Annotated in this window: 55 protein-coding genes (1 of these 55 running past the window's edge); 22 read left to right on the top strand and 33 right to left on the bottom strand. The window is 60.7% G+C overall.

All coding sequences use genetic code 11. The annotated features are described in order from the left end of the window. Nucleotides 1–850, bottom strand: partial view of a serine hydrolase gene (locus M0D66_RS08425; RefSeq protein ID WP_093633187.1) — the 5' portion only. It extends 464 nt beyond the left edge of the window; the window shows 850 of its 1,314 coding nt (coding positions 1–850); it begins with the start codon at nt 848–850; the stop codon falls past the left edge of the window. A 50-nt stretch (nt 851–900) separates the two neighbouring features. Next, nucleotides 901–1,236 carry a DUF4148 domain-containing protein gene (locus M0D66_RS08420; RefSeq protein ID WP_093633188.1) on the bottom strand — a complete coding sequence of 112 codons (336 nt, stop codon included), beginning with the start codon at nt 1,234–1,236 and terminating at the stop codon, nt 901–903. 160 nt (nt 1,237–1,396) lie between these two features. Between M0D66_RS08420 and M0D66_RS08415 the strand changes: the two genes are divergently transcribed. Next, nucleotides 1,397–2,311, top strand: a complete 915-nt coding sequence (locus tag M0D66_RS08415) for a LysR family transcriptional regulator (RefSeq protein WP_093633189.1) — start codon at nt 1,397–1,399, stop codon at nt 2,309–2,311. A gap of 33 nt (nt 2,312–2,344) precedes the next feature. Here the strand turns inward: M0D66_RS08415 and M0D66_RS08410 are convergent, their stop codons facing one another. The 9 genes from M0D66_RS08410 to M0D66_RS08370 all read right to left on the bottom strand — a co-directional run bounded on the left by M0D66_RS08410 (nt 2,345) and on the right by M0D66_RS08370 (nt 12,107). After that, nucleotides 2,345–3,643, bottom strand: a complete 1,299-nt coding sequence (locus M0D66_RS08410; RefSeq protein ID WP_093633190.1) for an L-fuconate dehydratase — start codon at nt 3,641–3,643, stop codon at nt 2,345–2,347. A gap of 171 nt (nt 3,644–3,814) precedes the next feature. After that, a complete protein-coding gene (locus M0D66_RS08405) occupies nt 3,815–4,756 on the bottom strand; it encodes an ABC transporter substrate-binding protein (protein WP_200621635.1) in 942 nt (313 codons plus the stop codon). Between the two features lie 110 nt (nt 4,757–4,866). Beyond that, nucleotides 4,867–5,892 (bottom strand): ABC transporter permease, encoded by a 1,026-nt coding sequence (locus M0D66_RS08400; protein ID WP_093633192.1) that lies wholly within the window; start codon nt 5,890–5,892, stop codon nt 4,867–4,869. A gap of 24 nt (nt 5,893–5,916) precedes the next feature. After that, nucleotides 5,917–7,428 (bottom strand): sugar ABC transporter ATP-binding protein, encoded by a 1,512-nt coding sequence (locus M0D66_RS08395; RefSeq protein ID WP_266210552.1) that lies wholly within the window; start codon nt 7,426–7,428, stop codon nt 5,917–5,919. A 266-nt stretch (nt 7,429–7,694) separates the two neighbouring features. Beyond that, a complete protein-coding gene (locus tag M0D66_RS08390; protein WP_211702615.1) occupies nt 7,695–8,660 on the bottom strand; it encodes a LysR family transcriptional regulator in 966 nt (321 codons plus the stop codon). Between the two features lie 188 nt (nt 8,661–8,848). Beyond that, the gene (locus M0D66_RS08385) at nt 8,849–9,490 is read right to left on the bottom strand and encodes a DsbA family oxidoreductase (protein ID WP_093633195.1); all 642 of its coding nucleotides are present in this window, start codon (nt 9,488–9,490) and stop codon (nt 8,849–8,851) included. A 143-nt stretch (nt 9,491–9,633) separates the two neighbouring features. Beyond that, complete coding sequence (locus M0D66_RS08380; RefSeq protein WP_200621637.1) at nt 9,634–10,116, bottom strand: cupin domain-containing protein; 483 nt, start codon at nt 10,114–10,116, stop codon at nt 9,634–9,636. Between the two features lie 48 nt (nt 10,117–10,164). Then, nucleotides 10,165–11,334 carry a class C beta-lactamase gene (ampC, locus tag M0D66_RS08375; RefSeq protein ID WP_266210551.1) on the bottom strand — a complete coding sequence of 390 codons (1,170 nt, stop codon included), beginning with the start codon at nt 11,332–11,334 and terminating at the stop codon, nt 10,165–10,167. Nucleotides 11,335–11,597: 263 nt separating this feature from the next. After that, a complete protein-coding gene (locus M0D66_RS08370; protein WP_266210550.1) occupies nt 11,598–12,107 on the bottom strand; it encodes a DUF1993 family protein in 510 nt (169 codons plus the stop codon). Nucleotides 12,108–12,226: 119 nt separating this feature from the next. Between M0D66_RS08370 and M0D66_RS08365 the strand changes: the two genes are divergently transcribed. The 4 genes from M0D66_RS08365 (at nt 12,227) to M0D66_RS08350 (ending at nt 16,680) form a co-directional block, all read left to right on the top strand. Then, nucleotides 12,227–13,138, top strand: coding sequence for a sterol desaturase family protein (locus M0D66_RS08365; protein ID WP_266210549.1), 912 nt, complete (start codon nt 12,227–12,229; stop codon nt 13,136–13,138). A 160-nt stretch (nt 13,139–13,298) separates the two neighbouring features. Then, entirely contained in the window at nt 13,299–14,588 is a 1,290-nt protein-coding gene (locus M0D66_RS08360) for an FAD-binding oxidoreductase (protein ID WP_266210548.1), read from the top strand. 15 nt (nt 14,589–14,603) lie between these two features. Beyond that, nucleotides 14,604–15,161 (top strand): helix-turn-helix domain-containing protein, encoded by a 558-nt coding sequence (locus M0D66_RS08355; protein WP_200654128.1) that lies wholly within the window; start codon nt 14,604–14,606, stop codon nt 15,159–15,161. 172 nt (nt 15,162–15,333) lie between these two features. Next, nucleotides 15,334–16,680, top strand: coding sequence for a glutamine synthetase family protein (locus tag M0D66_RS08350; RefSeq protein ID WP_266210547.1), 1,347 nt, complete (start codon nt 15,334–15,336; stop codon nt 16,678–16,680). Between the two features lie 8 nt (nt 16,681–16,688). Here the strand turns inward: M0D66_RS08350 and M0D66_RS08345 are convergent, their stop codons facing one another. From M0D66_RS08345 to M0D66_RS08335, 3 genes are read right to left on the bottom strand one after another with little or no spacing between them, the layout of a single operon-like run. Then, on the bottom strand, nt 16,689–17,549 hold the full coding sequence (locus M0D66_RS08345; protein ID WP_266210546.1) for a class I SAM-dependent methyltransferase: 861 nt from the start codon (nt 17,547–17,549) through the stop codon (nt 16,689–16,691). 52 nt (nt 17,550–17,601) lie between these two features. Further along, on the bottom strand, nt 17,602–18,042 hold the full coding sequence (locus M0D66_RS08340; protein WP_266210545.1) for a GNAT family N-acetyltransferase: 441 nt from the start codon (nt 18,040–18,042) through the stop codon (nt 17,602–17,604). A gap of 44 nt (nt 18,043–18,086) precedes the next feature. Further along, nucleotides 18,087–18,866 (bottom strand): SDR family NAD(P)-dependent oxidoreductase, encoded by a 780-nt coding sequence (locus M0D66_RS08335; protein WP_266210544.1) that lies wholly within the window; start codon nt 18,864–18,866, stop codon nt 18,087–18,089. Between the two features lie 158 nt (nt 18,867–19,024). Here M0D66_RS08335 and M0D66_RS08330 point away from each other — a divergent pair, with 158 nt between their 5' ends. Then, nucleotides 19,025–19,918, top strand: a complete 894-nt coding sequence (locus tag M0D66_RS08330) for an AraC family transcriptional regulator (RefSeq protein ID WP_200621644.1) — start codon at nt 19,025–19,027, stop codon at nt 19,916–19,918. Between the two features lie 17 nt (nt 19,919–19,935). Here M0D66_RS08330 and M0D66_RS08325 read toward each other — a convergent pair whose 3' ends face one another. The 7 genes from M0D66_RS08325 to M0D66_RS08295 form a co-directional block, all read right to left on the bottom strand. After that, nucleotides 19,936–20,838 carry a metal-dependent hydrolase gene (locus tag M0D66_RS08325; RefSeq protein ID WP_093633206.1) on the bottom strand — a complete coding sequence of 301 codons (903 nt, stop codon included), beginning with the start codon at nt 20,836–20,838 and terminating at the stop codon, nt 19,936–19,938. A gap of 28 nt (nt 20,839–20,866) precedes the next feature. Continuing rightward, complete coding sequence (locus tag M0D66_RS08320; RefSeq protein ID WP_266210543.1) at nt 20,867–22,666, bottom strand: SDR family oxidoreductase; 1,800 nt, start codon at nt 22,664–22,666, stop codon at nt 20,867–20,869. Nucleotides 22,667–22,677: 11 nt separating this feature from the next. Then, nucleotides 22,678–23,550: a M24 family metallopeptidase gene (locus tag M0D66_RS08315; RefSeq protein ID WP_256457656.1), complete on the bottom strand. Its 873-nt coding sequence runs from the start codon at nt 23,548–23,550 to the stop codon at nt 22,678–22,680. Nucleotides 23,551–23,894: 344 nt separating this feature from the next. Beyond that, nucleotides 23,895–25,685, bottom strand: a complete 1,791-nt coding sequence (locus tag M0D66_RS08310) for a chloride channel protein (protein ID WP_256457655.1) — start codon at nt 25,683–25,685, stop codon at nt 23,895–23,897. Between the two features lie 6 nt (nt 25,686–25,691). Further along, entirely contained in the window at nt 25,692–26,105 is a 414-nt protein-coding gene (locus tag M0D66_RS08305) for a MarR family winged helix-turn-helix transcriptional regulator (RefSeq protein ID WP_054043339.1), read from the bottom strand. A gap of 100 nt (nt 26,106–26,205) precedes the next feature. Next, a complete protein-coding gene (locus tag M0D66_RS08300) occupies nt 26,206–27,369 on the bottom strand; it encodes an HPP family protein (RefSeq protein WP_208620606.1) in 1,164 nt (387 codons plus the stop codon). A gap of 198 nt (nt 27,370–27,567) precedes the next feature. Beyond that, on the bottom strand, nt 27,568–28,323 hold the full coding sequence (locus tag M0D66_RS08295) for an SDR family NAD(P)-dependent oxidoreductase (RefSeq protein WP_266210542.1): 756 nt from the start codon (nt 28,321–28,323) through the stop codon (nt 27,568–27,570). Nucleotides 28,324–28,538: 215 nt separating this feature from the next. On the opposite strand from M0D66_RS08295, the gene M0D66_RS08290 reads away from it, so the two are divergent. From M0D66_RS08290 to M0D66_RS08275, 4 genes are all read left to right on the top strand, one after another. Beyond that, nucleotides 28,539–29,393 (top strand): helix-turn-helix transcriptional regulator, encoded by an 855-nt coding sequence (locus M0D66_RS08290; protein WP_200619187.1) that lies wholly within the window; start codon nt 28,539–28,541, stop codon nt 29,391–29,393. Nucleotides 29,394–29,940: 547 nt separating this feature from the next. Continuing rightward, nucleotides 29,941–31,344: a hypothetical protein gene (locus tag M0D66_RS08285; RefSeq protein WP_266210541.1), complete on the top strand. Its 1,404-nt coding sequence runs from the start codon at nt 29,941–29,943 to the stop codon at nt 31,342–31,344. A gap of 316 nt (nt 31,345–31,660) precedes the next feature. Further along, on the top strand, nt 31,661–32,365 hold the full coding sequence (locus M0D66_RS08280) for a hypothetical protein (protein ID WP_211702601.1): 705 nt from the start codon (nt 31,661–31,663) through the stop codon (nt 32,363–32,365). Nucleotides 32,366–32,556: 191 nt separating this feature from the next. Further along, nucleotides 32,557–32,877 (top strand): pyrimidine/purine nucleoside phosphorylase, encoded by a 321-nt coding sequence (locus M0D66_RS08275; RefSeq protein ID WP_200619184.1) that lies wholly within the window; start codon nt 32,557–32,559, stop codon nt 32,875–32,877. 125 nt (nt 32,878–33,002) lie between these two features. Here M0D66_RS08275 and M0D66_RS08270 read toward each other — a convergent pair whose 3' ends face one another. Together M0D66_RS08270 and M0D66_RS08265 are read right to left on the bottom strand one after the other, a co-directional pair. Beyond that, entirely contained in the window at nt 33,003–35,006 is a 2,004-nt protein-coding gene (locus M0D66_RS08270; RefSeq protein WP_266210632.1) for an arabinofuranosidase catalytic domain-containing protein, read from the bottom strand. An 821-nt stretch (nt 35,007–35,827) separates the two neighbouring features. Beyond that, on the bottom strand, nt 35,828–36,985 hold the full coding sequence (locus M0D66_RS08265; protein ID WP_266210540.1) for a pyridoxal phosphate-dependent aminotransferase: 1,158 nt from the start codon (nt 36,983–36,985) through the stop codon (nt 35,828–35,830). A 32-nt stretch (nt 36,986–37,017) separates the two neighbouring features. On the opposite strand from M0D66_RS08265, the gene M0D66_RS08260 reads away from it, so the two are divergent. Next, entirely contained in the window at nt 37,018–37,671 is a 654-nt protein-coding gene (locus M0D66_RS08260) for a GntR family transcriptional regulator (protein WP_266210539.1), read from the top strand. A gap of 12 nt (nt 37,672–37,683) precedes the next feature. Here M0D66_RS08260 and M0D66_RS08255 read toward each other — a convergent pair whose 3' ends face one another. Genes M0D66_RS08255 through M0D66_RS08245 form a run of 3 tightly spaced genes read right to left on the bottom strand, consistent with a single transcriptional unit; the run spans nt 37,684 to nt 40,392 of the window. Next, nucleotides 37,684–38,502 (bottom strand): alpha/beta fold hydrolase, encoded by an 819-nt coding sequence (locus tag M0D66_RS08255; protein WP_266210631.1) that lies wholly within the window; start codon nt 38,500–38,502, stop codon nt 37,684–37,686. Further along, a complete protein-coding gene (locus M0D66_RS08250; RefSeq protein ID WP_266210538.1) occupies nt 38,486–39,727 on the bottom strand; it encodes a pyridoxal phosphate-dependent aminotransferase in 1,242 nt (413 codons plus the stop codon). The genes M0D66_RS08255 and M0D66_RS08250 overlap by 17 nt, the downstream gene beginning before the upstream one ends. Further along, nucleotides 39,727–40,392: an RraA family protein gene (locus M0D66_RS08245; protein ID WP_266210537.1), complete on the bottom strand. Its 666-nt coding sequence runs from the start codon at nt 40,390–40,392 to the stop codon at nt 39,727–39,729. The genes M0D66_RS08250 and M0D66_RS08245 overlap by 1 nt, the downstream gene beginning before the upstream one ends. Before the next feature lie 105 nt (nt 40,393–40,497). Between M0D66_RS08245 and M0D66_RS08240 the strand changes: the two genes are divergently transcribed. After that, a complete protein-coding gene (locus tag M0D66_RS08240) occupies nt 40,498–41,421 on the top strand; it encodes a LysR family transcriptional regulator (protein ID WP_266210536.1) in 924 nt (307 codons plus the stop codon). 173 nt (nt 41,422–41,594) lie between these two features. After that, nucleotides 41,595–41,855, top strand: a complete 261-nt coding sequence (locus M0D66_RS08235; RefSeq protein WP_266210535.1) for a hypothetical protein — start codon at nt 41,595–41,597, stop codon at nt 41,853–41,855. A gap of 52 nt (nt 41,856–41,907) precedes the next feature. Here M0D66_RS08235 and M0D66_RS08230 read toward each other — a convergent pair whose 3' ends face one another. Further along, on the bottom strand, nt 41,908–42,720 hold the full coding sequence (locus M0D66_RS08230) for a class I SAM-dependent methyltransferase (protein ID WP_266210534.1): 813 nt from the start codon (nt 42,718–42,720) through the stop codon (nt 41,908–41,910). A 359-nt stretch (nt 42,721–43,079) separates the two neighbouring features. Between M0D66_RS08230 and M0D66_RS08225 the strand changes: the two genes are divergently transcribed. The 3 genes from M0D66_RS08225 (at nt 43,080) to M0D66_RS08215 (ending at nt 45,379) form a co-directional block, all read left to right on the top strand. Next, the gene (locus M0D66_RS08225; RefSeq protein WP_200619176.1) at nt 43,080–43,604 is read left to right on the top strand and encodes a GNAT family N-acetyltransferase; all 525 of its coding nucleotides are present in this window, start codon (nt 43,080–43,082) and stop codon (nt 43,602–43,604) included. A gap of 625 nt (nt 43,605–44,229) precedes the next feature. After that, a complete protein-coding gene (locus M0D66_RS08220) occupies nt 44,230–44,532 on the top strand; it encodes a VF_A0006 family four-cysteine protein (protein ID WP_266210533.1) in 303 nt (100 codons plus the stop codon). A gap of 346 nt (nt 44,533–44,878) precedes the next feature. Then, a complete protein-coding gene (locus M0D66_RS08215; protein WP_266210532.1) occupies nt 44,879–45,379 on the top strand; it encodes a DoxX family protein in 501 nt (166 codons plus the stop codon). Nucleotides 45,380–45,445: 66 nt separating this feature from the next. Here M0D66_RS08215 and M0D66_RS08210 read toward each other — a convergent pair whose 3' ends face one another. After that, nucleotides 45,446–46,417, bottom strand: a complete 972-nt coding sequence (locus M0D66_RS08210) for an AraC family transcriptional regulator (RefSeq protein ID WP_266210531.1) — start codon at nt 46,415–46,417, stop codon at nt 45,446–45,448. A 94-nt stretch (nt 46,418–46,511) separates the two neighbouring features. On the opposite strand from M0D66_RS08210, the gene M0D66_RS08205 reads away from it, so the two are divergent. Then, complete coding sequence (locus tag M0D66_RS08205) at nt 46,512–47,345, top strand: oxidoreductase (RefSeq protein WP_266210530.1); 834 nt, start codon at nt 46,512–46,514, stop codon at nt 47,343–47,345. Nucleotides 47,346–47,402: 57 nt separating this feature from the next. Here M0D66_RS08205 and M0D66_RS08200 read toward each other — a convergent pair whose 3' ends face one another. Then, nucleotides 47,403–47,861, bottom strand: a complete 459-nt coding sequence (locus tag M0D66_RS08200) for a cupin domain-containing protein (RefSeq protein ID WP_200619167.1) — start codon at nt 47,859–47,861, stop codon at nt 47,403–47,405. Between the two features lie 221 nt (nt 47,862–48,082). On the opposite strand from M0D66_RS08200, the gene M0D66_RS08195 reads away from it, so the two are divergent. The 3 genes from M0D66_RS08195 to M0D66_RS08185 all read left to right on the top strand — a co-directional run bounded on the left by M0D66_RS08195 (nt 48,083) and on the right by M0D66_RS08185 (nt 50,222). Next, nucleotides 48,083–48,955, top strand: coding sequence for a GyrI-like domain-containing protein (locus M0D66_RS08195; protein WP_266210529.1), 873 nt, complete (start codon nt 48,083–48,085; stop codon nt 48,953–48,955). 110 nt (nt 48,956–49,065) lie between these two features. Beyond that, nucleotides 49,066–49,524 carry an NUDIX domain-containing protein gene (locus M0D66_RS08190; protein ID WP_266210528.1) on the top strand — a complete coding sequence of 153 codons (459 nt, stop codon included), beginning with the start codon at nt 49,066–49,068 and terminating at the stop codon, nt 49,522–49,524. Between the two features lie 77 nt (nt 49,525–49,601). Continuing rightward, entirely contained in the window at nt 49,602–50,222 is a 621-nt protein-coding gene (locus tag M0D66_RS08185; RefSeq protein WP_266210527.1) for a GNAT family N-acetyltransferase, read from the top strand. Between the two features lie 324 nt (nt 50,223–50,546). Here M0D66_RS08185 and M0D66_RS08180 read toward each other — a convergent pair whose 3' ends face one another. Together M0D66_RS08180 and M0D66_RS08175 are read right to left on the bottom strand one after the other, a co-directional pair. Beyond that, on the bottom strand, nt 50,547–51,212 hold the full coding sequence (locus M0D66_RS08180) for a c-type cytochrome (protein WP_266210526.1): 666 nt from the start codon (nt 51,210–51,212) through the stop codon (nt 50,547–50,549). 145 nt (nt 51,213–51,357) lie between these two features. Beyond that, the gene (locus tag M0D66_RS08175; RefSeq protein ID WP_266210525.1) at nt 51,358–52,140 is read right to left on the bottom strand and encodes an alpha/beta hydrolase; all 783 of its coding nucleotides are present in this window, start codon (nt 52,138–52,140) and stop codon (nt 51,358–51,360) included. A gap of 439 nt (nt 52,141–52,579) precedes the next feature. Here M0D66_RS08175 and M0D66_RS08170 point away from each other — a divergent pair, with 439 nt between their 5' ends. Further along, nucleotides 52,580–53,746: a porin gene (locus tag M0D66_RS08170; RefSeq protein WP_093646106.1), complete on the top strand. Its 1,167-nt coding sequence runs from the start codon at nt 52,580–52,582 to the stop codon at nt 53,744–53,746. A gap of 88 nt (nt 53,747–53,834) precedes the next feature. Here the strand turns inward: M0D66_RS08170 and M0D66_RS08165 are convergent, their stop codons facing one another. After that, nucleotides 53,835–54,386, bottom strand: a complete 552-nt coding sequence (locus M0D66_RS08165; protein ID WP_266210524.1) for a DinB family protein — start codon at nt 54,384–54,386, stop codon at nt 53,835–53,837. Nucleotides 54,387–54,401: 15 nt separating this feature from the next. Next, nucleotides 54,402–55,184 (bottom strand): GntR family transcriptional regulator, encoded by a 783-nt coding sequence (locus M0D66_RS08160; protein ID WP_200653325.1) that lies wholly within the window; start codon nt 55,182–55,184, stop codon nt 54,402–54,404. Between the two features lie 112 nt (nt 55,185–55,296). On the opposite strand from M0D66_RS08160, the gene M0D66_RS08155 reads away from it, so the two are divergent. Then, nucleotides 55,297–56,028: an enoyl-CoA hydratase/isomerase family protein gene (locus M0D66_RS08155; RefSeq protein WP_266210523.1), complete on the top strand. Its 732-nt coding sequence runs from the start codon at nt 55,297–55,299 to the stop codon at nt 56,026–56,028. The last annotated feature ends 42 nt before the right edge of the window (nt 56,029–56,070 follow it).

The raw sequence follows: 56,070 nt of genomic DNA, 5'->3' as shown, positions 1-56,070 counted from the left end.
TCTCGAACGGAGCGGGCTTGAGCGATCCATCGGGTTGCCGGTTGTGCATGGTCGCCACGCGTTGCTTCTGCGCGCCACTGATCAGAAATCCCGAATTGCTCATGCCGAGCGGTGCGAAGATGTGCTCGCGAAAATAAACCTCCAGCGATTGATCGGTCACCGCCTCAACCAGCTTGCCCACCCAGTCCATTCCGATGCCGTACTGCCAGCGCTCGCCAGGCTCGAACTCCAGCGGCGCCTTGAACGCGCCGTTCATCGAGTAGCCAATATCCGGCATGCCGGTCACCTTTTCGTACCGGCTCATGTTTTCGCTCCAGATGCTGTACGTGAAGCCGGACGTGTGAGTCAGCAGATGACGCACGGTAATCGTGTTACGCGCAGGGCGCAGTTTCGGCTGTCCGGATGCATCGAAGCCGTCCAGCACTTGCGGCGACTTCAGTTCCGGGAGAATGTCGCCCGCGGGTTGATCGAGTGAGAGCCTGCCCTGCTCGATGAGTTGCATACAGGCGGTCGCAGTGATCGCCTTGGTCATCGATAGCAACCAGAACACCGTGTCGGGCGTCATCGCCGTACCCGTCTGGGGATTGGCATGGCCCGATGCGCCCTCGTAGACAAGCCCGCGCTGCGTGGCACCCATCGCCACCACACCGGCTACGGCGCCGTTGTCGACGGCCTGCCGCAGGGAGAGATCAATCGCGGCAAAGGCAGGGTTGCGGACCAGAACACGATGACGCTCCTGATGACCCTCCGCGGCCTCTGTTCCGATGCTGGTCAATCCGCCCACGGCGGCGACCGCCAGGAGGCCGGACGCCCGCTTTAACAGGTCGCGGCGGGTGAGTTGAACGGTCATCTCCTACTCCTTGGAAATTGGAATGAACAATGATTGGTGTGACGCGCCGATCAACGATGTGCGTAAAGCGAGTTGAACGGTGCATTCGCGAGGGCCGCCCCGGCAACGCGATTGCCCGAATCGGACGAACCGCTGCGCACACCGCCCACGCCGCTGGCGACGTTCGACTCGGCGCCCTTCCGCGCGGCCACTGCTGCTTCGGCTGCCTGAATGTCGGTGGGGTAATGCGGATCATTGGCGCGGCCGGGCTGGTAGCCCACGCTTTCCAGCTGGACGAGTTCCGCGCGCACCTGGGCACGCGTGACGGTCGAGGATTCCTGGGCGTAGCCAGCGACAGGGAAGGCGATGGCCGCGGCAATAGCAACTGCGAAATAACGGGTATTCATGGCAATGCTCCTTTGGATCGTTGCGGTCGAAACGGACCGTTGGGATGCATTGTGGGTAAACTCGATGAGAAACTAAATGATACGAATGACACTTGTGAAGTGACAGGTAGTCACTAATGAGCCATAGTGCGGTTTTTGAAGCACTGTGCGGGGAGCGTCAATGAGATCGTCCAGCGAGAATCTCTCTAGCGGTATCAGCGTATTTGCGGCCGTCGTCGATGCGGGGACGTTCGCAGCCGCGTCCGAAGTGATGGGTATGTCGCCCCCCGGAGTTAGCCGGGCAATCGCCCGGCTCGAAAAGCGGCTGAAAATACGGCTCTTCAATCGCACGACCCGCGCCGTTTCCCTCACGGAAGAGGGCAAACGGTTCTACGAGCAGGTCATGCCGCACTTAAGGGGAATGGAGGAAGCGGCGGCCGCCGCTTCAGGCGGCACCGCGACAGTGCGCGGGAAACTGCGAATCAATCTTGATCCCGCTTTTTTTCGAATCGTTCTGGGCCCGAAGCTCGACGAATTCATGGATGCGCATCCTGAACTTGAACTCGAGTTCATTGCGAGAGATCAGCTCGGCGACCTCATCGTGGACGGCTTCGATCTGGCCTTGCGATTTGGCGAACCTCGCTCGTCCAGTCTGATTGCGCGAAAGCTTCTGGACACGGCAGTTGTCACCGTCGCAGCACCCTCGTACCTCGCGCGCCGGGGGCGGCCAGCGGAGCCTCAAGATCTGGGCGGCGGGGCGCACCGGTGCCTCGAATTCCGGAACCCGGAAACCGGCAAGCCGTATCCGTGGGAGTTTCACCGCAAGCGCAAAAAGCTGGTTGTCGAAACGAATGGGCGGCTTACGGTGAACGATCCGAGCGCACTCTTCAACGCGTGCCTGGCCGGCTCCGGCATCGCGCAGATGCTTCTGCTCGGAGCGGAACCCCTGATTCGGGAGGGACGGCTCGTCAACCTGTTCCCAGACTGGCCGGATGAACGCTTCCCGCTCTATGCGTACCATCCATCACGACACCACACGCCGGCCAAGACAAGGGTGTTTCTTGACTTTATCGTCGCCTTGGCGAGTACAAGTTAGCCAATAGCCGCAGAGGGGCCCGCGCGTGCCGCTTCAAACCCGCCAGGCCGGCCCCTCGGGAAAGTCATACTCATCGAGCGACGCCGCATGCATTTCGATGCTGTAGCCGGCTCGTTGCGGCGGCATATAACGGCCGTTTCGAATCACGACAGGGTCAACAAAATGCTCATGCAAATGATCCACGTATTCGAGCACCCGGTTGTCCAGCGACGCCGACACGCAGATATAGTCGAACAGCGAAATATGCTGGACGTACTCGCACAAACCGACCCCGCCCGCATGCGGACACACGGGCACACCGAATTTCGCCGCCATCAGCAGGACGATGATCACCTCGTTCAGACCGCCCAGGCGGCAGCTATCGACCTGACAGAAGTCGATGGCCTGCGCCTGCAGCAACTGCTTGAACATCACCCGGTTATGGCAGTGCTCGCCCGTCGCGACACCGATAGGCCGAATCCGCTCGCGGATAGCGGCGTGGCCGAGAATGTCATCGGGACTCGTGGGTTCCTCAATCCACCAGGGATCGAATTCCGCCAGGCGCCGCATGTTCGCGACCGCTTCGTCGACATCCCACACCTGGTTCGCGTCCATCATCAGCTTCAGGTTTTCGCCGATTTCTTCGCGCAGGATGCGGGCACGGCGCATATCTTCTTCAAGATTGCCGCCCACCTTCTGCTTGAAGTGCGTCCAGCCCTGCGCGACGCCTTCACGTGCGAGCCGGCGAATCTTGTCGTCGTCGTAACCGAGCCAGCCGGCCGATGTCGTGTAGGCCGGATAGCCGTGCGCCAGCATTTCCGTTTCGCGCTCGCCTCTTGTCTTTGCATGACGGTGCAGCATGGCGATGGCTTCCTGCGGCGTGATCGCATCGGTCACATAGCGGAAGTCGAGGCATCGCACGAGTTCTTCGGGACTCATGTCGACGAGCAGTTTCCACACCGGCTTGCCTTCCGCTTTGGCCCACAGGTCCCAGGCCGCATTCACCACAGCCGCGGTCGCCAGATGAATCGCGCCCTTGTCCGGACCGATCCAGCGCAACTGGCTGTCCGACGTCAGCGTGCGCCAGAAGGCGCCCATGTTCGCAGCGATATCCTCGAGCTTTGTGCCGATGACCAGCGGGGCAAGCGCCTTTACCGCACTCACGCAGATCTCGTTGCCGCGGCCGATGGTGAAGGTAAGGCCATGGCCTGTGAGACCCGTCGGCGAATCGGTTTCGAGCGTCACATAGGTGGCGGAGTAATCCGGTGCGGCGTTCATCGCATCGGAGCCGTCGAGTGAACGGGAGGTCGGGAACCGAATGTCCCGGACGGACAGCTTGGTGATCGTGGGCATCTGAACCCCTCCTCTGCGACAGCTATCGTCTTCTGCTTATAAGCAAAGAGGCCGTACGTGCACGCCCCACCTCTTTGCAGCCACCTTCGTTCCAAGCGGACACTTGGCAGCACGAGAAAAGAAAAGGGAGCGCCATGCCCCCTCCTCTCTCTTCGCGTCAGGTAGTGCCGGTCAATCGTAGAGCACAGCCGCGATCTTCGGATCGCTCATATTGCTCTTGTCGTACCAGTAGAAGCCCGTGTCGACTTTCTTGGGCAGCTTCTCGCCCTTCAACGCCTTCACCGCTGAGTCGACAACGCATTTGCCGATGCCGACCGGGTTCTGCGTAATGGCGCCGGCCATCAAGCCCGAATTGATGTCGTCCTTCTGCTCCTTACCGGAGTCATAGCCGATCAGCACGAGCTTCTTGCCTGATTCCTTGATCCCGATCGCAGCACCTTCCGCCGACCCTTCATTCGCCCCGAAAATGCCCTTGAGATTGGGGTTGGCCTGGATCATCGTCTTGGCGATTTCCGCCGACTTCAGGTGGTCGCCGCCGCCATACTGGACTGAGACGATCTTGATGTTCGGGTGCTTCGTTTTCATCTCATTCAGGAAGCCGTCGCGGCGATCGATGCCGGTGCGGCTGGTCTGGTCATGCACCACCAGACCCACCTCCCCGGCATTGCCGATCGCCTCGGCCATCTTGTCAGCGGCGAGTGCCGCCGCGGCAAGATTGTCGGTCGCGCACGTGGTCAACGGAATGTCGCTGTCGACGCCCGAGTCGAAGGCGATCACAGGTATTTTGGCGGCCTGCGCCCGCTTCAACAGGGGAATGGCTGCCTTGCTATCGAGCGCGGCGATGCCGAGCGCCTGGGGCTTCTTGGCGAGCGCGGCAGACAGCATGTCGATCTGCTTATCGACCATGGCCTCGGTTTCCGGACCCTCGAAGGTGATCCTGACGTTGTGCTCCTTGGCCGACTGTTCCGCGCCGGCTTTGACCGCCTGCCAGAACTGGTGCTGGAAGCCCTTCGAGATCAGCGGGATGTAGGTGTCTTGCGCGAACGTCACACTCGTTCCGCCAATGAGCGCGCCAACGCCGACCACGACACCGACTAGTTTTCTTTTCAACATGGGGTTCTCCTCCTAAGTTGGCCATCAACCTTCAGCCGTGCGGGGAGCCTTGGGCGCTCCCTTTTCTTGATCCTGATTCTTGATCCTGTTTCGCGTAGCGTCCACCTTCGTCAGCTTTTCTTGCGCCGCAAAATGTCGGCGTAAACGGCGAGAATGATGATGAGGCCGGTCACCACGATCTGCCATTCCTGTGCGACGGACATGATGCGCAGGCCGTTGGTCAGCACGCTCATGATGAACGCGCCGATGATCGTGCCCAGAATCGTGCCCGAACCACCGCTGAGCGACGTCCCGCCGATGACCACGGCGGCGATCGCTTCGAGTTCGTAACCTTGGCCTAGCGCCGGCTGCGCCGAATTCAGCCGCGAGGCGATCAGCAGCCCAGCGATGCCGCAAATGGCCCCAGCGAGGCCGTAAATGGCGATCTTCCACCGGTCGACATTCACGCCCGAAAGACGCACCGCTTCTTCATTGCTGCCGAGCGCAAACGTGTAGCGGCCAAGCGCCGTGCGATTGAGCGTGATCGAACTCACCACCGCAAGGAAAAACAGGATCAGGACCGCATTCGGAACCGGCAGGCTCGGCAGGAACGAGCCGATCAGCGAATCCTGGGAAATCATGTAGAAGTTTTCGGTGTCGGTGAAATAGATCGGCTTGTCGGCCGAGACGACGAGCGAAAGGCCTTTCAGCAGCAGCATCATGCCCAAGGTGGCTATGAACGGCGGTATTTTCATCTTCGCCGTGAGGGTGCCCGAAATGGTCCCGCAGATTGCGCCCGTCCCGATCGCAGCCAGGACGCCGGTCCACATCGGCAAATGCCAATAGGTCAGAAACACGCCGCAAATCACCGCCGTGAAGGTCATCAAGGTGCCCACGGACAAATCGATGCCGCCGGTGATGATGACGAACGTACAGGCAATCGCCAGCACGCCGTTGACGGCCGTTGCCTGCAGAATGCCGAGCATGTTGTCCATCTGCATGAACGCAGGGGACGCGAAGCTGAAAAAGACCAGCAACAGGATCAGGCTCCCGAAGGCGAGCAGCTTTTGCAGAGCAGTCGGCGTGAAGACGCGGGCTCTGAGGCCGGACAACCGTCCCTCGTTAGCGAGCGTCGAAGTATCCGATGGCTGTGTCATAAACTGGATCTCTCCTCTTCGGGCTCACGCCGCTTTTAAGGTTTCGCGCTGCGTCGCCAGTTGCATGATGCGCTCCTGCGTCGCCTCCGTGGCTGAAAGTTCGCCGGTAATGCGGCCCTCGCACATCACGACGATGCGGTCGCTCATGCGCAAAATCTCCGGCAGTTCCGACGAGATCATTACGATCGCCTTGCCTTCTCCGGCGAGCGAGCGCAGGAGTTTGTAAATTTCGCTCTTGGCGCCGACGTCGATGCCGCGCGTCGGCTCGTCGAAGAACAGCACGTCGCAGTCGCGTTCCAGCCATTTCGCAACGACGATTTTCTGCTGATTGCCGCCTGAGAGAAGCCGCACCTCCTGCGTCGCGGAGGGCGTACGAATAGCGAGCAGATTGATGAAATGGGTGGCTGTCCGGCGGATTTCAGTGCGGCGCAAGAAAAAGTTGAACGACAGGAATTTGCGCAGGTTGGACATGACGATGTTCGATTCGACGTTCATGCCGGTCGCGAGACCGAAGCGCTTGCGGTCTTCCGAGAGATAACCGATGCCACGCGCCACCGCATCGCTCGGATTCCTGATCGTCGCCTTCACACCTTTCACGATGATTTCACCTGATTCGATCGGGTCGGCGCCGAACACCGCTCGGGCGACCTCGGTGCGGCCGGCGCCCATCAAGCCGGCAAAACCCAATATCTCGCCTTTGCGCAGTGTGAAGCTGACGTCTCTGACAAGCGGGCCGGCGTTCAGATTGTGGACTTCGAGCGCGACCTCGCCTGTGCCTGTCACGTTCACAGAAGGCGCGACGTCGGTCAAGGTGCGCCCGACCATCATGCCGATGATCGCGTCGACGCTGGTGTCTTTCGCGGTGACGGTGGCCACATATTCCCCGTCACGCAACACGGTGACGCGGTCGGCGATCTGCTTCAGCTCGTCCATCTTGTGGGAGATATAGACGATGCCCACGCCCCGGCTCTTCAACTCGCGAATGATGCGAAATAGCTCGGCGATCTCGGCGTCGTTGAGCGCCGAGGTCGGCTCGTCCATGATCAGGACACGTGAGTCGAAGGACAAGGCCTTGGCGATCTCGACCATCTGCTGCTTCGCGACGGTAAGCGTGCTGACCACCGCGCGCGGGTCGATATTCACATGCATGCGGGCAAGAATGTCGCGCGCCTGCGCATTGAGCTTGTCTTCGTCGAGGAACAGACCGAGGCGCCCACGCGGCTCGCGGCCGATGAACATATTCTGGGCGACGGTCAGGTGATTCATCAGCTGGAGTTCCTGATGAATGATGCCGATGCCGAGAGCCTGCGCCTCGCGCGGACTCGAGAACTCGACCGGCTGACCGTCATAGAGAATGTCGCCCGTATCCCGGGTGTAGACGCCGGCGAGGATTTTCATCAGCGTCGACTTGCCGGCGCCGTTCTCGCCCATCAGCGCGTGGACTTCGCCCGCCATGAGTTCGAACTGGACTTCGTGAAGCGCCCGCACGCCGGGAAAGCGCTTGTTGAGCCTTGTAACGGAAATGAGCGGGATCATGGCGCGGATTGGACGGCAATTCCGCGACCGCCGCTGGCCTCAATGCGGGGAGCGGGTCGAGAAAGCGCGGGAAGCCGCTGCGCCGGGCATTGCCGGGTATCGCGGCTGAAATCGTAACGAGAAGCCAGACACATTGCTGGGCCACCCAAACTGATGTGCCACGATTTTACGACGCTGAATGGCAACGGCTCAAGCGTAGGCATTCCCTAGTGTCGTGCGCACTGGTATCTCACGCCCGGTTCCCACTATGTGGTTTGCCGCTCGTTTCAGGCCGGTTCAGCGGTCTCCACGCCACGCAGACTCTGCTGCACGGGCGGCTGCTCATGGCTTACATGCCGCGCTGTTTCGAACAGTTCCGCGAGCCAGTTGACGAAGGTAAGTACGCGAGGCGGAGCGCGGCGATGACGCAGATACGCGACCGATACCGGCAGCGCCGCGGGCCTGTGATGCGGCAGCACTTCACGCAGCCGCCCGGAGTCAAGATAGGGCTGGGCCAACGCCCGTGGCGGCTGGATCAGTCCAAGTCCGCGCAGGCCGCATTCGAGGAACGCGTGCTCGTCGCTCACCTGCACAAAGCCCCCAAGCGACACGTTGACCGTGTCGCCTTCGACCTGAAAATCGAAATCCGCCGCACGCCCTGTTTGCGCGCACGTGTGGTTCACCGCGGCGTGACCGCTTAGCTCCTCGAACCGTTGCGGCGTGCCGTACCGTGCGAGATAAAGCGGGCTCGCGCAGGTCACACGCTCGAGCGCGCCCAGTCGGCGAGCGGCGAAGCCCGCATCCGGTGGCTTGCCAGTCAGAATGCAGCAATCGATCGCTTCGCCGGCCAGTTCGACCTGGCGGTTGCTGACGCCGAAGGTGAGCAGGATGTGCTCGAAGCGCGCGTGAAAATCGTCGAGGGCCGGAAACACGATCGCGTTCGCAACGACCGCCGGCATCTCAACGCGCAGCCGCCCGCGTGGCCGGTCGTCGGGATGCCGCAGGCTCGCCTCGATGTCGTCGATGTCGGCGAGAATCTGCACGCAACGCTCGTAATAGGCGGCCCCCTCGGCAGTCAGACTGAGCCGGCGCGTGGTGCGCACGAGCAACTGGATGCCGAGCATGGCCTCGAGGTTCTGCACGAGGGTTGTCGCGCTGGCGCGCGGAATCCCGAGCGACTGCGCGGCGCGGGTAAAACTGTTGGCGTCGACGATGCGTACGAAGGTCTGCATCGCCATGATGCGATCCATCACGAGCGTCTCTCCTATGGATGTCGAGGCGCTATGGAACACGTCACCAGCCTCGTCCTTGTAGAGCACACTAATGCCGTGCATCGAACGGTGTGAGTGACAAGTGTGGCGGGATTCGGTGTGCAGGCAATGAACCCGGTTACGACCCGTTGCGCGCAACGGGTCGCCGGCGCGATTGCCGATTTGCAGCCCTACGCTTCGGCGAGAATCTGCTGGATGACTTGCTCGAAGGTTTCCACGGGTTGTCCGCCGCTGACCAGATAGCGACCGTTGAAGATGATCGCCGGCACGGACTGGATGCCCTTCGCCTGGTATTCCCGTTCTTCCGCGCGGACGTCGTCGGCATAGATTCCGCTGCGCAGCACCTCAGCTGCTTGCGCGGCGTCGAGCCCCACGGACTGGGCTGCTTCAACCAGGACTTCGTGATTGCTCGGGTCTTTACCCTCGGCGTGATAGGCCCGCAGCAGCGCCAGTTTGAGCGGCAACTGCTTGCCTTCGATACCGGCCCAATGCAGCAGGCGGTGCGCATCGAAGGTGTTATAGACGTGCTCACGCGGGCCGAAAGTAAAACCAACGCTCGCCCCGCGCTCGCGGATCATGGCCTGGGTTTCCGCGATCTGCTCCGGGGTGCGTCCGTATTTCTTGCCGAGATAGTCGACAATGGCCTCGCCGTCCGGCCCCATGTCCGGATTCAGCTCGAAGGGATGCACGGTGACTTGAGCGTCGACCGTATCGCTCAAGCGCGATAGTGCAAGCTCGAGTGACGACAGGCCGATGGCACACCACGGGCATGCGATATCGGAGACAAAATCGATTGTTAGCTGTTGTTTCATTGCTTTCCTGACTGAAATAACCTGAGGCGCGGCCGCTTCGGTGCGACGCAAAAACGGCCCACAGGGTAGCCTAGCGTGAATCGCTGATTTCTGCAGGACCGCACTCCGGATGTACGCCGTAGCGTTCATCCACGGCGTGAACCTCAGTCCGGCATTCCGTTGTGGTCCCCGAGCGGCCTCGTGGGCCAGTCCACCCAGCGGTCCGCGCGGGTCTGTTCGTACGCTTCGTTGACCGGATAACGAATGCGGTTGTCGTCGCGCGGACGCTCACCGATCACCATCAGCCTGACTTCGTCCTTCGTATTGTTGATGAAGGTGTGGCAGATGCCCGTGCCTGACGGAAACGCGACGGAATCGCCTTCAGCAATCGAATGAAGCACGCCGTCGATCCAGACATCGGGCTTGCCTTCGAGCACGTATACAAACTCCTGCTCGGTACTTTCGGCGTGCGGGTATGACGTGCGCCGGCCGGGTAAAAGCCTCACGTGATGGATGCCAATGCGCGTGATGCCGAGTGCGGCGGAAAGCGGCGCATCAAGCGCCATTTTTTCGGTATCGCCGCGATAGGAATGCGCATCCGGTTCTTCCAGCTCAGTCCAATGCTTGATGAAATCGGGTCGGCTCATCGGGTGTTCTCCTTTGGGGACTACGGTCGATGATAACGGCTTACACACTCATTGTTCGTCGTTGGCCAGCGACGTGAGAATCCGGTATGCGGCGCTCACCCGTTCATCAATGGGGAAGTTCTTGTTCGCGAGAATGACGATCCCCAGCCGCTTTTGCGGAATGAATGCGACGTACGCGCCGAAGCCGTTGGTCGAGCCGGTTTTGTTGATCCAGACATCTTCACGAGGGGGCTGCGGTGGAACGATTTCAGTGACCGGCGTTGCGTTGAAAATCATCGCCGACGAGTTTCCGTCCAGAAGCGTCTGCAATGTGACGGGATACGGATACTGCTCCCATATCAGGTCCTGGGTCATTCCCCCTGCCTTGAAGTATCCGGAATGCGTGTCCGTGATCGCGCGCTGGAGCTTCGGGTCCAACTGGATCAGATTCATGTTGGCTTCCACGAAGCGAACCATGTCGGCAGCCGTGGTCTTCACACCGTAGGCTTCGGCGGACAGCACCCCGGGCGCCATTCTGATCGGCGCACCTGCTTTCGTGTAGCCCTGAGCATAGTCGCTCAATTTCCCGGCGGGAACGTTGATGTAGCTGCGCTTCATATCAAGCGCGGGAAACAGACGATTTTCCATCAGCGCGCTGAAATCCTGCCCCATGCTCTTCGCCGTTATCAGGCCGAGCGCGCCGATGCCGGGATTGGCATACGTCCGATGGGTTCCCGGCGCATAGGTGGGCTGCCACTGCTTGAAATACTGCATCAACTGATCGTCGTTGCGGATGCTGTCCGGCACCTGCAGCGGGAGCCCGCCGGGCGTGTGCGTGCCCAAGTTGAGAAGACTGACCTTGCCGAACTCACTATTGCGCAGAGACGGGAGGTATTTGCTCGTCTCATCCGACAGGGATAGATAACCGCTCACCTGCGCATAGGAGGCAAGCGTCGCCGTCAAGGTCTTGCTGACAGAACCCAGTTCGAACAAGGTGTCGGGGGTAACCGGCGTTCTGGTCTTCGTCGACGCCAGGCCATAGTTGAATACGTAATGCCTGTCACCGTCGATGATGCCAACAGCCATGCCGGGAATACCATCGTTCGCCATGACTGGTTGTATGGCGTGGTCGACCGTACGTTTGATTCTGTTTTGCTGATCGTCGGCCGCATGGCCTACGGTTGTGACAGCACACGCGAAGAAGGTTGCTGCGATGAGGCTTATGGTTCTCAGATTCATGTCCCTGATCGATCGGTTTTGCGTAGGTGGGTGACGGGCGTTGAAAAGGGTCTGCCGGGGAAGAAGTATGCGTGCTCACAGACTCATCGACTATCGACGATATCTTGTCCGTAGCGAAAGAAAATCTTTCGCGTGGCACGCGATATCCCTCCACGGCTTACCCGTCATTCACCGCCTACGCATAAAACCAAACGATCGAGCAAGGGCATGCGGGCCGGACAGCAAGTGCACATGAAATGACCGCCCTGCCCCTGCTCCAAAGATCAGTACGATCCCATGTAGTCGCGCTTGCCGATTTCAACACCGTTGTGGCGCAGAATCGCGTAGGCCGTCGTGACGTGGAAGAAAAACTGGGGCAGACCGTAGTTCTGCAAATAGGCGCTGCCGACCAGCTTCTTCTCTTTCGGCGTCCCCGGGCGCAGAACGATTTCCTTGTTCTCGCTACCCTCGAACTGGGCGGCGTCGAGCGTACCGAGGTGGGCCAACGCTTTGGCGATCAGCGCTTGCAGGTCGACAAACGTCACTTCAGTGTCGGGCCACGACGGCACTTCTACGCCGGCCAGGCGCGAACTGACGCCCTTGCTGAAATCCGCGGCGATCTGCACCTGGCGCACCAGGGGAAACATGTCCGGGAACAGGCGCGCCTGCAGCAGCGCGTTCGGCTCGATGTTCTTTTCGGTGACATGCGCTTCGGCTTTCTTCAGCACCTCGGACAATGCAGTCAGCATTTGCTTGAAGACGGGGACGGATGCGCTGTAGATGGAACTGGTCATGATCACTCTTTCGGTCGATGTTGGATGCCGGCGCGGAAGATGCCGCGCCGGCCGGTTGAATAGGCGGGGGGAAGGTTACCACCAAGCCGCGTAGAATCACGCACAGGGATGGTCCGGTCATGGCTGCGTTGCTCACGATACTCAAATTCGCTATCGTCCTCGTCCTCGCCTCTTCACTGGTCGAGGCGCTAGTGCTTTCAGTCCGCCACGGCTGGCGCGGCTACGACTGGCGGGCGGCCAGTGTCTCGGTGGTCGACTATCTCGTTCGTGAGTATCCGTTGCGCTGGTTGCTGCCGCTCGTATTCTGGAGCGACGCCATGAACTGGTTCTGGCGGCACAGGCTCTGGACGCTGCCGATGAACCATTGGAGCGCCTGGCTGGCGTGCTTCGTCGGTCAGGAGTTTTGCTACTACTGGTACCACCGGGCCGCCCACCGCACACGCTGGTTCTGGTGCACCCACGCTATTCACCATTCACCCAATCAACTCAACCTGTCCGCCGCATACCGTTTCGGCTGGACTGGCCGTCTTACGGGTTCCTTGCTGTTCTTCATGCTTGCGCCGCTTGTCGGCATGCCGCCGCAGATTGTGATGGTGCTGCTTTCGCTCAACTTGCTTTACCAGTTCTGGCTGCACGCAACATGGATTCCCCGCCTCGGACCGCTGGAATGGATTCTGAACACGCCTTCAGCACACCGCGTGCATCACGCGTCCAACATCGAATACCTCGATGGAAACTATGGCGGCGTGCTGATCGTGTTCGATCGGCTGTTTGGGACCTACATCGCGGAACGGCGCGACGTACCGTGTCGCTACGGTCTGGTCCGGCCGATGACGACCTACAACCTGCTGACCATCGAGTTCGATCATTGGCGCGCGCTGTGGCGCGACCTGCTGGCCGCGCGCTCCATCGGCGAGGCGTGGGGCTATGTCGCCAAGCCACCGGGCTGGCGGCCCGATAACACCGGGGAAACGACCGAAGATCTAAGACGCCGTGCGGATCCGCACGCCTTCGGGGCGGAACAACAATAGCAGTCTCGCATTGCCGGAACTCGGCCTGATGCCCGGTGTACGTTTCCCCTCAGGTTGATCGATGAAAAGAACATCGGCATTTTGACGCGCGCTTGCGTTCGTGAAAAATGAATGGTATTTTTTCATGAAATTTACCGATTAATTTTTCACGAGAGCCAACATGTTCGACCAGTCAGCCGAGCACGTCGCGAGCTACTACGCACGCACCTATCCTGCCCCGATCCCTCTGCGGCCGGCGCTGGAAGAGCGTCTCGACACGGAAGTGCTGATCATCGGCGCGGGTTTCAGTGGCTTGCACACAGCGCTGCGTCTGGCCCTCGCGGGCAAGCGTGTCACGGTGCTCGAAGCCAGCCGGGTGGCCTGGGCAGCGTCAGGGCGCAACGGCGGCCAGGCCCTGCTCGGTTGGTCTTGCGACATGCCTCCGCTGGAAGCAGCGCTAGGTCTGGAACGTGCCCGCCAACTGTGGGACAGCATGCGTTGGGCCGCCGCGGAGATACGGGAGCTGCCGGCGCGGCATGGCTTCGATGCCGACTACCATGCGGGAAGTCTGTGGGCGGCGGTGCTGCCGCGCCGCACCGCGCTCCTCGAGCAGGCTCAACGGGAAGCCGAGGAAAAGTGGGGCTACGACAAGATGCGCTTCATCCCTCGCAAGGAAATGCCTCAATGGATTGCAAGCGAACGCTACCAGGCGGCACTCTACGATCCCGAGGCGGCCCATCTGAATCCGCTGAAACTGGCCCAGGGCCTGGCCGCGGCGATCGAACAGGCCGGTGGACGCATCTTCGAGCAGAGCCAGGTCCTGGACTACCGCGAGACGCAGGGCGGCTATGTCGCGCGCACCGATAAAGGCGAGGTGCGGGCGGACGTGCTGGTACTCGCCTGCAACGCCTATATCGACCGCCTCGACCGCAAACTTTCCAGGCGCATGCTGCCTGTTGGCACCTATCAGGTGGCCACGTCGCCGCTGCAGCCGGAGGCGGCCCGCTCGCTACTGCCACGCAATAGCTGCGTGATCGACAACCAGTTCGTCCCCGACTACTTCCGCTTAAGTCCTGACAACCGCCTGCTATTCGGCGGCGGCTGCACGTACGCGGGCGGTATTCCAAAGGATATTGCGGCGGCTACCCGGCCTTATCTGGAGCGCGCATTCCCGCAACTGCGCGGAGTGGAATTCGAGTTTGCGTGGGGCGGGCATATCGACATCAGCATGAAACGCACACCGGATATCGGCCGACAAGGTGAGCGCTACTGGTTGCAAGGTTTTTCGGGGCACGGCGTGCTGCCCACGCTCGCCGCCGGCCGGGCGGTCGCCGACGCTATCCTCGGTGACGACGACCTGCTCGACCTGTACCGGGCCATCGACAATCCGCCTTTTCCCGGCGGTACGCTACTGGCTGCGCCGCTGGAGGTCATTGGCAAGACCTGGTATCGTCTGCGCGACAGAGTCTGAGAGAAGAGGCAGAAGATGAACAAGCAGGAAGAAATTGAAGGTCTCGCGATACTGATTCGGGACCTGCGCAAGCATAAGAAGGTGACGTTGGGCGCGCTGGCGGAAAAGATCGGCCGCTCAGTGGGTTTCCTTTCCCAGATCGAGCGCGGCCTCTCGCGTCCGACCGTGGGCGATCTGACCGCCATCGGCGAGGCGCTCGGCGTACCCACCACCTATTTTTATAGCCTGAGCAAGCCGCGTGCGCTGCCTTGGGTGACCCGGCCGGATGAACGCCGCACGCTGTATTACGCCGAAGGCGTGACCGACGTGCTCGTGTCGCCGAACATGTCAGCGGGTTTTTCGATGCTGGAAAGCCACCTGGCGCCGGGCGCCAGCAGCGGCGACAAACCGTTGAATGACAGCGACGAGCAAGGTGGCTTCGTCCTCGAAGGCGAGTTAACCATCTGGCTGGACGACGAAGCGCAACCCGCGACACTCCGCCCTAACGATGGCTTCCAGGTGCCCGCGCACGCGCGGTTTCGCTACGCCAATCTTTCCGACGAACCTACGCGAGTACTTTGGGTGTTCACCTAGGGTTCAGGCAGTACGTGACGCAGCAGCGAACGCTGCGCTAAATGTCAATTCGGATGACTAATGGATGGCTTTTTGATTGTCGCGTTCTGTTCTGTTATGTCGTCGACTTGCCTACGTTTTCCACGACAGCTTTTAACTGAAGCGCGTCTTTTTGCGTGAGAAGGACAACAACATGACTTCCCCCAGCGTCGACCTGCTCAGCGAAGTACGCGCCTTTCGCGCGGCGTATCCCGAGGTGCGTTACGTCGACCTCATTTGCCTGGATATCCCCGGGCACTTCTACGGCAAGCGATATCCCGTGGACATGCTGGAGAAAGTCGCTGCCGGCAGTCTCCTGAAACTGCCGCAGAACTGCATTTTGCTCGGTGCGCAGGGTGGCGTGTTCCCGATCGGCGACTATTGCTTCAACGACGGCGATCCGGATGCGCAGCGCCGCCTGATCGCCGGCACCCTCAAGCCCGTGCGATGGGAAAGCCAGCCATTGGGACAGATGCTGATCAGCTCGGACGGCACCGAGGCGCCCATCGAGTTCGAGCCACGCGAGGTATTGGCACGCGTGCTGAAACGCTTCGAGCGGCGCGGCATCCGCCCGGTTGTCGCCTTTGAACTGGAGTTTTATTTGTTCGACGCCAGACTGGCGGACGGTCTTCCGCAATTCCCGCGCGACCCGTTCTGCGACGATCCGGACGATCAGTCCAACATGCACATCGAGCGCTTGTCGCGCTTCTCCAGCGTGCTCAATGAGATGGTCGACGCTACGCGCGAGCAAGGCGTGGACGCTACGGTGATTACTGCCGAGCTCGGGCCCGGACAGTTCGAGATCAACTTTGGCCACAACGACGACAGTCTGCGCGCCGCCGACTGGGCTGCCCTGTTCTGTCGCAGCACGCGCGGCGTGGCGCTGAAACACGGCTACCGCGCGAGCTTCATGAGCAAGCCATACCTGCACGCGCCAGGCAGCGGCATGCACGTGCATGTGAGTCTCTACGACGAAGCGGGCAACAATCTGCTCGCCGTTGACGGCCAGCGCCCGCTGCGCCATGCGGTGGCCGGATGCCTCGCCTTGCTGCCGCATTGCATGCCTGTCTTCGCCGCCAACCACAACGCGTTTCGCCGCTATGGCTGGAAGACGAATGCGGCCAGTCGTGCCAGCTGGGGTTTCGAAGACCGCGACGCCTGCATTCGCATTCCAGAATCGGACGACCGCAACCTGCGCATCGAACACCGCTTGGCGGGCGCCGATGCGAACCCTTACCTTGTACTCGCCGCTATTCTCACCGGCATGGAACACGGGCTGGATGCAGGCCGCGAACCCATCGCGCCGCTCAACGAAGACCGCCAAAGCGGTGTCGACTTTCCGCAAGACATGCTCTCAGCCGTCGTCGCGATGCAGGACCATTCGGTCGTCGGCAAAGGCTTGGGCGAAGAGTTCGTGATGGTCTACTGCGAGAACAAACGGCAGGACCATCTGGATTTCATGAACGAAGTGAACGCCCGGGAATACCGCTGGTTTCTTTGAGCGAGCAGCTAGGTATTGGCTACCAGCAGTTCCTCAGCATTCTTTGGCGGCCGCAGGCCATCGGTCCTGCCCATGAAGTAGCGCTCGGTAAGATCGGCCGCTGAGACGTGCCGTGCCTCTCCGAAGCCCGCTTCGTGGGCCAGCGCCAGAATCTCCGGTGGCGTGAAGAAACTGATGAACGGTGTCCCGCTTGCTCGTGCACCCTTCTCCGCCATCTCAAGCCCGGGCCGCACCTCGGGGTCCGCCATCTCAAGTGGAAGCAGGAACGTCATGGCGAGCGTCGATCCTGGAGCAAGGGACGCGACTTCACGTAGCGTGGCCGCGTTCGCATCCTTAGTGAGATACATGCTGACGCCGGTGGAGACCACAATTGCCGGCTTGCTCTCATCGAAGCCCGCAGTCACGAGCCCGTCTCGCCAGCTTCCCCCCGCCTCGAAATCGACTGGCACGAAACGCAGCCAGTCCGGAACGCCGAAGCCCAGCTCGATCAGACGCTGACGCTTCCATGCCTGAGGACCCGGCTGGTCGATCTCGAACACCTTGAGATGGGATGCGATCTCCGGTCGCCGCTGCGCGAAGCTATCGAGGCCGGCGCCGAGGATGACGTATTGATCAAGCCCTCGGCCAGCCTGTTCCACAACCAGGTCTTCAATGAAGCGGGCACGCGCCACGATCGAAGCGCGAAAGGGTCGCGTGAATTGAGGATCCATGTCCCCGCGGCTGCGCCAGCCCTCGTCCGGAGCCAGCAGCTTTAGGCCGATTACGTCTTCCAGCACATGCGGCGGCGGGTCGGACCAAACATGGAGCGCGCGCCACAAGGCGACTCGCGCTGCTGTGCTGTCTGGCGCTGCATCTTGCTTGTCGGTCATGACTTTCGATCCTCCTGTGGGCGAATATTGTTGACGTTAACCCATTTCACGCTTACGAGGGCAAGAGGACTTTTTTCATCGACGGTGCGGGATGCAGCACGTAATTCTGTCGCTCATAGAAGGGAACGGCATCCGGCCGCGCGTCGAGAAACATCGCAGTCATATCGCGAGCACATGCGTCGGCTTCCGCATATTCCATCAAGGCGCGACCCGCACCGCTGCCGCGCGTCGCCTCATCGACGACGAGATCATCGATGTGCAAGTGCGCCCCGCGCGCCAATGTGTGCACCGGCCTCATCCCCATCACGCCAACAAGTTTGCCGCCTTGAAAAGCGCCGACAAGCTCGTAGCCAGAATGCGATTGCAGCCTGGCTCTTCTGAGAAATTCGTCTTGATCAAGTGCCCGCAATTGCGCGATCACCGGAAAGGCTTGTGCCCATTCTGTTGGGGAAAGCCTTCGGATATCCAGGCTGTTGTTGTGATTGTCGGCCATATCGGCATTCTGTCCTCGTTGGGAGAATGCCGATTCTGGCACAGCTACAGAGACATGCCGCCCGAGACTTCGATGCGCTGGCCATTGACCCAGCGATTGTCCTCGGACAGCAGCGACGCGATCATCGGGCCGATGTCGTCGGGCAAGCCCGCACGGCCGAGTGCCGTGCCGTCCGCAACCAGCTTGTTGATCTCGGGATTGTCGCGCACCATGCCGCCGCTGAAATCGGTGGCGACTGCGCCTGGCGCGACGGTATTGACGGCGATTCGACGCGGACCGAGTTCCTTCGCGAGATAGCGAGTCAGAACCTCGACCGCGCCTTTCATGGATGCATAGGACCCACTGCCTGGGAAGGTGAAACGGGTCAGTCCCGAGGAGATATTCACGATGCGGCCACCGTCCTTGATCAACGGCAGAAGTTTTTGCGTCAAGAAAAACACGCCCTTGAAATGGACATGGTAAAGACTGTCCAACTCTTCCTCGGTTGTCTTTTCAAACGGCGTGTGATTCGACGTGCCGGCGTTGTTGACAAGGTAGTCGAAACGCTCGGCGCCCAACTGCGCAAGCGACGCCCGAACCTGCTCCACGAACGCGTCGAATGTGCTCACCTTTCCGGTGTCGAGTGGCAGCGCAATGGCTCTTTGCCCCTCCTCTGCCACGAGGCGGACAACCTTGTCGGCCTCCGCCTGATTGGCGCGATAGGTGAATACGGAACTGACGCCGCGCTTCGCGAGGCTCACGACCGTATTGCGCCCCAAGCCGCGACTCCCGCCTGTCACGATGGCGATCTTCGAAATGGCGTCAGCCGATTGTCCTGCTGTCATTTTTGCGCTCCACGTTAGAGGTGAAGACGCAGCTTATCCCGGCCGATAGCAAGGCTGAATGCCCTAACTGTCCTTCTTCTTGCCTAATCCTGCTCAGGCTCTGCAGCTCGACACGGGAGGCAGTAACATGCGGAAATGCAGGCGCGGAGGAAGTTCATATGTCAAATGCCTTGGTCGAAGGTGTCAAACGCTACACCGACAATCAAGCCGGGAGCGAAGGCCCGTTCATGACCGCCATCGAGGGCTTGATCATCATCCGGTCGGATCATGAAAAACACCCTTCTCATCTGATCATGAAGCCGGCTCTCTGTGTCGTCGTTCAAGGCGCCAAGTGGACGACGTTCGGTGACAGGCGGTACGACTACAGGGCAGGACAAGCCCTGATCGTCAACGTTGAGATGCCGGCGTTCAGCAGGATTGTGAAGGCCAGTCCAACAGAGCCTTACCTCGCTATTGCCATGGAGTTCGACCTTGCCATCATGCGCGATGTCATGGCATGTCTCGATACGCCGCCTGCGCCGGAAGACGAGCTCGGCCACGGCGTGTTTGTCACCGAGATTGACGGGCCGCTCGCCGACTGCATGCTGCGAATGGTGCGTCTCCTCGATACGCCTCACGCTATTCCCATTCTCGCGCCGATGATCAAGCGAGAAATTTGCTACTGGTTGCTAACGGGGCGTCACGGCAACGAGGTCGCACGGGTCGTGCTGGCAACCAGCCATGTGCATAAAGTCGTGACTGCCATCCACGCGTTAAGAGGCCAATTCACCGAGACCATACGCATCGAAGACCTGGCCGCCGTTGCACAAATGAGTCCGTCGGCATTCCACCGGCAGTTCAAGGCGCTGACATCGATGACGCCACTGCAATACCAGAAGCAGCTTCGCCTGCTTGAAGCACGCAACCTGATGGTGGCAGGTATTGCCAATGCCGAAGCTGCGGCCTATCAGGTGGGCTACGAAAGCGCGTCGCAATTCAGCCGCGAATACTCGCGCATGTTTGGAGCGCCACCCCGCCGTGACATAGAGGCGTTGAAAACGGCAACGACCTAGCGGTTCATGCCGCCGTATCAATTCGCATCGCGCACCCAGTTGCCTCCATGCGCCGCGGCCTGCGCAGCGGGCGAGGTGGCAAGATAGGCGAGCGCCTGCTCGGTCGAGCCTTCGTGATGCGGCGTATAGCGCGGATTGAAATAGCGTAGCGCTGCCGCGATCATTTTCCAGAACGACGGCAGGCAACCGCGCCGCGCTCCGGCGCGCCAGGCGAGGATAAAACCCCGGTACGTACCGGCGTCGGGATCGCGCTGGTGCATGAAGCGCGCGCCGTGCGTGAGAAAGTACAGTAGGAGCAACACCGTCGACAGCATGTGGAAGCAGCGTTCGAAGTAGGTCCCACCCATATGCCGGAAGATGTCGAAGGCTACCGTGCGATGCTCCACTTCCTCGGCGCCGTGCCAGCGCAGCAGATCGAGCATGGTTGGATCCGCATGAGCGGCATCGAGGCCGTCGGCATTGAGCACCCAATTGCCGAGATAACCAAAAAAATGTTCCAGCGCGGCGATGACACCCAACTGTTGACGCAGCCAGAAGCGCGTTTTGCCGATCTTCAGTCCAAGCGGCTGCTCGCCGAGCAGCTTGCCAAACAGCCAGTCGAGTTTCTTTGTGAAAGGCTGCGTGTCGATGCCGTGCGCCTTGTAGTAGTGCGTGAGCACACCGCCGTGCGAGCGCGAATGCACCGCTTCCTGCCTGAGAAACCCCTCTGCGTCGTCGCGCAGCGCCGGGTCGGTGATCAGCGGCAACGCCTTGTTGTAGACGCGGCAAAACCATAGTTCGCCGGCGGGGAACAGCAGGTTCAGCACATTGATGATGTGCGTACTCGACGGGTCGCCAGGAATCCACTGGATCGGCGTTTGACTCCAGTCGAACTTCACATGGCGCGCCCTGATCTTGTATTGAGTGTGCTCTTGGGTCATGACGGTCTCCGGCATCCGGTGAGTGAGATCAACGCGGCACCATGCCGATGCGGGCGATCACGCGGCTTAGTCCAGGCATGTAGCGCGAGATGAAACGCATTGAATGCGCCTCGAAGCCGATGGCGACCACAGGCTTGTTGCGCAATACCGCACGGAGCGCGGCTTTCGCGACCGTTTCGGGTTGCAGGCCGCGCAACTGGTAAAGCTTGGTGGCTTTCTGGCGCATGCGGTCCTGTTCCTGAGCACTGGCGCCGACATACTGGGTTGAGGCCATGATTCCGGTTTCGGCGAACCCCGGGCAGATTGCGCTGACGCCGATCCCGTGTGCAGCGAGTTCTCCACGCATGCACTCGCTGAGCATCAACACGGCAGCCTTGGTGGTCGCATAGGCCGGCAGATCGCGCGAAGGAGCGAAGGCCGCGGCTGATGCGGTGTTGATGATGTGGCCACCGTTGCCGCGCTTCACCATCTGCCGGGCGAACAGGCGCGAGCCGTGAATCACGCCCCACAGGTTGACGTGAAGAATGCGCTCCCAGTCTTGTGCCGAGGTGTCGAGCGCGCCGCCCGCCATGCCAATGCCGGCGTTGTTGACCACGATGTCGGCGCCGCCAAGGTCCGTTCCTACCCAATTCGCCAGCGCTTCCATCTGTTCGGCGCTGCCAACATCGGCCTTGCGTGCATACGCCTGGCAGCCTGACAACCTGGCCAGGGTAGCCGTGCGTTCCGCGCTTGCAGTGTCGATATCGACCGCGACCACTGCGGCGCCCTGCTTCGCGAATTCCAGTGCAATGCATCGCCCGATGCCGCTGCCCGCACCGGTCACGACCGCGAGCTTGCCGCTGAGCGGTTTGCGTGCGGCGTCCATGCGGGCGCGTTGCAGCGTGTCCAGTTCGACGCCGCCTTCAGTGTGATCGACGAGTTCACGCACCATCCGGGCCATCTGTTCAGGGTGCGTGACCGGCAACCAGTGCCGCGCGGTCAGCTCACGGCACCAGTACTTAGGCACCCACCGCGAAAGATCTTCGGACAAGGCCGGGCTAACGTATTTGTCCAGCGTCGGCACGATCACCTGGACCGGCGCGTGTGCGTAACGCTTGCGCGGCGTGAACAGGCAGCGGATGAAGTTGGCGCGGTACAGCGAGACGCCACGCACGCCGTCCTGCGTTTGCGTCGGGCGCGGTGCGATCTGTGTCTTTTCCACGCGACGCAATACACGCGGCCACGCGCGGCCGAGCCACACTCGCCAGGTCAAACCTGGCAGCACCGGCAAATGGAACAGCAGCACATACCAGGAGCGCACCAGTTGGCCCAATAGCTTGCCGATCGAACGCGGCGTGGGATGCAACAAGCGTGCTCGGATCCAGTAAGCGACGTGGTCGAGGCAAGGGCCCGAGCACGACGTGTACGACGCAATGCGTCCGCGCAAGCGCTCTTCGGTGACGAACTCCCAGCCCTGGATCGAGCCCCAGTCGTGCGCGACCAGATGGACGGCGCGATTCGGGCTCACGGCGTCGATGACGGCGATGAAGTCGTCGGTGAGTTTTCCCAGACGGTAAGCAGCCGTCCCTTTGGGCGCGGTGGATTGCCCCGCACCGCGGACATCGTAGGCAATCACATGGAAATCGTGTGCCAGCAACGCGGCCACTGCGTCCCAGACTTCGCTGTTGTCGGGGTAGCCATGCACTAACACCACAGTAGGCCGGGCGGGGTCGCCCCATGCCCTCGCGGCAAGCGTCACATCGTCCGAGTTCACCGTGAATTCGGTGCGGCGCGTGACGGGCGGCGCCTCGTACAGCGTGGGCGATATCGGTTCCGTTAGAAGTTGCATGCGCGCCTCCGTCATGCCGCAGCCAACGCCCGCCCGCGCTGCGCCCAGCGGCGTACATGCGGCAGGTCGTCGTCGAGCCAGTAGGCGTCGTCATCGGTGATGACCAGCAACTCTTCGAATTTGGCGCCCACACCCTGAAAGCCGAGATGCGGCTCGACGGCCCAGAGGCCAGGCGTCGGCGCATGATCGGAGCGGCGATCGATCGACCATAACGGCGACCAGCCCTCCTTCCTGCCCGCGCTAACCTGATCGAGGACGAGGTTGCGCGTGGCGTTCAGGCCGAAACGCGCCACGAAACGCGGCTTGGCCGGCTGGTTCAGCTTCGCGACACGATGTGCGAGCACCTTGAACGGATAGGCCTTGTGGCGTGGCTCGACGCCCTGTTTTCTGCACAACAGATCGACCGCGCGCGCGACGTCGGCAAGCGTGTGCCGTTGCTTCACCATGGTGACGATCAACTCGCGGTGCTCGGCCAGGTCGTCTTTCAGTTGTTCGAGAGTGGGATTCGTACCGACGCAGGTGGCGTAGCCGACGTCGGCGATCACGCCGTTCAGCACGGGCGCCACATCGAGAATGACCGGCATGTTTTCTTCCAGCCGGCGCGAACTCGGAAAGAACGCCAGGTTAAAACCGGCCATGTGCGACAGCCCGGAAAAACCTTCAAAGGCGGTGCGGTCGCCAAACCAGGCGAAGGGTTTGTGCAGCCAGTCGCGCACGCCGTGGTCCTGCAGCCATTCGGTCAGCAGCCGGGCGGCGTCTTTTTCCGTCATGCCCGGTTGGACCATTTCGCCGACGCTCTCGACGCAGCGATAGGCCAGTTGCTGGACTTCGCGGAACTGCGCCAGTTCTTCCACGTCGACGTGTGGAATGGACTTGTCACCCATACATGCCTCCCGAATATGCTGTCGACGGGGGTCTGGTTGCCCGTCACGATGACATTTATTATTGTTACATTGTTTAATGTAACGATTGAATCGTACACCACCCTGGGTGCTCGTCCACTCGTTGTTTTCCCTGGGGGCTTATTGGGGATGCTGGATGCAGCGCGGAGGCCGTCCGGTTGGCCGAAGGTACGGATGCCTGGACGCAGTCAGGCACCGACTTCGGCATCAGCCGTGTGACGTGGGGATGTGGTGGATTACGTGCCGGAGCGTTGCCTGCACCGGCAAACCGCGTATCCGCTCCGGCTGTTGAGCGGCTACTGAGCGGCCTATGACTGGCCGATGGCTTAAGGAACCGGCGGGAAGTGCCGCTTGCCGGAGCGGATTGGCAAGCGCCGGAAGCGTTCTTTCTTGTGCTCTTCGTCGAAGTGCGCAAGTGACGGCTTGACCAGATCGCTGCGCGACACGATGCCGATCAGTTGCAACGTTTCGGAGTCCGTGACTACAGGCAAGCGTTCGAGACCGTGCACCGCAAGCCGAGTTGCGACGAGCCTGCAAGTTTCGCTCGGCAATGCAAATGCGGGGGAACGGTGGCGCAACACGTCAGCGAGGCGCGAATCGAGCGCATCCGCTGCCTCGTCATCGCGCATTTTTTCCAGTAGCGCGCGATCGACCACACCCGCTAGCACGCCTTGACGCACGACCGGATAAGCACGATGTGTCTGCGTCGCGCCGAAGAACGTTGCTAGCGCTTCGCCCACGGATATATCGCCATCGATTGTCTCGACCGTACGCGACATCACCTCATCGACGTGGTGGCGCTCAAGCGGATCGACGCCGTATTCCCGGTAGATGTGATAACCACGCCGGGCGATTTTCTCGGTCATGATGGAGCGCTTCATGACGACCGTCGCAAACCCGTGTGCGATCAGCGTCGCGGCGAGCAGCGGCAGCAATGCGTTGCTGTCGTGCGTAAGGCCGAAAGCGAACACGATTGCGGTCAACGGCGCGCCCAAGGTAGCGCCAAGCGTGGCCGCCATGCAGACGAGCGGCCACAGGGCTGGTTCGCCGCCCGGCAACACGTGGCCGAGCACGACGCCGAGCCCTGCGCCCAACATGAGTAACGGCGCGAGCACGCCACCTGAAGTGCCCGAGCCCAATGCCACGACCCAGATGATCGCCTTCACGATCAGGATCGCCAGCGCGATCTGGATTGCAATGTGCTGATGCAACAGGTCACCGATCACGTCGTAGCCAACGCCCAGCGCGCGAGGTTCGAGAAAGCCGCCGATACCGACAACGAGGCCGCCGAGCGCGGGCCACCACATCCAATGGATGGGCAGCTTGCCGAACAGGTCTTCGGTCTTGTACAACGCGGCTGACAGGCCCGACGCGAGCGCGCCGGACAGCAGGCCTGCAATGACGCAGGACACCAGCGACAGCGCACCGGGAGGCGCAGTCTCAAGCGGGAACAGAGGCCCCGTGCCGAAGAATGCCGCACGCGCAAAGCCCGCGACTGCACACGCAAGGGCGACCGGCAGAAAACTGCGCGGACGCCATTCGAACAGCAGCAGTTCGACCGCGAGCAACACGGCCGCCACCGGTGTGCCGAAGACCGCTGTCATGCCCGCCGCTGCGCCGGCAACCAGCAACGTCTTGCGTTCCGCGGACGTGACCTTCACGCACTGCGCGATCAGCGACCCCAGCGCGCCGCCTGTCATGATGATCGGGCCTTCCGCGCCGAACGGCCCGCCACTGCCGATCACAATGCCGGACGACAGTGGTTTGAGAATCGCCACTTTCGGCGACATGCGGCTCTTGCCGAACAGGATGGCTTCGATCGCTTCGGGAATGCCATGTCCACGGATCTTTTCCGAACCGTAACGGGCCATGAATCCGACGATGAGCCCGCCGATCACGGGGATGATCACCACCCAGACACCCAACGTGTTGAGGGCCGGGGAGCGCTCCGCAAACGAAAATTGCCGGAAGAAAAACAGATTGGTGAACAGATGAATCAGGCTCAGGAGCACGAACGCTGCAAGCGTGCTGAGCGCACCAATTGCCGCGGCGAGTGCGGAAATACCGGGAAGCCGCGCGTTGGTGGAAAAGTCGCGCTTATGGGTATCGAGACTCATGGTGACTCAAACATCGATCTGGGGAACACTGAACGTGCCTTTGAGCGACTTCAGTTCGGCACGGTGCATCTCGGCGAGGCGGGCCAGCAGTTGCTCGCCAGCTTTCAACAAATGAACCTCGACCTGGCGACGGTCCGTCTCACTGACCTTTCTGCGGACCAGTTCGAGCGCCTCGCACCGGGACACGAGCGCGACCACGCCGTGATGCTGCGCCTGAAGCCGTTCCGCAAGCTCGCCGACGGTCGCCCAGTCACGCTCCGGATAACCCTTGATATGCAGGAGCAACAGATACTGCAACGGTGTGATGCCTTCACCCTGCGCGGCCTGCTCAGAAAAACGCTCGAAGCGACGCATCTGGTAGCGAAACTCGGACAGTTGCTCGAAGTTCGCCTTGGTCAAGCCGCGCGTGAGTGTTTTCATCAGAGTGCCGTGGAGAAATAGGTGATGCGAAATTCTATCACGTCGTGATATTTATGCATGTACTCACGCGCAAGTACCTACGATAGTGCGATTGCTTTTGCTATGCCGCGTGTCGCTGCCTGGCGTAAGCCTGGCGATAGAGTCCCGCGATGAGGTCGGCCTGCGTGATCATTCCTGCAAGCCTCTGATTCGAGTCCAGAACCGGGATGTGATGATGCCCGTAGTTCGCGAACACCGGCACCAGCTCGACGATCGGTGTCGCCGCGTCGACCGTGTGAACGTCGACGTTCATCAACGCACCGACGAGCGGTGCCGGCGTGATGCTGCGCCGGAACCAGCGTTGCACGGGGGACGACAAACCGGCCCCTTTGCTATACGCCCGTTTGTCGACAAGGTCGGCGCGAGTCACGATGCCGATTACGTGCTGTCTCTCGTCAGTGACCGGGAGCGCCTTGATATGGCGCTGTTTCAGCAGACTCCATGCTGCCGACGCTCTCGTGTTCGCCGATACGGCGACCAGCGAGCGCGACATGATGTCCGCGCACGTCAGTTCATTGAACGTGCGGGCGTAGGCCTGCAACTGAACGTCGCGCAGCAGGGACTCCAGATCGTCCGTGTCGATATCGAGCAATTCCCCGCGCCGGTTCAGCACCGCCTCGAGGTCCGCGCGCGTGAAACCTTCGTTCGAGGCCGCAGACGATGCGGCCGCGCCTTTGCCCGAACTCTGCGCGACGTGCGGATATCGATGCCCGGTCGCAGCGTGGTAGACGATAGCCGCGCACAGCAGCATCACGGACTGGATCGCAATAGGTTCGGCAACAAAGCGGTAGCCCAGTGCATGCACGGCCGGACCGCCCAAGACCGCGGTCAGGGCGACCGCGCCCGATGGGGGGTGAACGCACCGCAGCGCGAACATCGCACAGATCGCCAGCGAGACGGCCAAAGCAGCGGCGCCTAACGGATCGGCGATCCAGCTTGCACAGGCAACGCCAACCGTCGCGGAGACGATATTGCCGCCGATGATGGACCACGGTTGCGCAAGTGGACTGGCGGGCACCGCGAACAGCAGCACAGCCGACGCGCCCATTGGCGCGACGAGGAGCGGAATGTTTGCCGCTGGTCCGAGAAGAACGTGCATTGTCCCGCCGGTGAACGCAATCCCTAGCAATGCACCGAGACACGATCTCAGGCGTTCCGGCCACCGCACAGCGATGGGATGAGGAGCGAAGCTGGAAAGCCAACGGATGAGGGCGTAGCGGGACAAGGTTTAGATGGGAAAGTTGGCGGGTATCACGTGGGATTGGACTGCACCTTAAGGTGCAAATCCTCACGAAATGAAAGTGCGTCTCGCTAGCATTATATCTCGTTGTGATATAAAAGTCCGTTCCGCGCCGCCACGCCCTGATAGCACTGGCCTTGCCACGCGGATGCCGCGCCCCGCTCCGACGCGCTCGATCCGGATTTACCGCGCGGTCCATCCCCCGTCGATGACCAGATTTGCGCCAGACATGTAGGCCGAGTCGTCGCTCGCCAGAAAGACTGCGGCGCCGGCTACTTCGTCAGGAGAACCAATTCGGCCCAGCACCGTCGCAGCTTCGAAAGAGCGCCGCAGGCCGGCCGGATCGGCGCTGCTGGAAAACACGTCCTCCAGCAATTGCGTCGTAACGGGTCCGGGACAAAGGCAGTTCACGCGAATACCTTGACGACCGTGGTCGATCGCCATCGCCTTTGTCAACATCACCACCCCGCCTTTCGAGGCACAGTAGGCCGCCACATTGGCCTCGCCTACGAGTCCCAGTTCGGATGCAATGTTAATGATGACGCCCCGACCGCGCCGTTGCATCGCCGGGATGATGGCTTTCGAACATAGGAAAACGCCTTTCAGGTTAACGGCCATCAGCTGGTCCCATTCCGCAACGCTCGTATCGAGAACAGTTTTCGCGAATTCGATGCCGGCGTTGTTAACCAGTATGTCCACGTTTCCGAATCGTTCTTCAGCGAGGCGGACCATTTCGCTCACATCGGGTTCCAGCGACACATCCGCACGAACGTAGCAGGCTTCGCCGCCCGAGGCGCACAGCGCGTCTGCCTCGGCGGTCGCGTCTGTTACGTCGGCAAGCACCACCTTTGCTCCTTCGGCCACGAACCTTTCCGCAATTGCATATCCAATGCCTCGTTGAGCACCCGTAATCAGGGCAACGCGGTCTTTCAGTCTCATGTCGTTCTCTCGCATAAACGGGGTGAGCGTCATGGTATCAGCCGAGATCGCCTTGATTCTCTGAGGCCGTCACCCTCGTACGCCGACACACCCTTCTCGCGCGCGATGTCGATGTGAAACCCCTCCGAATTCGATTGATTGCGAGCAACGTACGAGGCAGAATCATCCTGTTAAATTGGCAAATTTATCCGGGTATACGTCTTAACAGGTTAAGCATGGCCCAAGTGAACGACGACGAAAGCAGCAACCGGCTCGGCAACTATCTGAAGAACCGGCGGACCAAGCTCGATCCCGCGTCCTTCGGCATTTCCGGTGGCCGGCGGCGCACGGCCGGACTACGCCGCGAAGAGGTGGCGCAGCGCGCCAATATCAGCGCGGCCTGGTACACATGGCTGGAGCAGGGGCGCGGCGGCAATCCATCAGCGGACGTGCTGGACCGCATTGCCAAAGCACTCATGCTGACCGAAGTCGAGCGCGAACACGTGTTCCTGCTCGGCCTCGGTCATCCGCCCGAAGTCCGTTATCGCGGCGGTGACGCAATCACGCCTCGACTGCAGCGCCTGCTAGATGCACTGCCCTACAGTCCCGCGATCGTCAGGACTGCGACGTGGGATGTGGTTGCCTGGAATCGCGCCGCCGCAACCGTGCTTACCGACTACGGCTCCCTGCCACCCGAACAACGCAACGTCCTGCGCATGATCTTCTGCGACCCCCGCGTCCGTGCCGCGCAGTTCGATTGGACAAGCGTGGCCCGCTTCGTGGTGGGCGCCTTCCGGATCGATGCCGCGCGCGCAGGCGCCGACGCCGAGGTGGCGCCGCTCGTCGACGAACTGTGCCGCTCGAGTCCCGAGTTCGCCGCCATGTGGCGGGACAATGAAGTGCAGACCTACGGCGAGGGGGTCAAGCGGCTGCGCCACCCCGTGCTCGGGCCGATCTCGCTGGAATACTCATCCTTCGCAGTCGACGGGCGGCCGGATCTTCAGATGATCGTCTACAACCCCGCGACTCCGATCGATCAGGAGAGGATCAGATCCCTGATTGAAGACAAGCAGGCACTTGCAACAAAGTGAGCCGGTGCACCCTCGAATCGCGAGCGTTAGAAGTCATTGAGCCAGCACAGATCTAAACGTGCGTTTCTAACACGCGCCTCAATAGATCGGATTCCGAATGATGGCAACGCCGCCTTTTGTCTGAACTAATTGCGCAGCACGACGTGTAACGGCGAGGTTACGTTCGACGTGACGGGAACACGTAACACCCTGGACGTAACACGCCCCACGCAATGTCGCCACCGCGTTCTCCATCTCGCCCGATCTACCCCGTCCAGCAAGACGCTCATCGCCGCACACCATTCAATTTCTGCACTGCGCGTGCGCGGAACATGCCGCGCTCTGTAACCGGCGCATTGGCTCGGAACTTGCAGCGACCAATTGCCCGAGCAAGCCACATCCGAGCATGGCGCTACCGCGCCAGCTCCAAAATTAATCGAAGGCGACGCGCACAAACGCGGTCTCGGGCTAGAAAAGCAAACGTTTCTGCAAGACCGATCAGCGGTTTTCCGGGGGCACTGATTACACCTTCCAATCAGGACGCGATTTCATCGCGAAAGGACTAATCATGGCTCCCTTCAAACACACTCTTGTTGCATCGGCGAGCGCACTCCTATGGTGGTCGCTAGCCACTTCTTGTCAGGCCGGAGACGTCACGACCACACCGCCGCCCTCGTTTACGCAAGGCGGCGGATGGACGACAACCGGACAACCAGGATCGGGATACGCGTGGGCAGGAGGCGGTACCACATCCGGCGCATGGGCCGGCAGCGGTGCGGGTAACGGCTCGGTTTGGGCCGGCGGCTCGGCATGGGGCGGCGGTTTTGGAGACGGCGGTTATGGCGGCGGCTCGGGTGGCTCCACGGGCTCGGGTGGTTCGGGTGGTGGATACGGAGGTGGATCCGGTGGATCCGGCGGCTCGGGAGGCTCGGGAGGCTCGGGAGGCTCGGGAGGCTCGGGAGGGTCCGGAGGTTCAGGCGGTGGGAACGGTGGCGGCTCGGGAGACGGCGGCCACGGCGGCTCAGGTGGCGGGTACGGCGGCGGCTCTGGAGGTTCAGGCGGCTCTGGAGGTTCTGGGGGCTCTGGAGGTTCTGGAGGTTCTGGAGGTTCAGGCGGTGGGAACGGCGGCGGCTCGGGAGACGGTGGCCACGGCGGCTCAGGTGGCGGGTACGGCGGCGGCTCTGGAGGTTCGGGTGGCTCCGGTGGCTCGGGCGGGTCCGGAGACGGCGGCCACGGCGGCTCGGGTGGCGGTTACGGCGGCGGCTCTGGAGGCTCTGGAGGCTCGGGCGGCTCGGGCGGCTCAGGCGGTGGTAACGGTGGTCACGGCGGCACCAGCGGCTCCGGCGGCTCCAACACTGGCGTTGGCTCCAGCAGCGGCAGCCAGACCACCGGCGGCCTGCTGGATCCGATCGTGAACCTGGTCGTCAGCGTCGGCGCGATCAGCGTGCCTATCGTGCCGATCACCGTGGGCAACAACAGTGGTAGCGGCAATGGCAACGGTGTGGCCAACGGCACAACCGGTGGTTCACACGGCGTCACAGGCGGATCGAGCGGACATAGCACCGGTGGCCTGCTGGCACCTGTGACCGCGTTGCTCGGCGGGCTGTCGGTGGCCTCGGTGAACGGCGGCTCGCAAGGCAGCAGCAGCCCTCTCGCACCAGTTACCACCCTGCTCGGTGGACTGACCGGCGCGTTGGGAGGCGGCACAGCGCAAGGCAGCGGCCCTCTCGCACCGGTTACCACCTTGCTCGGCGGACTAACCGGAGGCCTGGGCGGCGGCACCTCTCATGGATCGTCGACGAACACCGCGTCCAATCCGGTTGCACCACTGACCAACCTTGTCGGCACACTGACCGGTGCACTCGGCGGTGCAAGCGGCGGCTCGTCTCCGCTCGCCCCGTTGACGAACCTACTCGGCGGACTTACAGGCGGACTCGGCGGCGGCAGCACGCCGTCCACACCCAAGCATTAGCCGCAATGCGAGGTGCCCCGGGGGGGCACCTCCAGCGCGACCTCGTGGGTGCAACAGAAAGACGGCCGGACCTGACTGGCATCACAGCCTCACAACGTCAGGCCCGGCGCATTCATACGAGTCAACCCGCACGATACGTCACACGCCGCACCTGCTGGCCGCTGACTACGCGAGACAATCTCCACGAAGTCGGGCGCGGTCAACCCCGCACACCTTCGCGAACGCCACGGCATGTAACCGGAACGCGCCGAAGCGGGCCCGCGGGATCGTTACAATGCCCGGATGACTCCCCCCTCAACTGAATCGAATGCGCCACATGCTGACCTCCTATTACTGGAGTGACGACGCTATTCGCAGCCGAAGCGTGAGCGACATCGTGCTATCAGGCACCGTCGACGTCCCTATGCCCTCTGTTCGTCTGCTTGCGGATTGGGAGCGAGAGATCTCGTCGCATCTGGTCCTGGAACCCGGTGACGTCGAACCCATGCCGTTGCCGCGAGCGCGGGCGCGCTGGCCGGACTACACGCGCTGCGTGCAGGCCGTGTCCGATTGGACGCACGCGCTTGGACTGCCTGAGGTGCTTGCCGCCAGTGACGTCGCCCTCATGGCCTGCCGCGGCGCGCGGTATCACCATGACGGTGCGCAATATGGCGACGCGGCCTTCTGCAATCTCTTCATGAGCGAGGACCGAGGTCTGGACTTGCACTTTCCCGCTCTGGGCCGGCGGATTCCTCTGACCCGGGGAACGGTTGTGATATTCGATACTGGCCAGCCTCATGGCGTCATCCAGCGCGGCAGCAGTGGTTTTAACGCGGCCGACTTCCCGCCGGACCAGGATTGGATCCAGATATTCCTGACCTGGGAGCTTCCCATCGAAAATGCTCATGTGGGGCACGCACTGAAGGTGGCCTTCGACGTTGCCCCTTCGACCTCGCCGCAACCGGATACCGAGCAGGTCCAGTTGAACGGCGAACAGGTGATTGTGTGTCCGGACTCGGGTCGTTGGTCCCGGGCTGGCTAGTCGTCAGAATCACGTCGCAGCGTTGCCCTGACACGCACGTGGGTTAGCGGCTGACGCCGCCGGCCGCCTGTATGATGGCGGGCTTGCGTCCAACGAAAGCCCGCGCCGGCGGTCCGCGCAGATCGCGCACCGCCCGCCGCCGCAACGCGGCGCGAATGCATCCATTCACGATGACCCAAAGGAAGACCGCCATGACGGCCACAACGCAATTCGATCAGGTTTCCGTTATCAAACGCGCCAACGTCTACTTCGACGGCAAGTGTGTCTCGCACACTGTTCTCTTCACCGACGGCACGCGCAAGACGCTCGGCGTGATCCTGCCCGGCACGCTCAACTTCGGCACCGACGCGCCGGAACTCATGGAGGTGCAGGCCGGCCAATGCCGCATCCGCCTCGAAGGCAGCGACGAGTGGAAGACGTATGGCGCGGGCGAGTCGTTCTCGGTGCCCGGCAAGAGCCGCTTCGATATCGATGTGGTCGAAACGCTCGACTACGTCTGCAGCTATCTGTAAAGACGGACGGGTGCCGGGTCATTCACCCGGCACCGTCACCCACTTTGCTGACCTTTCCTTTATGTTTTCCGTGACGCCCTTCCCTTAAGAGCGACTGTCTGCGGAAACCACCACACGGTTCACGTCTACGCTCCAGCGCTAGTCACGATTGCAAGGCTTGGGCAATAGTGTGTTGCGCTCAAGTACGGCGCTTGCTGTGAACGAACTCCAGCAGCATTAGACGTGGGCGGATCAATAAAAACTGATGCATTGTTCGATCCCGCGGGAGCGGTGACGGTCATCGTTACTTTCCACCAGTTACCCGATTTCACTGCGCTCAGTGAGGTTGCCTGTCCGGCGCCCCATGTTCCGCGCACTACAGCGCCCGTATTCGTATTGAGCACCCAGCCAAATTCGGTGCCGCTCGAGTCATCGGTCTGGATTGATCCGCCAGGAAAGACCGTCGCGTTGGTGGTGGCGAGAACATAGTCAGTAAAACTATACGATTGGCCGCCCTGAACCCTGATGATTTCGCGGACATTCGAGACTGACGAGCCGTTCGTGCTAGTCACCATCGCTGCCCCCTTGTTCACTCCGGAGACATCGGTTGCAGGCACAGCGGTACCTCCATTTTGTTGCGACCATGCATCCGGTGTGGCGAGATTCAGCGGCGAGTTGATCAGATTGTTTGCATAGCAGGCAGCCACGGCCTTGTCAGCAGGCGGTCCGTAAAACTTTGCAATGCTCGCCTGGATCGCGTTATCGGTCGTGTCGGATGTCGCCTTGGTGATGATCGCTCCTTCGAAGAACTGGATGGGAGCACCGCTACCGTCGCCGCCTTCGCCAAGCGAAAGACCGCCCTGCCATTGCCCATTAAATGCATGACCCGCGTCGTTGCCAAAGTTCAAGGCTTCTGGGGGCGCCTGGTCATAGAGTGCCGTGAGTACGCTCTGCGAGGCAGAGCCGCCTTTGACCACAAAGATATTTGACGCGGTTAGCGGCGAGTACTTAGAGAGCACCGTGACGAACTTTTCTTTTGGAGGTTGCTGCGGACCATAGAGATAAACGCCTGCCTCCGCGTCGACGCCCGGCCAGTTAATATCAAGTGCGTTGCACACGGGGTCTTTTACATTCGGTGCCTGGTTCGAGTCGCCGTCACAATAGCCGAACACAGCTGCGTTGCCGTTCGAGAACGCCAGCGCGAACATTTCCCCTTCTACTTCTCCATGCGCATAGGTGCCCGGGTTAGCACTGCTTTCCATATTTCCATAGGTCCCGCAGCACGTGGAGGACTGGCTATAGTGCGCTCCTGCCACCATGTATTCAGCGATATCGCTATCACCAATCGACTGGTTCACCGTGCCGAACCTGTTGCGATAGGCTTGTCCCGCCAAAGTACCGAGAGCTGGAATCTGAACGCCTTGCAACGGCACGAAGCCTAACTTGGCTGGCGTACCGGGGAGCGCCGGCAAATCGTTTCCGATCGATAATTGAAGGGTCGGTGACTGGGTGGTCAGCGCGGTGGGGGGCTGGAGCAGTTGAACGGTCAGTGCTCCACTGGTTCCTGGAAGCGTGATTGTCGCAAAGCCGTTGAGGACCGGAACAGTCGTCGCTTTTTGCTTCCCTGAGCCGCTATTCGGCAGGGTCAGTGACTCTGTTCCGTCCGCGTTGAGTGTGAGGGTGGCCGGCACATTGCCGAATGCTCCTCCCTTGAGCGGCGCAACCAGGTCGATCTGATCGTAAATGTAGGTGACGGAGCAGCTTGTATTGTTGCAGAACGCGTTTGCGCTCTTAACGTTGGCCGAGCCGATCAGCGTGCGGTCGGCGCCGTTCGGCAAGCTACCCGACGTATAGGGGTAGATGTCCTGCGTTGCACTATCGGACGCACGTCGAACCTGGAATAACGGGCCTCTGTAATTCTTCGTCAGCAGGCGTGTCACGCTATGAGCCGCGGAACACGGCGTGTTGGCAGTTGCTGCAGCGTCGCAAGGTAGCGGGCTCGCGGTCGCTTGTTCCGCTTGTGTACTGTCATTTGACTGGGCTGCGTCATTCGTCGGCGACGGCGACGTACTTGAGTTCGACACCCCTGTCGCTTGAGATGCGGACGTGCCACTACTATCTCCGTTACATGCGGCAAGCCCGACGGTCATCGCTAACAAAACAGCAATTAATCCGGTTCCTCTGGACATCATGACCTCCTCCTATGAAACCATAGCTTCTGATTGGATTCACTCAACTTAGTTATGCAAAGTGATTTATCAAAAATCATCACGGTTCAGCCGGGTTCAGAACTGCCACTCATTGCTGCCAGTTAGAAAATGTGCTGCCGAGCGATGCAACGCGCCGTCCCAGCCATACGGTGCACGGAAATGAGGTTGATTGTCTGGTAGACCGCGAAGATGCCGGTATGCGCAGCGGCCTGGCAGTCGAAATGCGTTGGCTGGCCGTCACGCAGGATCTCGCCGGCCACGGACCGCGGCATTGTATTCATCGCGTTCGTGAGCGCGGGCGACTAGTACGCGAGGTCAGCGGCCAACATAGCCACCATCCATTGCGGTACACAGCGGCTCGCCATGCTCGTCTCCACTATCGTTGTATCGATCGGCTGCCCTGCGGGACAGCATCTGACGACGCGAGACGGTAGGGTCGCCGCGTTAGGTAATAATATTAGTCAATAATATCGACTTATCGCCTCAGTACAATCCCGTATATTCAGACTAAGGAATCGGACGTGACACCCATATAGTGGGGAAAGTGGAGCTTGCCTACCCGAATTTTGCCAATATTATCGCTAATACAATTTGTAATAAATCAGCGCGCCGCTAGTCGGGCGTTTGTTCCTCAAGACGATTGAGTACGCGTGGCAACTGAGGCATGCCTAGCGAACATGTGGAGGCCGACCTGGTCGTACGACACACTGAAAGCGCTCGTTTTTGCGGTCAGCGCCGTTTATGTAGCCACTTCTCGGGAGTCATACCTGCCACGACCGGCGTATGCGTTCACGAATGTCATGCAAGCGCGAAACGGATTCGTTGGAGAAAACGAAACGCAGATAGCGGTCTGCGCCGGGTCCCCAATTCGTCATCGGCGTGGCTGCGATCTTGCCGTGTTCGAGCAGCAGCTTCGACGCCTCCGGTGGCTCCAGACCCAGCGCACGGGTATCGATGAGCATCGACCAGCCGCCATGCGGACGGATCACCGGCAGGTCAGCAAGCGCGCTCATCAGAAAGTCGCGACGGTGCTCCCATTCCGCGACCGCAGCTGCCACGCCGTCGTCGGTCGCAGTGAGCGCGGCAGTGGCGCCGGGCATCGCGATTCCAACCTGACACACCACGTTCGACAAACTCACGAGACGTACGTCGTTCATGATCGATGCGGGCCCGACGATCCAGCCGACGCGCCATCCGATCATCCGATACTCCTTCGACACCGCGCCGATGGTGATGGTGCGCTCGCGCATGCCCGGCAAACCGGCGGGATGAATGACCTCGCGCCCGTCGAACAGGATGCGCTCCATCGCCGCGTCATAGACCAGCCAGATGCCATTGCGCTTGCAATGTTCCGCAATCGCAAGCCATTCGTCCCGCGACGCGACGTAGCCGCTCGGCATCGAAGGCGACATGATCAGCAGCGCTTTCGTTCGCGGCCCGATCGCCGCGGCAAGACTGTCGAGATCGAGCCGCCAGCCGTCGGCACCCGGCTGCAGCCGCGCGAACTTCGGCACGCCTGCGGCCAGATGCACCCGGTTGATCAGGCCGGCGTAGGTTGGGTCCGTCAGCACGACCTCGTCGCCCGGCTCAAGAATCGAGAGCAGTACGTTAAAAATCCCCGCCAGGCCGCCGGCCGAGACGATGCATTCACTCGCTGCGTCGTATGCGACGCTCGCGGCGCGGCCGACCCGCTCGGCGGCCGCCTCGCGCAATGCACGTTGGCCGGTAAAGGGCAGATAGCTGTTTGCCGCGTCGTCGTCGATGGCCTCGTGCGTGTGAGCCAGCGCCTGCGCCGGCGGCCGCAGGTCGGTATCGAGATTTTCAAGCCTTAGAATGTCCGCGTCGCGCAGAGAATCCGCGGCGTCGCCGATTCGGTCGACTCCAATGCCAGGAATATTTCTTAAGCGAGATACTGTCACACGGGCCTCCGTTATCGTTTTAATATATTAAAGTGAAAAAATCCCGAGATAGCAAGCCCTCTTCGACTTCGCTTGCCGAACTCCTGCGCGAGCGCATCGCGAACGGCACCTTGGTGCCCGGGACGCAGCTGCGGCAGGATCTGATTGCGAAGGAATTCGGCACCAGTCACATTCCGGTGCGTGAGGCGTTCGTGCAGTTGCAGGCGAGCGGGTTCGTTACGATCGTGCCGAACCGGGGCGCATTCGTCTCCGCGATGACGCGGCTCGAAGCGTCAGAATTAACGGAGATGCGGATCGCGCTCGAACTGCTGGCGCTCGACTCCGCTATCGATGCGTTCGGCGCAGACGACGAGACCGCGGTCCGCGCAATTCTTAAGCATGACGAGAACGCGCACGAGGTCGAGAACTGGTCGATCGACAACTGGGCATTTCATCGAGCGATCTATCGGCCGAGCGACAAGCGGCATCTGCTGGAGACGCTGGAAGCAATCTGGCGCAAGACTGACCGCTATCTGCGGCTCGTCTGGCAGCTAGAGCGCTACCAGGGCATCTCGCTGGCAGAGCATCATGCGATCCTCGATGCAGTCCTCGCACGAGATCGGCGCGCCGCCAAGCGCTTGACGAAAGCACATATCGAGGCGGCTGGCGTTGTGATGCAGGACGCGCTGCGCGAAGCACGGCAATGACGAAGCCGGTAGTCAACCGGCCGAAGCTGTCGCCAGGAACTGCGCCAGGCGCGCCCACATTTCGACGGGATTCGAATACATCGGAAAGTGCCCGCTATGGGATATTTCCGCCAGCTCTATTCCCTGCGCCCGCAGAGAGGGCAGATAAGACAGAGAACCGTTCTGCTCGCCATACATGAACATCCGCGGAAACGGCAGTGAAAGGAGCTTCGTCATCAGGTCACCATGGTCGGACAGTTCGACCATGGATCTGAAGATGCGCGGCACCGCGTCAGCGCGTACCTTGTGACGCAAGCTCGCGGCATAGAGCGGACACGAATAAAACGGTGAGTGCCAGGTCCGTTCGATGAGGTCGTCGAAGAATGCTTGTGCGCTCTCCGCCGGATAATCGATCACCTGTCGGCTCAGGAAACAGTCCTCGGGCGCCACGTTACCCTCGATATCGGTGAAGCTCAGCACGCGCTGAGGTTCTTCATGCGCCAGCATGAGCGCGGTGAGGCCGCCCATTGAGTGGCCGACGAGATGGAACCTGTGAATGCCGAAGTGCTCAAGCACGGCCTTCGCAGTCGCGACCAGAAACGGAATCGAAATCTTCGACAGATCGCTGCAGTGTGTTGCGCCGCAGCCGGGTGCGTCGTATGCCACAACCGCACGTCCCGCGAACGCCGGATAGCGAACGATGTCGGCGAAATCCTCTTTGGTCGAACCGAAGCCGTGCAGGTACAAGATCGGCGCCCGTTCACCTGCCCTGCGCATTGCGGCGATCTGGAGGTCAACACCTTGTACGCTCAGCGTCAGCGTTTCTCTTGCAAGCTCACCCGGCGACGGCATGATTTTCCTGACTAAGTAATTGGCAAAAACTCGTGATCGCACGGCACGCTTCAATTAGTGCGTTGTCATCGAGCGCGTAGGCGATCCGGATGTAGGGGCCGAGCCCAAAAGCGCTGCCTTGAACCACGGCGACGCCGGCTTCGTCCAGTATGGCTGCTGCTACGTCCTCGTCGGTGTTGAGTTTTGCGCCGGCCGGCGTCGTGCGTCCGATCAGCCCCTCGCACGAGGCAAACGCGTAAAAGGCGCCGCTGGGTAAGGCACATGTCAGACCGGGGGCCTGATTGAGCAGCTTCACCATCAGGTCGCGTCGCTGCTCGAAGACGGATCGCGATTCGGCGATGAAGTTCTGAGGGCCGGTGAGCGCTGCCAATGCTGCATGCTGCGAGATAGCACTGGCGCCCGAGGTCTGTTGCCCCTGAAGCTTTTCCATTGCATCCAGCAACCAGCGCGGACCGGTGCCGAAACCGATGCGCCAGCCCGTCATCGCATAAGCTTTGGACACGCCGTTCATCGTCAGCGTGCGTGAGATCAGCCGCGGCTCGACCTCAGCAATCGTATGGAAGCTCGCACCATCGAAGATCAGATGTTCGTAGATATCGTCCGACAGGATCAGCACATGCGGATTGGCCAATAGCACAGCGGCAAGCGCAGCCAGCTCTTCACACGTGTAGACCGCGCCGGTCGGATTGGAAGGCGAGTTCAGGATCAGCCAGCGCGTGCGTGGTCCGATTGCGTCGGCCAGCGCCTGGGGCGTCAGCTTGAAACCGTCTTCGCTGCCGCAGGTGACGATGACCGGAGTCGCGCCGCACAACTGAACCATCTCCGGATAACTCACCCAGTAGGGTGCGGGCACGATGACCTCATCGCCTTCGTTGAGAGTTGCGGCCAACGCGTTGTAGATAACCTGTTTGCCACCGCTGCAGACGATCGTGTCCTGCCAACTGACATCAAGGCCGTTCTCGCGCCGGAATTTGGCGGCCACTGCCTCGCGCAGCGAGCGCATGCCGGCGACCTGCGTATAGCGCGTGTGTCCGGCACGAATCGCGTCGACTGCCGCTTCGCAGATGTGCACGGGCGTGTCGAAGTCCGGCTCGCCCGCGCTGAGCGAGAGGACCCTGGCACCCGAAGCACGGCGCGCAGCAACGCGGTCCATCATGCGGTAGGTCGCCGAGGCTTGGGCCATAGCGAGGTGAACGTTCAGGCGTTCCTGATCTTCGTGATTCATCACCTGCACCCTTCCTTGATGGCGTCGAATTCCTTGTCGTGCATGACATCAGCGACCGATCGTCCGGAACGCACCGCCTGCACCATCCCGTCCTGGCGCCGCGCGATGCGTTCACCCAGTTCAATGACTTCTTCGATGCGCGCAGCCGACACGAACACCGTGCCGCAACGGTCCGCGATGACGTAGTCGCCTTCATGGACGAGCACCCCGGCGACGCGGACGGGCTCGCCTGAGGAAACCTGAACGACCCGATTGCGTGCGCTGATCATCGTGACGCCACGCCCAAAGACCGGGTATCCGATCGATTCGCTGCCGTCGATATCACGGCTCATGCCATCGATTACTGAACCGCGAATGCGCTTGAATTGGGCAGCATTGGCAAGGATGTCGCCCCAGCACGAAATCCCATCGATGCCGCCGGCAATAACCAGAATCCGGTCGCCTGACTGGATCTGGGCGATGACCGGCGAAATCAGGTGGACGGTTGGTCCCGCGTCCGCCTTCGGTCCCAGTTGAATGGTGCTGGCGCGCCCGACGATCTTCGGACAATCCCACAAGGGGCGCAGGCCGAACGTAGCGCCGGGAATGCCAAGGAAGTCCAGCGCGTCCGATACCGTGTTGGTGTCGAGCGCGGCAAAGCGATCAAGCAGTGAGGTCGAGGTCATGGCAGCGCCGCAAGATGGTTGCGATGCCCTACTTTCACGCCTACAGTTAGATATGTAAATTCCGAATTTTAGAAGCTTTCGATACGTCAAACCTATCAGTCAATCATGATCAACTTCCGGCTTATCCGTCATTTATGGCTCTTCCTGGCCGTTGCAGAGGAACAGCACTTCGGGCGTGCGGCACGGCGCCTGGATATGTCCCAGCCGCCGCTGACTGAGCAGATCCAGGCGCTCGAACAGGCGTTGAAGGTGAAGCTGTTCGAGCGCTCCCGGCGTGGAACGCAACTTACGCCGATTGGCGCTGCGATCCTGCCTGCAGTGCGTAAGTTCGCGGAACAGCTTGAGCGACTTGAGCTCTCGGTGCGCGAGGCGGTCGCTGGACGGAGTGGCGTCCTGACAATTGGGGCGATTTCGTCTGCGATGCTGGATGTTCTGCCGCCGCTGGTCGAGCGGCTAAAGTCCGAGTACCCGCAACTCACGATATCGGTCAAAGAGATCGACAGTGTGGAGGCCGTTCCAGCGCTCGAGGCCGGTGACATTGACCTGGCTTTCGCCAGACTGGAGGGCGAGCTTGGCGGGACGATTCAGTCATTGCCGCTGGCCCAGGATCGGCTGGCGGTGGCCATGCATCGTGACCATGCGATGGCTGGAGCTTCACGCATCAGGCTGGCGTCGCTCACGGATCAGGATTTCGTCATGTTTTCGCGGCAGGTAAGCCCGGTGTACTTCGATAGCCTGGTGGCGTCTTGCCGGTCCAATGGGTTCTCTCCGCGAATACTGCACGAGGTCCGTTCGGTGGCTTCCCAGGTTGCTTTCGTGGGCTGCGGGCAAGGCATCGCTCTGGTGCCGGCTTCGCTGAAGAAGCTGGCTCCTGAGAATGTTGTGTTTCGCCCGCTCAAGGAAAATGTAAGTGTGGTGACTACGGCTGTGGCCTGGAGTACTGGTCGGGATAATCCGCTTATTGACGCCGTGGTTGCCGTATTAGGTAGTACTGGAGGTGGTCCGAAGATGCGTAAGGTGTTGCGCTAGGCCGGCTACTTGGGTTCGCCCGGGTTCGATGACCAGCATTGACTGAAGCCTGACTTGCCGGCTTCGTCATCACCGCGCAGAAAACGCGTTACGTTTGAAGATCCGTCCACGTACCGTGCCGAAGTCGTCATCAGCCATATTGTCAAAGCCACGTTGCTGGAGTTCACGCCATCATGAGACGTTTTTGCTTCGCAGCGGCCCTCGCCCTGCTCACCGCCGGCTGCACCTCGACATGGTCGCCCACGAATAATCAGACCGCCGGGCCAGGTCCGGCCGACACGGATACCTACATTCTGCACTCTACCAACGGTGCGACGCCTGGTGGCTCCACCCCAAAGCGACCTAGACTCAGCGTCGGTGTCAGCGATCCCGATACGCAGTTGATCCTGCCGTGGTTCCTCAATGACATCATCAACTTTGTTAACTATCACTAGCTTGCCGTACACATGCCGATCGGGCTTGCAACAGCCTTGCTCCGAGACTCCACTATCCCGCCGCCACGATCACATGCGCCTGAATTTTGCCGACCACCGGGCCTTCGCCATGACGGTTGGCAATCGCCTCCGTCGCTCGGTCCGTCGTCAGTTGAAGCAAGCCGGCGTCGCGCGCCTCGATTTCGTTGCGCAGCGGCGTTCCCAGGCAATAAGCGGCGGCGGCGGCGCGTGCCGAGGTCGCGCAACTCACCTTCTCGCGCGTCGCGATCTCGATGTCGGCGAAACCTGCGCGGCTCAACTCCTCTCGGATCAGCGCGATATCGTGATAGCCGTGCGGCGTGCGGGTGAGAAATCTCGGAGGGTCGTGCGGAAACACAGTGGCGACGGCGTTGGTGACTTCGTCGGCAAAGGCGTTCTCTTCGATACGGTCCCAGACATTGAAGACAAAGCGCCCGCCGGGTCTCAGCACGCGACGCGCCTCGGCATAGCCAACGATCCGATTGGGGAAAAACATCGCGCCGAACTGGCAGCAAACGACGTCGAACGATGCATCTTCGAACGGCAGGTCGAGCGCGTCCGCCTGCCTCCATTCGATACGGCTATCGGCCCCCTGCCTGGTAGCGGCATAGTCGAGCATGGGCTGGTTAAGGTCGGTCGCCACGTACCGCGCGCCAGCGCAAAGTTTTGGTTCAAGCACCCGCGTGACCACGCCGCTGCCGGCCGCCGTTTCAAGCACCGAGCCGGGCGCGAAGACTGCAACAACCTCCGCCAGGTCGGCAGCGTAGGCCTCGAAGATTAGGGGGACCATCAGCGTGTCGTAGAACTTCGGGATCGAACCCGCAAACACCTTATCGCGCTCAGTCATGATATCCCCTTGAAAGCTCTTAATGGCGCCCGCGACCATCCATTCGAGAGCAGGCCAAGCCACTCCAAGGCGTACTCTGTCTGGTCGGGCGTTGCGCTATGGTGGCCGCGCATACCAGCCTCGTCAACGTCATCCAGTGACCTTTCCAACACGCTTGCCTTCGTAGCAGCGCTGCCGCGGTAATGCTGCGAAGGCGACTAGCGGGCGAGCAATCTCAGCCACCGTATGGCCGATATGGGTCGAACCGAATCTGTCAGCGTCCGACCAAGAACGATCAACCATAAAAGCAAAGTGAATTGGCGAGAATTTTGATTCGAAGTACTCTTGAGAATTGTCTTCATATAGCCCAGATCCCTGCTATGTTGCCGTCTATCGACGAACTCCTCGCGCTTGACGCGCTGACCTTACGCGAACACACCGAGCAGGCTGGTGATACCTTCGATGTTGATGAGCACCGAGTCCAGTTGCGAAAGTCCCTGGAGGTCAGCGAGGTGTGCTCAGTGCGGCGGGAAGGCAAACTCGTTGCCTATGCAATGCTTCGACCGCATTCAGGTGCTTGCTGGTTCGTTGGCGCGTTTGGTACGCATCCGTTGTATCGAACGTATGCCGTTATGACTGAGCTGCTCGCAAAGATGGCGAAGCTGGCGAGTGAACAAGGGATCGGCGAGCTAAAAAGTCATGTCTACAAAACCAACCGGTTGTCTATCGCTTTCCATCGCAAGCTTGGATTTCAGGTGACGCGTGAGAACGACAAAGGCTTTGAGTTCTTCATTGCAATACGTGAACTGACCACCAAGCCAGCGGTTCAACGCGCCACTGCCAGAGCGGCATGCAGCCCCGAGTCCGGCGCGCCGGAAGCACCGGCAATCCTGCGAAAAGTGTGACGCCGGCACGTTGAATATTCGTCGAGTCACAGCTGGAACATTAGGAGTTAGAGGCCACTCACGTAACACCCGGTCGCCCCGCTCGGGTTGGCGAAACCGGGAGCGAGGAATTTCAGCGATCGCCGCGATCTCGATCATCAGTTCGGGTGGGTAAGGGCTAATGCCCCACACTGCGCGAGATGTTTCTTGCTGATGCCGCAGCATAACGCCCTGAGCTTGATGGCCGAATCCGAGAGAAAACGATGCGCGAAAGATCCATCACGCATCGAGTATGGTGTTGGAGAATCTCTGGCGATTTTTCATCCTAAGTTTCGACTAAAATCGGCGCTTTACGCTGTGCGGGGTCAGCCCTATGCCAGTTACGTGCACACTTGTGCTTAATAAGCAGAAAACGTCTGTTCTCTCCTGCCCTGGGACCGCACCCGTCGCCGCGTTTTCTGGAACTGCAGAGGGCCGCGATAATCCTGACGACGTGGCTATGGAGAATATCGGCCCGCTACGGAGGCACGCTTCGGCGCAATCGAAGGCCCTAAGGCGCTGTTCGGCCAGGAAGAGGCATTCGACATCGACGCGGAGATCGCCGACAATTGGTACCTGCCCTTATCCTTGCGTCTCGTCCAGAACCATGCGCAACGTCGCCTATCTGCTTCTCTCGATCACGCTTGCCTCGCCGCTTTCAGCGCTGGCGCTCGGTAACGACAATCCAGATTACGATCAATGCATTCTGCTCTCGCTGAGAAACAGCCAGAGTCGCATGGCGGCGGGCGCGATCAGAGACTCGTGCGATGCGCTTTACAGAAACGGCGCGCTGCTTTTACCTCGCGAAAGGTCGTATCACGTGTGTGTCTTGCAGAATGTGCAGAGCGTGAGAGACGCATTTGCGGTTAACGAAATTCTGCACGCGTGTCGACGTCAGAATCAGATGTGAATGTCCGCTAACGGGGCCTCCACATGTCCCATGTGGGGCGAACTGAGCCGCTCATCGTCCGGCTGAGTTCGGTCCTGAGCGGCTCCTCGTCGCCGGTTCGCAAACGTCCACTCGCCGCGCAAAGCTGACCCTCAGTTCAACAAAGAGGATCGGCATGCCCTCTCTGAGCCGGCTGTTACCAGCAGGCGGCCGGCAACAGCGAACGCAGGCGCGTGCCAAGAAAAAAATATTCAGCCTCACTGTAACCGCGCATCCATCCCTGACGAACTACAAAGAGAGCGGGCGATGCATACCCCACCTGCATCGCCCGTTGTTCTTTGCTAACGTTTATCAGGAGGCCTTGCGCATGAACACTGTCCGCTACCTGCTTCGTTTCACCGATCCCACCTGGCTGACGGACCACTGGAGCCTCGCGCGATGGGCACCGTTGCCATTGCGGCTGATCGTCGGTTACGGGTTCATGGCGCACGGCTACTCAAAAATCGTCAAGCATCCGGATGCATTTGCTGGAATTTTGCGCGCGCTCGGTGTGCCGGCACCACACTTCATGGCGTGGGCGACCATCGCAATCGAACTGGTCGGGGGTCTCGCGGTCATCGCCGGCGCATTCGTGCCGCTCGTCAGTCTGCCAATGATCGCGGTGCTGATGGTTGCGACGCTGACTGTGCATCTTCCATACGGGTTCTTGTCGATCAAGCTGATGGCCGTCACGTCAGCCGGCCCGCAGTTCGGTCCGCCGGGCTACGAGACCGATCTGCTTTATCTTGCGTGCCTTGCCGCGCTAATGATGGGGGGATCGGGACCGTTCTCCGTCGATGGCTGGCTTAGTCGCGGCAGGCGGCAATAGGAAGGGCGATGGAATTTGAGGGCGGCATTGCGGACCAGGTACCTGATCTTCGTCGTTATGCGCGCGCTAGTGCGACGAAACGTACATCGCATCATCGAACGCAGCCGGAACAGCAAAGCTCTCACGCATACGCTTCGCCTCCGCCGCTGGCGTCAAGCCAAAAAGCCGCTTGAACTCTCTGCTGAACTGGGACGCGCTCGTGTAACCCACTGCGTGGCTCGCGCCCTCCGCAGTCAAATCCTCACGGACCATCAACAGGCGGGCCTGATGCAAACGTGTTGACTTCACGTACTGCATCGGCGAAACGTGCATGATTGTCTTGAAGTGGCTGTGGAAACTCGGAAGGCTCATTCCCGCTTCCTCTGCCAACTGCATCACGTCCAGCGGCTGCGCGTAGCCGGCATGGATGAGGCGCAGTGATCTGCCTATCCGGCCGAACTGCCCTTTCATCGCCAAAGCCTCGCGCATCGAGCTTCCCTGCTTTCCGGTGAGCACACGGAAATAGATTTCGCGCAGCAGGCCAGGTCCCAACACAGCAGCTTCGAGCGGGCGATGCATCGCCTCAAGAAAGCGCAACACGGACGCCTGCATCGCGTCATCCATCGGCGTCGACATCATGCTCTGAGGCGCCTGCACGTGTTCAGTTGCGCCTTCACGATCGATCTGTACGGCGAGTTCAGCGGCTAATGTGAAATCGAGGTGCAGGTACAGCGCGAGCAGCGGGCGCTCAGGGCTTGCCTCCGTTTCCATGCTGAACGGAACAGGCACGGACACGGCCAGGTAGTGACGCTCGTCGTACAGATAGAGCTGGTCGCCAAAATAACCTCGCTTGCGGCCCTGACAAACGATCACGATGCCGGGGTCGTAGAGAACCGGCGTGCGTGACAGAGGCCGGTTTGAACGCAAGATCCGCACGCTCGGCAGCGCTGTGAGGTTGTAGCCCTCCTGCGGTGCCAACGCGCGAAGCAACGCAATCATGCGTTTCTGGGTTCCCGAGGAAAGATCCGGATTGTGCGTGGAGGTCCGCTTCATACTCATAGTTTTAGGCAAGAAAAATAGCGGAATATGGCTTAGCCAGCCTCGTCCCTCAGACTAGTATGCATTCTCCAGACACCATTTGGGAGAAGCTTCAATGGCATCCAGCAAAATTCTGCTCATCACCGGCGTCAGCAGTGGCTTCGGCCGTGCACTCGCGGGAGAGGCGTTAGCGGCGGGACACAAAGTCGTCGGTACGGTGAGAAGCGCGGAAGCAAAGCGTGATTTCGAATCTCTGTCCGCGACAGCTGCTTTTGGACGTGTACTTGACGTGACCGACTTCGATGCCATCGACGGCATCGTGGCGGAAATTGAGGCGACCGTCGGACCCGTGGACGTTCTGGTCAACAACGCCGGCTACGGACACGAAGGCGTCATGGAAGAATCGCCCTTATCGGAGATGCGCAGACAGTTCGATGTGAACGTGTTTGGCGCTGTCGCCATGATGAAAGCCGTGCTGCCCTTCATGCGCGAGCGCAGACGTGGCCACATTCTGAATATCACGTCGATGGGCGGCCATATCACCATGCCCGGAATCACCTACTACTGCGGAAGCAAATTCGCTTTGGAGGGCATTTCTGAGGCGCTTGGCAAAGAGGTCAAGTCTTTCGGCATCGCCGTAACAGCCGTCGCGCCAGGCTCGTTCCGCACCGACTGGGCGGGTCGCTCGATGACGCGAACGCCCCGTTCGATCGCGGACTACGACTCGATCTTTGAGCCCATCCGCAAAGCGCGCGAAGAGAAGAGCGGCAAGCAATTGGGGGATCCCCCAAAGGCGGCACGCGCGATGCTGGCAGCAATCGCCGCGGACCACCCTCCCACGCATCTTTTGCTCGGTAGCGATGCACTCGGGCTCGTGAGGGATAAGTTGTCCGCGTTGGGAAATGAGATCCGTGACTGGGAGTCTGTCACGGTCTCAACTGATGGCTGAAGACCGCAGGCGCCAGGAGGACATGAGCGCCTGCATCTGCACGCTGGGGCGCCGTGCTCAGCGCTCGAGCAGATCCTGCGGCTCGATGCCCGCCTCGGTGCAGTAGCGTTGATAATCGGCAAGGCGATCGGCGGTTGTGATGCGGAGTTTGACCTCGCCATTGTGGCCAAGATACTCGACAGTGCCCATCACCACCACCATCACGACCAGTGGTTTGTCACCGACCGCCTCCCACCAGTCGACGTTGCCGGTAGACTCATGCACGTAGTCGCCGGGTTCGACAATTTCGCCAGTACAGAGGCGACGCTGTCCTTCAAGGTTGAAAGCGTGCACTTCACCGGTATGACGGTGCAGGCCGAGCTTGATACCAGGTTCCAGACGCATCAGTTCCACCCAGCCGCGGCCATCTTTCAGGAAGCGCAGCGGCCGCGACCACTTACCCGGACCTTCGGGGATCCACAACCCGTCTGCGGACAAGGGGCTGGCACGGGTGACCGTATGTCGTTCGTTGATCATGCGATGGCTCCGAATAGATTGTGATGTCGTTGTTCGCGGCGTTGTTCGCGCGGCGTTGTTCGGTTAGCTACGCACCGAGGTGCGTAGAAAAGTCTATCACCCGTGACAGGCAGGCATCTCCGCGAGTTTCCGTAGTCCGGAGATTGAGCAAGAACGGCTAGGCGCGATGTTTCGACCATGAGCGACCATAACGCCAGTCGCACAATCCAGATACCCAGACCATGCAAGCTCATGTTGACGCCACTCATGCTTACACGAAGCGCTTCAATGCCGTACTCGCGTACATCGAAACGAACCTCGATGGCGACCTGTCAGTGGAAGCGCTAAGTCGCATTGCGAACTTCTCGAAGTTCCATTTTCATCGGCAGTTTGCCGCCTATGTGGGGGTGCCGGTCGCACGCTACGTGCAACTGATGCGCTTGCGTCGGGCTGCCCACCGACTGGCTTCGCGTGAGTTCTGCTCGGTGCTCGACGCCGCGTTCGACGCGGGCTTCGACAGTCCCGAAGCCTTCAGTCGCGCATTCAAGCGCGCGTTCGGCACGGCGCCGAGTTCGTTTCGGCAGCATCCGAACTGGCAGATCTGGAGTGCGACTTTTGTCGTTCCCTATCTTTCAAGGAAACTCACCATGCAAGTAAAAATTGTCGATTTTTCTGAAACCCGCGTCGCCGCGCTTGAACACTGCGGACCGCCTGGGCTCGTCAACGAGAGCGTGCGCAAGTTCATCGACTGGCGCAAGCAAAGTGGGCAATCTCCGGTTGCGTCGAGCAGAAATTTTGGTATCCCGCGCAATAACCCGGACACGACACCGGCCGATGCATTTCGTTTCGATATCTGCGGAGAAATCGACGAGCCGGTCGCGTCGAACGCCTACGGTATCCGCGAACTCGTCATTCCGGGCGGCCGATGTGCCGTGGTTCGGCATACCGGATCGACCGACCACGTCGGCGAGACTATCTATCCGATCTATCGCGACTGGCTTCCTGCAAGCGGAGAGGAACTTCGGGACCATCCCTTGTTCTTTCACTATCTGAGCATTTTTCCGGAAACGCCGCAGGATCAGTGGCAAACCGACATCTACATTCCCCTCGTGTGACCGGGTGATCTGCGACAGCGACCTTACGGTCGCTGGACCGCTGATCAGAAGTTGGCGACAATGCGACATCCATCGACTTCTACTACCTCAGGTAACGGGTGCGACCGGCTATGCTTATCGACTCTCTCTGGCGCATCGCACTTCGCATCGCATACCCGCTCGCTCGCGCCTGGTGGCACCTTCGGCGGCCTCACCATGAGGGCGCGCTAGTCGCAATCTACGTCGGGCAGGCGCTCTTGCTTGTGAAGTCGTCGTACCGGGCCGAGTGGAATTTTCCCGGCGGCAGTGTCCATCCCGGTGAGACGCCTGATGCCGCGGCGCAGCGCGAGATGGAAGAGGAGATTGGTCTGCCGTCATACACACTACTCCCTGCAGGCAGCGTCTATGGCACCTGGGACGGGCGAAGAGACCGCGTGCATTTCTTTGAACTGCACCTCGATTGCATACCCGAGCTGCGGCTTGATAATCGTGAGATTATCGCCACGCATCTGGCATCGCCTGAGGAATTGCACAGCATCACGCTGACAGGGGCGGTCATTGCGTATCTCCGCAAAGATTTCTGCAGTTAGTTGGCACCTCTCCTTTCGGGACATCTTGGCTCGAAAACGCTGTGCACACCGTGCTTGACCAACACACACATACGCTCATGTCTTTGCCAAGCCCGACACTGCATACCCCTCGCCTGCTATTGCGCCCTTTCACGGAGGCCGATACGGACTCCATCTACGCACTGCAGAGCAATCCGCGCGTGCTGCGCTACTGGGACGCACCGCCCTGGAAGGAGCGCGCGCAAGCAGAGCGCTTCATCGCGGTTTGCAGGCAGATTGAGCAGGAAGGCACCGGCGCGCGGCTGGCCATCGAGCGTGCCGTCGACGGTGTATTCATCGGCTGGTGCTGTTTGATGAAATGGGATCCAAACAACCGCAGCGCGAAGATGGGCTACTGCTTCGATGAAACGGCATGGGGCCAAGGCTTCGCCACCGAAGCCGCAAGCGCTTTGTTGCAGTGGGCCTTCGACACGCTGGACCTGAACCGTGTTCAGGCCGAGACCGACACGCGCAACACGGCGTCGGGCCACGTGCTGGAGAAGCTCCAGTTTGTCCGCGAAGGCACACTGCGAGAAGATTGCATTGTGGACGGCGAGGTATCGGATTCCCGCGTGTATGGGCTTCTCAGGCGGGAATGGAAGCCGTTGCAGTCAGGATCGGCGACAGGCCGAAACGGGCTCCCCTGCCCCCATCCGCACGCGTCGCCACCGACGAGATAGCCAACGCGGTCGGTGCCTTCCTATCCGGGTGGACAGGTCATCGGCTTAACGTGCAAGCTTTGGCAAGGATAGGATTCAGGTAGCTGCGGATTCTGCGCTGCACTCAAATTTGAGCCGTCGCTACTCATGGCGCAGCCGGCAAGCGCCACGACCAGACCCGATATCACGGCGACGTTACTCCACACGATAAATTGCATATGTATTCAACACAAAGGGAATGGGTTGCGGCGCGGGAAAACCCATCGCAAACGCTGTTAGCCGTTAAGTTGCAACGCCAATCGACGCAATGCTGACGCGCAGATCACGCGTTGCCGGTCGTCAAGGTCAAGGTCCGATCACCGAAAGGTAAGCCGCAGCCGCTTCGATCTGTGCGTCGTTCAGCGTGGCCGCGACGGCTGTCATTGTTCCCGGCGCCGGCGTTTTCCCCTTCGCGCGCGCCTGAAATTCGTGTAGCCGGGCAACGACAAACGCCGCCGGTTCGCCTGCAATGCCCGGAAAACGCGCGCCATTGCCTTTGCCGCCGGCCGCGTGGCAGCTGAAACAGGCGGGAATGCCGGATCCCGCACCCATCTCGGCAAGTTGCTTGCCGGCCAGCACCAGGCTTTGTTGCGGCGGCGCACCTTCGGCAAGCGGCGGGTCCTGCTTCGAGAAAAAATTTGCGAGCTCGCGTATCTCGCTATCGGAAAGAGTGAGTGCAACCGTCTGCATGACAGCGCTTGCGCGCGTACCCGCCTTGAACATTGACAATGCGTGCGCGAGATAATCCGGATCTTTGCCGGCGAGCCGCGGCCCACCGGTTACAGTGCCGGCGCCCAATGCGCCGTGGCACGCGACACAGGTTGCGATGGACGGAGCCTCCGTCCCATTGGCAGTGTCATGCACACTCACTGCGGATTGTGCATGACAGGTACTCGCGAAACCGACGAGCGCCGCAACCGAAAGCGGACGCAAGCCGGCGCGCAACATGTTGACAGAACGTGGACCGATCATCGTGATTTTCCCGCTATGCTTTGAACAAGCGTCCCGTGAACGACGCGATGGGACGATTCTGCCGGGATGATTCTGACCGGCGAGCGTCAAGCGGATTACGGATCTGTTATCTAGGGCGATGACCGGCCTGTCTGCAAGCGTCGCCTTACTTCTGCTCGCCGGTCGCTTCGAGGATCAGATTTGCCACTTCAGTCGGATGCGACAGCAGCGACACGTGGCTCGACTTAAGCTCGATCGTATGCGCGTGCATGCGGTTCGCCATGAAGCGCTCCAGATCGGTGTTGATGGTCCGATCTTCAGTCGACACCGCATACCAGGTCGGCTTGTCGTGCCATGCAGCGACGGTCGTCTTCGCCATCGTGATCGCCTTGCCAATCGGCTGCTGAACCGCATAATACTTCTCTGCTTCAGCCCTCGGCAGATCGCCGGCAAAGTCTTTCAAAAATGCCTGCTCGGATAGCTGGCCGTAGCCGTCGGCCGACCACTGAAGCCCCGCCGATGCGGGCGCGGCCGGAAATTTCTTCGTCAGTGCCGGATAGTCCTCGCCGGCATCCGGCGCACGCGCGGCAATGTACACGAGACCGGCCACCTTCGGATCATCGCCAGCCTGGCTGATCACCATCCCGCCGTACGAGTGCGCGACTAACAGCGTCGGGCCATCCTGTTGCGCAAGTGCGCGCTTGACCGCGTCCACGTCCGCGTCGAGCGAGGTCGTCGGATTCTGCACCGCCGTCACGTGCAGGCCCTTTGCCTGAAGCAGCGGAATCACCTTCCCCCAGCTTGAACCGTCTGCAAACAGCCCGTGAACCAGCACGACGTTCTTGATCGGTGCGGACGAAGCAGCGGTGCTGTTCTGCGCGAATGACGTCGTTGCACTCAGCAGCGCGGCGCAGGCGAAACCGGCCAGGACAAACGAATTCAACTTCATGAGACTTCTCCGAGGTATGTGAAGGATGAGATTCGCGAATTTCGCTCAGCCGCAATGGCGAGTCGAAAGACGAGCCATACCCAGTCAATCATCCCGTCGATGCGTACGACTGCAAGCGGGCGCTGGATTCTGGTGTACGAAGGTGCAAACACAGTCCCTGCACAAACATTCCGTTCGCTGCAAAGTTTTTTATGAGTCGACGTCTGCAAGGAGCCATTGCATCTGGACAAGCACGAACGGCCGATGCAGGTCGAGCCGGGAAGCTGACGTACTGATCGAACTGTCACTGACTCACTTTCTGAAAAGTCTGCGGAATAAATTGGGCCGGCGCTCGTTTCGTCCATTGCCTTTGATTTTTCTTTCTTCCGCTTCGGCATTGTCGGACCTGCTTGCGCTCTCCACGCGCTGCGGGCGACGCCGGCATCCTGCGAGTTCGTTAATGAAAAAAGTCCTGGTGACGTGTGCTTTTGTTGTATCTGTCCCTGCCGCGCATGCGCAAAGCAGCATTACGTTGTACGGCATCATTGATGAGGGCTTCGAAGCAATCAGCAACGCGCCTGTTGCCGGCAGCAAAGGCGGCGGCAGGCTGTTTCGGCTCGATGCCAACAACGGTCTGAATGGGTCCCGTTGGGGACTCAAAGGATCCGAAGATCTCGGCGGCGGCCTCAAAGCAATCTTCACGCTCGAGAGCGGCTTTGAACTCAACACCGGAAATCTCGCGCAAGGAGGCGATGAATTTGGCCGACAGGCCTTTGTCGGTTTGTCGAGCGACCGGTATGGCACCGTGACGCTCGGGCGGCAATATGATCCCGTCATCGACTACGTCGGAATATACGAGTTCGGCGATTCAAATCTTGGCTCGGATCACGCCGCACATCCCGGTGACCTCGACAATTTCAACTTCACACGTCGCCAGAACAATTCGATCAAGTACCAAAGCCCCGACTACGGCGGTTTAAGATTCGAAAGTCTCTATAGCTTCGGCGGCGTGCCAGGCTCGCTTGCAACCAACCAGGCCTACTCTTTCGGAGCCCATTTCATGAGGGGTCCGCTCGGCATGTCCGTGGCATATTCACACGTCAACAATCCGGCGGCGTCCTTGTTCGGGAGCAACCCAACCGATACAGCGACGTCGAACGGGCTAACCGCGAGCCCGATCTACAGCGGCTATGCATCGGCAAGAACGTACCAGGTCGTAGCGGCAGGCGGTTCATATACGTTCGGACACGTCGTCGTGGGCGCGACCTATTCGAACATTCGCTATTCGAACATTGCCGCGCTGAGCGAAAGCAGTGCGGATTTCAACGACGCGGAAGTCAGCCTGCAGTATCTGATTGCCCCGGATTGGTCGGTTGGAGCGGCCTACAACTTCCTGAAGGGGAACGCAGTGACTGAAACCATTGGGGGCGCCAAATACAATCAGCTCTCCGCCGGTGTGAATCACAAGCTGTCCAAGCGCACCGATGTCTATATTTCAGGCGCATGGCAGACGGTGAGCGGAGACGACTCGACCGGGCATGCGGCGGTCGCGAACATCGCCGATTTGTCGCCTTCTTCGAATCGTCATCAAGCGGTCGCTCGTGTCGGAATCCGGCATCAGTTCTAGTCTTACTGTGTCAACCCAAGCACACCCTCCCCTGCGCACGCACGCTTTTACAAGCGTGCGTCCGGTCGATTTGCCAGGCCACCTCGTACTACGCGTTCACCTGATCGTGTGACGCGGGGGAAGGGGGCGAGAAACTGGACTCCGGATGGGCCGTAAGAAAAACAGGCAGATCGGTAGCGGGCGGTTTGGCGGGAACGTCGAAGAACATTTCGCAAACCCACCCGCGATGATACGAAGCGTGATTCACGAGATGCATGAACATCGCGCCGCGCGACATTGCCGAACGCTCGCCTGATATGAACGCGAACGACAGCACTTCAGCCAGCGACCCGTCAGTCTGTTCATCCGCCCAGCGTTCGAACCACGCGTTCATGTCCTGTTGCGCGCGACGCAGGTCGCGCAGATCGGCATGCACGACCACGTTGCGTGCCGTGAAGCCGTGCTCCTTGCGTTCGAGGTGCGCCTTCCAGATCAGATCGACCACGTAAATGTGATTCAGCGTGCCGATCATCGACTTGAACAGAGTCTGCCGCGTTTTGACGGCTTCATCGGGCGGCAGTGCTTCGATGCAATCGAATAGCACGTTGTCGGCCCAGGTTTTATAGCGCGCAAGAATGCGGGTGGTTTGCGTATTAAGCATGACTCGTTTCCTTGACTATTCGCTCGCGTCGTTCAGCACGTCCAGCGCGGCACGACACGCGCCGGCCAGCTGTTCGCGCATCAACTCCTGCACGTTCGACGAGCGGTTAACAATGGCATCGCGAATTTTGACCGATTGACTGAACGACGCCTGCATACGGCCGCCACGCGCCATCGCAATGCGCCGCAAGCGGCGCACAGGTCCGATCAATCCTGCGTGACTGTCCTGCAGCGTGCGGTTGTCGGCGATCGTCATCACGATTGTGTAGAAGCGGTCTAGCGCTTCGACGTAACCCACCGGATCGCCGGCATCGACGCTCATTCGCATCGCCTCGATCACGTCGTCGAGTTGCGCGGTGCCGAGCGTCGTGATGCGCTCCAACGCGAGTTGTACGGCAAGACATTCGAGCGCCGCGCGCACCGTGTAAATCTCCTCGACGTCACGCAGCGTCACGGCACGCACGTACGCGCCGACACGCGGCAGCACCGTCACCAGTCCCTCGCGTTCGAGTTGCGCGAACGCCTCGCGCATCGGCGTGCGGCTTACGTTCAACTGCTTCGCGACCTGCACTTCTGAAAGACGGCTGCCCGGCGCAAGCACGCCCTCGATGATCGCCTCGCGCAACGCGGGCACCACGACGCCTTCGCTCAATGAGTCACTAGTTGCATCGACGGTGCGCATGCGCGAGTGATATTTGCTCGCGATCTTGTCAAGCGAATGTGCGCCTGCGTGTGCCCCTTTCGCCTGCTTCGGTGCGGCGGCTTCGGCGGTTTTCATTGCAGTTTTACTGGAAGGCATTGACACCTCGTGATCATGTGAATACGCTGTATACAGATTATACACCCGCAATGACTTGCACGACACAGGCGTAAGCGCTGAAGCGTCCACGCCGGTCGATACAGGAGAAGCTATGGATCGCAGTTCATTCCCGCAGCCGGTTTTGATCGAGCGAACGGGCGACGTGCTGAGTTTTACGCTGAATCGCCCGGACGCAGGTAACGAGGTTTCCGGCCTGATGTTCGAGGCAATGACGGCGGCGTTACGCAGCGAAGCCGCTGAGCCGAGCGCGCGTGTGCTGCGCATCCGCGGGACCGGCAACGTGTTTTGCACCGGACGCGAGCGCGCCGGGCGCGATGCCGTGTCGATCCGTTCGGAAGTCGCGCGGCTGATTGAACTGAAGCGCCTCGTGCGCGGCACGTCGATGATTTCGATAGCGGAAGTGGATGGCGATGCGCACGGCTTCGGCTTCGGACTCGCGATTCTGTGCGACTTCACGCTCGTGTCGTCACGCGCGACGCTCGCATTTCCCGAGATGCGCAAGGGCTTGCCGCCCGCCGCGATCATGGCCTATGTGGGCCGCTACGCCTTGCCGAAGACGCTGTTTCCGATGGTGCTGTTCGGCGACACGTTGACGCCCGCCGCCGCGTTGCAGGCGGGGCTGATCACGCAGGTCTGCGAGCCTGCTGCGCTGCGCAGCGACGCCGACGCCCTCACCGATCGCATCCTCGCGCTCGACGACGCGGGCGTGCGCCAGTGCAAGGCGTTCTTTCAGGCGGCGGAAGAAAGCCCGATCGAACAGAACTTCCGCAGCGCGACCGACATGCTGACCGTCACGAGCCTGCGACTGATGCACGACCGCTGAGCGCGAGCTCACCCAGCGAAGTCCGTACATGGCGCGCGCGGA

Source organism: Paraburkholderia sp. SECH2, from assembly GCF_030464795.1.
GTDB classification, from domain to species: domain Bacteria; phylum Pseudomonadota; class Gammaproteobacteria; order Burkholderiales; family Burkholderiaceae; genus Paraburkholderia; species Paraburkholderia aspalathi.
This window is presented reverse-complemented; position numbering and strand designations above follow the sequence as displayed.

Bases quoted from the DNA above. Each gene is read 5' to 3' on its own strand.
- M0D66_RS08290 (WP_200619187.1), top strand. From the start codon at position 28,539: ATGGCCCAAGTGAACGACGACGAAAGCAGCAACCGGCTCGGCAACTAT.
- M0D66_RS08325 (WP_093633206.1), bottom strand. From the start codon at position 20,838: ATGACCCAAGAGCACACTCAATACAAGATCAGGGCGCGCCATGTGAAG.
- M0D66_RS08380 (WP_200621637.1), bottom strand. From the start codon at position 10,116: ATGAGCCGACCCGATTTCATCAAGCATTGGACTGAGCTGGAAGAACCG.
- M0D66_RS08230 (WP_266210534.1), bottom strand. From the start codon at position 42,720: ATGACTGAGCGCGATAAGGTGTTTGCGGGTTCGATCCCGAAGTTCTAC.
- M0D66_RS08235 (WP_266210535.1), top strand. From the start codon at position 41,595: ATGAGACGTTTTTGCTTCGCAGCGGCCCTCGCCCTGCTCACCGCCGGC.
- M0D66_RS08295 (WP_266210542.1), bottom strand. From the start codon at position 28,323: ATGAGACTGAAAGACCGCGTTGCCCTGATTACGGGTGCTCAACGAGGC.
- M0D66_RS08370 (WP_266210550.1), bottom strand. From the start codon at position 12,107: ATGACCAGTTCCATCTACAGCGCATCCGTCCCCGTCTTCAAGCAAATG.
- M0D66_RS08175 (WP_266210525.1), bottom strand. From the start codon at position 52,140: ATGAAGTTGAATTCGTTTGTCCTGGCCGGTTTCGCCTGCGCCGCGCTG.
- M0D66_RS08170 (WP_093646106.1), top strand. From the start codon at position 52,580: ATGAAAAAAGTCCTGGTGACGTGTGCTTTTGTTGTATCTGTCCCTGCC.
- M0D66_RS08365 (WP_266210549.1), top strand. From the start codon at position 12,227: ATGGCTGCGTTGCTCACGATACTCAAATTCGCTATCGTCCTCGTCCTC.
- M0D66_RS08355 (WP_200654128.1), top strand. From the start codon at position 14,604: ATGAACAAGCAGGAAGAAATTGAAGGTCTCGCGATACTGATTCGGGAC.
- M0D66_RS08350 (WP_266210547.1), top strand. From the start codon at position 15,334: ATGACTTCCCCCAGCGTCGACCTGCTCAGCGAAGTACGCGCCTTTCGC.
- M0D66_RS08360 (WP_266210548.1), top strand. From the start codon at position 13,299: ATGTTCGACCAGTCAGCCGAGCACGTCGCGAGCTACTACGCACGCACC.
- M0D66_RS08190 (WP_266210528.1), top strand. From the start codon at position 49,066: ATGCTTATCGACTCTCTCTGGCGCATCGCACTTCGCATCGCATACCCG.
- M0D66_RS08245 (WP_266210537.1), bottom strand. From the start codon at position 40,392: ATGACCTCGACCTCACTGCTTGATCGCTTTGCCGCGCTCGACACCAAC.
- M0D66_RS08160 (WP_200653325.1), bottom strand. From the start codon at position 55,184: ATGCCTTCCAGTAAAACTGCAATGAAAACCGCCGAAGCCGCCGCACCG.
- M0D66_RS08330 (WP_200621644.1), top strand. From the start codon at position 19,025: ATGTCAAATGCCTTGGTCGAAGGTGTCAAACGCTACACCGACAATCAA.
- M0D66_RS08285 (WP_266210541.1), top strand. From the start codon at position 29,941: ATGGCTCCCTTCAAACACACTCTTGTTGCATCGGCGAGCGCACTCCTA.
- M0D66_RS08205 (WP_266210530.1), top strand. From the start codon at position 46,512: ATGGCATCCAGCAAAATTCTGCTCATCACCGGCGTCAGCAGTGGCTTC.
- M0D66_RS08255 (WP_266210631.1), bottom strand. From the start codon at position 38,502: ATGCCGTCGCCGGGTGAGCTTGCAAGAGAAACGCTGACGCTGAGCGTA.
- M0D66_RS08410 (WP_093633190.1), bottom strand. From the start codon at position 3,643: ATGCCCACGATCACCAAGCTGTCCGTCCGGGACATTCGGTTCCCGACC.
- M0D66_RS08335 (WP_266210544.1), bottom strand. From the start codon at position 18,866: ATGACAGCAGGACAATCGGCTGACGCCATTTCGAAGATCGCCATCGTG.
- M0D66_RS08215 (WP_266210532.1), top strand. From the start codon at position 44,879: ATGAACACTGTCCGCTACCTGCTTCGTTTCACCGATCCCACCTGGCTG.
- M0D66_RS08185 (WP_266210527.1), top strand. From the start codon at position 49,602: ATGTCTTTGCCAAGCCCGACACTGCATACCCCTCGCCTGCTATTGCGC.
- M0D66_RS08340 (WP_266210545.1), bottom strand. From the start codon at position 18,042: ATGGCCGACAATCACAACAACAGCCTGGATATCCGAAGGCTTTCCCCA.
- M0D66_RS08345 (WP_266210546.1), bottom strand. From the start codon at position 17,549: ATGACCGACAAGCAAGATGCAGCGCCAGACAGCACAGCAGCGCGAGTC.
- M0D66_RS08200 (WP_200619167.1), bottom strand. From the start codon at position 47,861: ATGATCAACGAACGACATACGGTCACCCGTGCCAGCCCCTTGTCCGCA.
- M0D66_RS08420 (WP_093633188.1), bottom strand. From the start codon at position 1,236: ATGAATACCCGTTATTTCGCAGTTGCTATTGCCGCGGCCATCGCCTTC.
- M0D66_RS08220 (WP_266210533.1), top strand. From the start codon at position 44,230: ATGCGCAACGTCGCCTATCTGCTTCTCTCGATCACGCTTGCCTCGCCG.
- M0D66_RS08250 (WP_266210538.1), bottom strand. From the start codon at position 39,727: ATGAATCACGAAGATCAGGAACGCCTGAACGTTCACCTCGCTATGGCC.
- M0D66_RS08315 (WP_256457656.1), bottom strand. From the start codon at position 23,550: ATGGGTGACAAGTCCATTCCACACGTCGACGTGGAAGAACTGGCGCAG.
- M0D66_RS08165 (WP_266210524.1), bottom strand. From the start codon at position 54,386: ATGCTTAATACGCAAACCACCCGCATTCTTGCGCGCTATAAAACCTGG.
- M0D66_RS08280 (WP_211702601.1), top strand. From the start codon at position 31,661: ATGCTGACCTCCTATTACTGGAGTGACGACGCTATTCGCAGCCGAAGC.
- M0D66_RS08225 (WP_200619176.1), top strand. From the start codon at position 43,080: ATGTTGCCGTCTATCGACGAACTCCTCGCGCTTGACGCGCTGACCTTA.
- M0D66_RS08400 (WP_093633192.1), bottom strand. From the start codon at position 5,892: ATGACACAGCCATCGGATACTTCGACGCTCGCTAACGAGGGACGGTTG.
- M0D66_RS08270 (WP_266210632.1), bottom strand. From the start codon at position 35,006: ATGACCGTCGGGCTTGCCGCATGTAACGGAGATAGTAGTGGCACGTCC.
- ampC (WP_266210551.1), bottom strand. From the start codon at position 11,334: ATGAATCTGAGAACCATAAGCCTCATCGCAGCAACCTTCTTCGCGTGT.
- M0D66_RS08405 (WP_200621635.1), bottom strand. From the start codon at position 4,756: ATGTTGAAAAGAAAACTAGTCGGTGTCGTGGTCGGCGTTGGCGCGCTC.
- M0D66_RS08180 (WP_266210526.1), bottom strand. From the start codon at position 51,212: ATGATCGGTCCACGTTCTGTCAACATGTTGCGCGCCGGCTTGCGTCCG.
- M0D66_RS08155 (WP_266210523.1), top strand. From the start codon at position 55,297: ATGGATCGCAGTTCATTCCCGCAGCCGGTTTTGATCGAGCGAACGGGC.
- M0D66_RS08385 (WP_093633195.1), bottom strand. From the start codon at position 9,490: ATGAAACAACAGCTAACAATCGATTTTGTCTCCGATATCGCATGCCCG.
- M0D66_RS08275 (WP_200619184.1), top strand. From the start codon at position 32,557: ATGACGGCCACAACGCAATTCGATCAGGTTTCCGTTATCAAACGCGCC.
- M0D66_RS08305 (WP_054043339.1), bottom strand. From the start codon at position 26,105: ATGAAAACACTCACGCGCGGCTTGACCAAGGCGAACTTCGAGCAACTG.
- M0D66_RS08240 (WP_266210536.1), top strand. From the start codon at position 40,498: ATGATCAACTTCCGGCTTATCCGTCATTTATGGCTCTTCCTGGCCGTT.
- M0D66_RS08320 (WP_266210543.1), bottom strand. From the start codon at position 22,666: ATGCAACTTCTAACGGAACCGATATCGCCCACGCTGTACGAGGCGCCG.
- M0D66_RS08210 (WP_266210531.1), bottom strand. From the start codon at position 46,417: ATGAGTATGAAGCGGACCTCCACGCACAATCCGGATCTTTCCTCGGGA.
- M0D66_RS08310 (WP_256457655.1), bottom strand. From the start codon at position 25,685: ATGAGTCTCGATACCCATAAGCGCGACTTTTCCACCAACGCGCGGCTT.
- M0D66_RS08395 (WP_266210552.1), bottom strand. From the start codon at position 7,428: ATGATCCCGCTCATTTCCGTTACAAGGCTCAACAAGCGCTTTCCCGGC.
- M0D66_RS08195 (WP_266210529.1), top strand. From the start codon at position 48,083: ATGCAAGCTCATGTTGACGCCACTCATGCTTACACGAAGCGCTTCAAT.
- M0D66_RS08415 (WP_093633189.1), top strand. From the start codon at position 1,397: ATGAGATCGTCCAGCGAGAATCTCTCTAGCGGTATCAGCGTATTTGCG.